The sequence below is a fragment of the Ensifer sp. ENS03 genome, assembly GCF_014852035.1.
GTDB lineage: Bacteria > Pseudomonadota > Alphaproteobacteria > Rhizobiales > Rhizobiaceae > Ensifer > Ensifer adhaerens.
This window is the reverse complement of record NZ_JACVAV010000001.1, coordinates 733,450-790,031: the sequence shown is the minus strand read 5'-3', so window position 1 is coordinate 790,031 and position 56,582 is coordinate 733,450. Positions and strand designations below refer to the sequence as shown.

Sequence of the window (56,582 nt, the reverse complement as noted above, 5' to 3'; positions counted from 1 at the left end):
CAGGGCCTCTTCATCAGGGATACGCGGACCGGTGCCTTCAGCCTGCTGACCACGCTTGAGGACGAACCCATCAATCGCTCGAACGACGGCCGGGTTCATGCGTCCGGTTCGCTCTGGATCGGCACCATGGGCCGCAGCGCCGAAAAGGGCTCCGGCGCGATCTATCACGTCGCCGGCAGCAAGGTGACGAAGCTCTATGCCGCCATCACCATTCCCAACAGCATCTGCTTCTCGCCGGATGGAACCGTCGCCTATTTCGTCGATACCGACATCAATCACCTGATGCGCGTCGATATCGACGCCGCGACCGGGCTGCCGAAAGGCGAACCGAGCCTGCTCGTCGGCGGCAGTGGCGAAGCTGGCGGTATCGACGGCTCCGTGTGCGATGCCGACGGCCTGATCTGGAACGCCCGCTGGGGCAGCGGCACGGTCGATGTCTACCGCCCCGACGGCGCGCGCATCGCGCGCTACGCCGTGCCGACGAGCCAGCCGAGCTGTACCGCCTTCATCGGAGCGAAGGCCGACCGCATACTGGTCACATCCGCCTGGCAGGACATGGACGAGGCAACGCGTGCGGCGGACCCGCATGCCGGCAAGACCTTCGATCTCGGCGTCAGCGTCAAGGGCCGGTTCGAACCGTCTTTCCGTCTCTGACCGGAAATTCTTGGCCGAGTAACTCTTGGCGAAGCGCCAATAAAAAGTCATACAATTCAGCCACGCGTTTGATCGCATGGTGAGGAGGAAGCTCGCATGAGCGACAAGAAGAAAGAACTGCGCAGCCGTCACTGGTACGGCGGCACCGACAAGGATGGGTTTATCCATCGCTCCTGGATGAAGAACCAGGGATTTCCGGACCACGTTTTCGACGGCCGCCCGATTATCGGCATTTGCAACACCTGGTCGGAACTCACGCCCTGCAACAGCCATCTGCGCATTCTGGCAGAGGGCGTGAAGCGTGGCGTGTGGGAGGCCGGCGGTTTCCCGGTCGAGTTCCCGGTGTCTTCGCTCGGCGAGACGCAGATGCGCCCGACCGCGATGCTCTTTCGCAATCTGCTCGCCATGGATGTCGAAGAGGCGATCCGTGCCTATGGCATCGACGGCGTGGTGCTGCTCGGCGGCTGCGACAAGACAACCCCCGGCCAGTTGATGGGTGCGGCGTCGGTCGACCTGCCGACGATCGTCGTCTCCTCCGGCCCGATGCTGAACGGCAAGTGGAAGGGCAAGGACATCGGCTCCGGCACGGATGTCTGGAAGTTCTCCGAGGCCGTACGCGCCGGTGATATGAGCATGCAGGAATTCATGGCGGCAGAAAGCGGCATGTCGCGCTCACCGGGTGTGTGCATGACCATGGGCACCGCCACCACCATGGCGTCGATCGTCGAGGCTATGGGCCTGTCGCTGCCGACCAATGCCGCGCTGCCGGCCGTCGACGCCCGCCGCATGGCACTGTCGCACATGACCGGCAAACGCATCGTCGAGATGGTGCATGAAGACCTGCGCCTGTCGAAGGTGCTGACCAAGAAGAATTTCGAGAACGGCATCATTGCCAACGCCGCCGTCGGCGGTTCGACCAATGCCGTCGTGCACATGCTGGCGATCGCCGGCCGCGCCGGCGTTGATCTCTGTCTTGAGGATTTCGACCGCGTCGGCAGCCAGGTGCCGTGCATCGTCAACTGCATGCCGTCCGGCAAGTATCTGATCGAAGACCTCGCCTATGCCGGCGGCCTGCCGGCGGTGATGAACCGCATACAGCATCTGCTGCATGCCGACGCGCCGACGGTCTTCGGCGTGCCGATCAGCAAATACTGGGAAGATGCCGAAGTCTACAACGACGACGTCATCCGCCCGCTCGACAATCCGCTGCGGGCTGCCGCCGGCATTCGTGTGCTCAAGGGCAACCTTGCCCCGAACGGCGCCGTCATCAAGCCGTCGGCCGCAAGCGAGCATCTCCTCGTCCATGAAGGTCCGGCCTATGTCTTCGAGACGATCGAGGAGCTGAAGGCGAAGATTGACGATCCGGACCTGCCGGTGACCGAGGACACGATCCTCGTGCTCAAGGGCTGCGGACCCAAGGGCTATCCGGGAATGGCCGAAGTCGGTAACATGCCGATCCCGCGGCGCCTCGTCGAAAAGGGCGTGCGCGACATGGTGCGCGTGTCCGACGCCCGCATGTCCGGTACCGCCTTCGGCACCGTGGTCCTGCATGTCAGCCCGGAATCGAATGCCGGCGGGCCGCTCGCCATCGTCAAGACCGGCGACCGCATCCGCCTCGACGCGATGAAGGGCGAGCTCAACCTGATGATCAGCGAGGAAGAGTTTGCGACGCGCATGGCCGCCTGGCAGGCGCCGCCGCCGAAATGGACCCGCGGCTACTACAAGCTCTACCAGGACACGGTGCTACAGGCCGACAAGGGTGCGGACCTCGACTTCCTCGTCGGCGGCAGCGGCAGCGAAGTGCTGCGCGAAAGCCACTGACGGCTTCGGACGCAGTTCGAGGCTGACGCGTTTCAAATACCCCGCCCGTCAGGCGGGGTATTTTTATCCGGCCAGGGAACGGGAGCCCAACGGCGAAAGCCTTGCGGCCGGCGCACGCAGCCGCGACCAGGTTTCAAAGCCGTAGATGGCGAGCCCGAGCGCAATGAAAAACTCCTTGTACTCGGTCGGGTCCCAAAGGCGCACGAGCGTGGAAGCCTGGAGAATGAATAGCTCCTGGATCGCGACGATCAGAATGGCGCCTGCCGTCAGCACGATGAACTCGCGCCAGTGCCCCGCCCTCAGCGCGATATCGGCGATCACCAGCAGTATGATCACGGTCATCATCACCATCATCTGCGTCGGCAGCATGCTCCAGTTGTCGCTGTTGAAGGCGGCCATCGGGGCGCTTGCCGCCAGCACCAGCACGCTCGGGGCGAAAGCATCGAGCCGGCCAAGGCTGATGCTCTTGCGCAGATAGAGCCAGACGAAGGGCGCCAGCGTCAAAAGGAAGAAGCTACCGGTGTAGTAGAGCAGTTCCGAGAAGCCGGTGGAAATGTTGTGCAGGTTCAATTCCTGCTGCTTGTTGAGCGCGAGCAGGCCCTCCGGCGTGGCGATACCGAAGACGCGCTGCATCCAGGATATCTCCTCCATGCCGACCACGAAGAAGCAAAGCGCCAGAAGCGCTGCAAAAGCCGCGGCCATCCAGGCGCGACGTCCCATTCCTGAACGGGCCACGCGCAGTTGCCCGACGGCAGCAAACGCAAAGAAACCGCTGGCGATGAAGATCAGCAGGGCAGAGGCCCATTCGACCAGGCCGTCTTCACGCGCCAGAAGGCTGAAACCGAGGGGATCGGCAACGAACACCAGCGCCATCAGCACGGCGAGCATCCAGCCGGCGACACAAAGCCCAAGCTCACGGCCGGACGCCAGCCGCAGCTCCGGCGCGCCCAGCCAGGCGGCATCGCGGGTAAAGCCCTGAACCGCCGCGAGTGACAGGCTCAGCGCCACCCAGGCATGCCAGAGATTGTAGGGCTCGACGCCGGGAACCCGTTCCGAAAAATAGCGCAGCCCAAAAAGATTGCGCTCGATCAGAACGAGGCCGGCCATCGCCAGAACGCAGAGCAAGGAAACAGAGAGAAAGCGGCGCGGCAAAAACATCGTGAAAACCATCCCGGGATAACAGGGTGACGACGCTGCGCGCTATTTCCTGCCATCTGCCAAGTATCGACAAGAACGCTCAAGAATTCATGAACGGCCCAAAGTACATAATTGATCACTAAAATACATATATTCGAAAACCAAAATACATGTCCGCGCGAGATTGCCGACAATCCTTGGAAAATCGCGGACGAGGGTCACGTTCACCGGCAACGGACCTTTCGACCTGAAACTTTGACTATTTTTTCCGGAACCGTTCGGGCTCCCGGGCGTTGACACCATATCACCGGCGCGGTGGACATGGCGGCAGAAGCCAGGCCCGCGCCCTGATCGAAACGTCAAGGAAAGGCAGTTTGAGATGATCAAGAAACTCGTAACAACCGTAGCAGCCGGCGCGCTCTTCGCGGGTCTTACTGTCGCCCCGGTGGCTTTCGCGCAGGACGCAACCAAGCCGATGGAACAGCCGCAGACGATGCAGCCGGCGCAGCCCGCCCCGGACGCCATGGCTCCGGCCGATCAGGCTGAAACGAAGCCGCCGATCACGGAAACCAAGCCCGCGGATATGGCGCAATCGGACGCCACCTATCTGACCGAGCAGGCAAGCGACCAGATCGCAGCCAGCACCTATATCGGCCAGAGCGTCTACAATGCCGGTGACGAAAGCATCGGCGAGATCAACGACCTGATCATGAAGAAGGATGGCGGCGTGGAAGCGGCCGTAATCGGTGTCGGCGGCTTCCTGGGTCTCGGTGAAAAGGACGTAGCGGTTCCGTTTGATCGCATCACGATCGCCGAGCAGCCCAACACGGACAAGCTGAAGCTGACGACCACCGAAACCGCCGATACGCTGAAGGCGGCTCCGGAGTTCAAGACGAAGGCGCAGCAGGTTGCCGAACAGAACGCCAACCAGCCGGTTGACACGTCGACGACCTCTTCGACCACGACTACTGCACCGGCGCAGCCGATGCAGCAGGGTACCGAACAGCCGCAGCAGTAACGTCGTAGCATTCCAAGCTGTTCAGTACGCCTTCCAACGGGCGGCGGTGCCAGGCACCGCCGCCTTGGCTTTGCGTCAGACGAGCACTCCGTCGCGTAGGCATCGTAAATGCCCCCGTGGATGTTGCGGCTGGCGGCGGCATCGCCGATGCGGAACATGTCGAAGCGGGCATCGAGGTTTTCTGCGGGGTGGTGTTCTCACCGCGAAGCAGCGCCTTGTAATCGACGCCCCCAGCTTGCGTGAAAGCGGCTTCAGTTCACGATAGAGGTCGTCCATCGGCACCGTGCCATGCTCGACCACCACTTGCGCCACACGCCCCTTGATCGTTGCCTTGTCCGAAAAATCGGAACCGAGCGTCGCAACAAGGCCATTGCACTCCCGCCGAACGGATTTCAGCCGCGTGTTGATCGTCACCCGGACATTGTGTTCGGCAAAGGCGGTCGCATAGGGCACATGGTTCATGCCCCCCGACCTCGGGCGCGAACATGCGCTCGGGCGAGACGATCTCGAGCTCGCCGCCGCCGCGCGCGATCAGCTCAGCCGCCATCATGCCGCTATAGGCGCCGTTGTCGTCATAGAGCGGCCCCTCCAGCTTCACCGTCCAGGCGATGATATCCCAGCTCGCACGACGAGGTCGTCGGCTCAGGCGGCAAGACTGCAGCAGCGGATCTTTCGACGATGTCGTTTCCTGTTCCTTGAAAGGCGACCGAGCATGCCGGCTTCGTCAGTACCAAGCATCCGCCACGCTCTCCTTGCGGCGCGTGACATAATCGATCAGCGCCTCGTCGAGAGCCACATCCAGCGGCGGCGCTTCATATTCGGCAAGCGTCTTCTTCCAGGCGCGGTTGGCGCGCGTCGCCATGTCGGTCTCGCCCTCCTCAACCCATTTCTCGAAGGGCTCGTTGTCCGAAAGGGCCGAATTCCAGAAGGCGGTCTGGTAGTTGCGCATGGTGTGGTCGCAGCCGAGGAAATGGCTGCCGGGGCCGACCTGCAGGAAGGCGTCCATGGCCAGCGTGTTGTCGTCGACGACCACGCCGGCAAGATAGGAATGCAGCGCGCCGCAGAAGTCGGTGTCCATAACGAACTTCTCGTAGGACATCGCGAGCAGCCCATCGACGAAGCCGGCGGAATGCAGGATGAAATTCGCGCCGCAATGCACCGCCGAGAGCATCGACATCGCGCCTTCCTGCATCGCCTGTGCATCCGGCAGCTTCGAATTGGAGAAATTGCCGGCACAGCGCAGCGGCAGGCCGAGCCGGCGCGCAAGCTGGCCGACGACCATGCTGCCGATCGCCGGTTCCGGCGTGCCGAAGGTGGGCGAGCCCGAGCGCAGCGACATGGACGACAGGAAATTGCCGAAAATGACCGGGGCGCCCTTGCGCTCTAGCTGGGTCAGCGCACAGCCGGCAAGCGTCTCGGCATAGGACTGGGCGATGGCGCCGGCATTGGTGACCGGCCCCATGGCGCCGCCGAGGATGAAGGGCACAATGACCGCGGCCTGGTTTGCCCGCGCATAGGCGCGTAGCGACTTCGTCATCGTCCCGTCCCAGACGAGCGGCGAATTGACGTTGACGTTGCCGAGGATGACGCAGTTGCGATCGACGAAATCGCGACCAAAGAGAATGCGCGACATCTCGATCGAATCTTCGGCACGGTCTTCCGCCGTGATCGAACCCATGAAGGCGCGGTCGGAATATTTGATATGGCTGTAGACCATGTCGAGGTGGCGCTTGTTGACCGGCACGTCGACCGGCTCGCAGATCGTGCCGCCGGAATGGTGCAGCCAGGGGCTCGACTGCGCCAGCTTGATCAGGTTGCGGAAGTCCTCGATCGTGCCGTAGCGCCGGCCCTTGTCGAGGTCCATGACGAAGGGCGAGCCATAGGCCGGCGAGAAGACGACGTTGTTGCCGCCGATCTCGACATTGCGCGCCGGATTGCGGGCATGCTGGGTAAACTGGTGCGGCGCCGAGGCGACGATTTCCTTCAGCATGCCCGGTTCGAAGGTCACCCGGACGCCGTCGACCTTCGCGCCGGCCCTTCGCCAGTGATCGAGAGAAACCGGGTCGTCGCGAAACTCGATGCCGACTTCGGCAAGGATTCGATCGGCAATCGCTTCGATCCGAAGCAGGCTTTCCTCGCCGAGGATATCATAAGTCGGAATGTTTCTGGTGATGTAGGGAACACCGAGGCTGCGTCCTGCGCCCTCGCGCCGGTTCGGCCGTGTACCGCGTGTCCGTCTCGGTGCCGCCGCGTCCGTTGCCAGTGCCGTATCCATGCCCATATCCTCCCATCATCTCAGATGATGCTATGGGCGAAAAATTCCACTGTAACGCTGGAAAAATTCGATCCATGCTATAAGCGTGGTTTATGGAAAACCTGCGCCGCCTGCTCCCGTCCGCCGCAAGCCTCATCGTGTTCGAGGCAGCCGGCCGCCACCAGAACTTCACCCGTGCTGCCAACGAGCTCGGCATGACCCAGGCTGCCGTCTCCTACGCCGTGCGCGGTCTTGAGGAACAGCTGGGCGTGCCGCTGTTTCATCGCGTGCACCGCGCGGTCGAGCTGACGGAAGCGGGCGAGAAGTTTCATGCCGACGTCTCCGTCGGCCTGTCGCGCATCCAGAAGTCGGCCGAAGACATTCGCGCGAAAGGCCGCGAGACCAACGTGACGCTCGCGGCCTCCACCGCCTTTGCCTCGATGTGGATGCTGCCCCGCCTCAACCGCATGCGGGAGGACCTGCCGGAAATCGATCTCCGGATCCAGACCAGCGTGCGCGACCTCGATCTGGAAGAAGAGCCGATCCCGCTCGGCATCCGCGGCGGCGACCCAAGCCATTGGCCGCGTTACCATGCCGCCCTGCTCGCCGACGAGGTGGTCAACGCGGTCGCCACACCCGCCTATATCGAGCGGCACGGCCTGCCGAAAACGGCCGCCGACCTGCCACGGCACAATCTCATCCACCTGGAAGAGCCGGTCCGACGCGCCTGCGACTGGACCGAGTGGTTTGCGAGCGCCGGTCTTGCCTATCCCAAACAGGCCCGCCGGCTCTCGATCAACGACTATGTCCTGGTGATCCAGGCGGTGCTATCCGGCGAGGGCGTGGCGCTCGGCTGGGAACACTTGATCTATCCGCAGATCCGCTCGGGCGCGCTGGTTCCGGTCGCCGGACACGTCCTGAAGACGGGCCTTGCCTTCTACGTCGTCTGGCCGCGATCGCGCGAACTGAATGCGCAGGCCAAAAGGGTGCGTGACTGGCTGCTGGATGAGGGGCGGCGCGACCGCGCAGCGATGTCCGGCGCCGAGGACTAACCCGGATCAGGCCTGGGCGGGAAGATCGCGGTAGCGATCGGCAAGATAGCGCATCGTCGCCACCGCATCGGCGGGCTTTCCGTAGAAGTAGCCCTGCCCCAGTCCGCAGCCGAGCGCCTTCAGTTTCAGGGCTTCGGAAAAATCCTCGATGCCTTCGGCGACGACTTCGAGCTCAAGCCCCTCGCACATCGACACGATCGCCTTGATGATATGCTCCGAGGCACGATCGGCAGAAATGCGCGAGACGAAGGCCCGGTCGATCTTGACCTTGTCGAAGGAGAAGTCGCGCAGCCGGCCAAGGCTCGACTGGCCCGTGCCGAAGTCGTCGAGCGAGACGCGGACGCCGGCGGCGCGCAGTTCCGCAACGATCTTCTGGGCGATATCCGCATCGGCCATGACGGCCGTTTCGGTGATCTCCAGCTCCAGGCGCCGCGGGTCGAGGCCGATCTGGCTGATGATCGACAGCAGGCGCCGGCTGGTGGTCGGATCCGTGAGCTGCGCCGAGGAGAGATTGAAGGAGAGGAAGAGCTCCTTCGGCCAGGAAAGCGCGGCATGGGCTGCCTTGCGCAGCAGGACCTCGGCGAGCGAATCGATGAAACCACGTTCTTCGGCGAGCGGCACGAACACCGCCGGTGAGACATAGCCGAGATCGGCATCGCACCAGCGCGCCAAGGCCTCGAAGCCGACAACCGCGTCGTTGCGCAGATCGACGATCGGCTGGAAGTGCACGTCAACCTCGTTGGCGATGATGGCGTTGCGCAGCGCTTGCTCAAGCTGCGTCGCGCGCTTCATCTCCTGGGCGATCTCCTGCGAGTAGACGGTGATCTGCCCGCGGCCGCGGCGCTTCGAGCGATAAAGCGCGGTATCGGCGCTTTTCAGGAGGTCCTCGAATACCTCTCCGGCAAAGGGATAAACGGCGAAACCGAAGGAGGCGGACAGACGAACGTGACGGTCGCCGAGATCGAAGGGGGCCGACAGCACCTCCTTCAGCATCTGTCCGATCTTCTCGGCGCCCTTGCGCTCGAAGATCAGTGGCAACACGAAGGCAAATTCATCACTGTCGAAACGGATGATCGTGGCACCCTCGGGCGCGCAGGCCTTCAGGCGATAGGCCACCTGGCAGAGGATCTCGTCGCCCGCTTCCGGTCCGAACAGGTCATTGATCGGCTTGAAACCATCGATATTGGCAAGGCCGATGGTGAACGGGGCCGGGTCGCTGGCACGCTCCTCGGCGAGATCAAGCACACACTGGCGCAGGCAACGGGCGTTGCCGAGCCCGGTCAGTTGATCGACATCACCCCGGGCCGCAGGCGCCTCGCGGCCAGCACGGTGGTAAGGTGTTTCCGCTGTCATCATCGCCGTCCCCCCCTCATCTGGAAGGGATGGCGTGCGATCGAGCCCGCCGCCAGCGTGCGCCACGACGAAGACCGGCTGTGTCTTTCCGACACGACCGGGGCTTGGGCAACGAGGTGGATGCGAGGCATACGGATGGGGCTCTACACTTTAGCGGCAATTCGGGGCAGACGATCGCAATCGGCGGTTAACAATCCGATATCGTGCCGCTCCAAGATTTGCCATTGGCCTCCCCAATTCTAGCGAGTTGACACGCCTTTTACTCAACCTGCCGTTCGTACTGCCTTCACCGGCATGAATTTTCTCAACACCGCCTCGATCATATCGGGGCTCACCGGCTTCATGATGTGGTCGTCCATGCCGCATGCCTTGCATTGCTGCAGGTCGATATCCAAGGCCTGGGCGGTAACCCCGATGATCGGAGTTTTCTGTGCGCGTCCCTTTTCAGCCGACCGGATTGCGACGGTTGCGTCGAAGCCGTTCATGACCGGCATCGACACATCCATCAGCACAAGGGCCGGTTGCAGTTCGTGCCAGAGTTCGACGGCCTCGCGACCGTTGGCGGCGATCCGATGCGAAACGCCGAGCCCCTCGAGGATCTGGGTGAAGACGAACTGGTTGATCTGATTGTCCTCGGCAACGAGCACGTCGACCTGCGGAGCCGGCGGCGGCGGCGCGATCTCTTCGGCCTCGAACGACAGCGACCATTCCGGTTGCAGCGCGGCACCCGCGCGCTCGGAACAAACACGGAAGACTTCCGCAAGCACCGCCGCCCCGTCCTGATCGTCGTGCACCGGGAGGATCGGGCTGTCGCGCCAGCCGGCAGCGATCTTCTGCCGCTCGGGGAAAGCCGCGTCCAGCAACAGGATGTCGAGCTTCAGCCCCGCCTCGTCGACGGCAGCGCAGAAGGCGTACAATTCGTCGGCATCGCGAACGGCGCAGGCGTCGAGCCCGGAGCCGCGCAGCCGGGCGACAAGCCGCTCCTCCAGCGCTCGGTCGTCGGTCGCCAGAAGCACCCGCAGGCCGCGCGCCGGCAAGGTCTCGATCATCGACCCCGCCTCGACGAGCTGCTGGACATTCAGCGCCCGGAAAGGATCGTAGAAATTCTGCGCCGCGGCAAAAATGCTGTAGTCGCGGATCTGCAGGGCGACCTCGCCCGAGGGCTCCTCGCCGCCCTGATACCAGACGGCAATATCGGTCACGTCGTTCATGCAGGTGACGACGAAATGGCGGCCGGGCATGCCGACGCGGTACTTGCGGGTCAGCACCCAGAGGTCGCTACCGTCGGCACGCACGATGTGCTCGGCCTGCGAAAACGGTTTGCCGGTTTCAAGCACCATGCGATCGGACTGTTCGAAGCGCTCCGCCAGGTCGCTCTCGACCAGGTCCCAGGCTGAGCGGCCGAGGATGGCGTCCTGCGCCAGGTCATGGATCAGGCAGAAGGCCTTGTTGACTGCGATGTAATTGAGATTGCGATCCTTGACGCAGATGGGATTGGGCTGCGCGTCGAGGATCTGCTCGGTCAGTTCCACCCGCTCCAGGTCGGTCTGAAGCTGTTCGTCGCGCTTCTTCTGGTCGGAGACGTCGCTGATCGACAGGATGCCCATGCCGCTCGACAGGCGGCGCTTGCGCATCGAAACCCAGCGGGTGCGGCCGGCGCGCTCTACGCTCTCGTAGCGCTCGCGCCAATGCAGCGCCATGTGCTCGGCAATCCATTCCTCGCGGTTGGTGCGTCGGCGGCTGTTTTCCGGGACGGTGCCCGGACGGACACCGGTGTCATAGACGGCACCGAGGAAGTCCCTGAGCCGCGCGCCCGGCATCAGGGCTTCCGCCGGCACCGGGAAAAATTGCAGCATCGTGCGGCTGGCAAAGAGAATGGTATCGTCCCGGCTGCAGACAAGCACAGCGATGCCGAGTGCGTCGCAACTCGACTCAAGAATGACCCTGTTGATGTCCGCGCCGTTCGGCGCCCCATCGCTCATCGCACTGTCCTCACTCGCCTACCGCATGTGTCCCTGGATCGTCAGATCAGGGGGAACAGGCGGCCATCCAAAGTGCCACAACGGCCTGCCGCGTCTTCATAATGACGCGCGGCGCTGCAACGGCGGTTTCATTTCGGGACATGCTGGGGTGGCCTTGGCAGGCGTCTCTTCGAGCGGCGGGAGTGCGGCGTCCAGCTACGCCGCAAGGCTCAAAAGACAAAACCCGTGATCATTCAGGTTGTTGTGGAAAATCGCAGCAGAGTGTTAAGGGCCGATTAAACCCTCGATCATTTTTCAAGGGTGTCGGCACCAAGCGCTCGCGACCGGGGACGAGATACCGTCCCCTCTTCCGTTTCCGCGGCGAATCCCGGAAAATGGGACATGGCCATCAAGCAGCTTTCAGAAACCCTCATCAACCAGATCGCCGCCGGCGAAGTGATCGAACGTCCGGCCAGCGCCGCCAAGGAGCTGATCGAGAATGCGCTCGACGCCGGCGCGACCCGCATCGAGATCGCGACCGCCGGCGGCGGCAAGACGCTGCTGCGGGTCACCGACAACGGCTCGGGCATGGCACCTGGCGACCTCGAACTTGCGGTCCGAAGGCACTGCACGTCGAAGCTCGACGACAGCCTCTTCGACATCCGCACCCTCGGCTTTCGCGGCGAGGCCCTGCCTTCGATCGGCTCGGTCGCCCGGCTGTCGATCACGACGCGCACGGCCGGCGCCAGCGAAGGCGCGGTCATTGCGGTTACCGGCGGCAAAACCGAGGCGGTCCGCCCGTCGCCCGCCAATACCGGCACCGTCGTCGAAGTGCGCGATTTGTTCTTCGCCACCCCGGCCCGACTGAAGTTCATGAAGACCGAGAAGGCGGAAGCGGCGGCCATTTCGGAAGTGGTGCGCCGCATGGCGATCGCGTTTCCGGCGGTCCGTTTCGTGCTCTCCGGCAGCGACCGCTCGACGCTCGAATTCCCGGCAACCGGCGACGACCGGCTGGCGCGCATGGCGCAAGTGCTCGGCAAGGATTTTCGCGACAATGCGATCGAGATCGATGCGGCACGGGAAGACGTCGAACTGACCGGTTTTGCCGGCGTGCCGACTTACAATCGCGGCAACTCGCTGCAGCAATATGTCTTCGTCAATGGCCGCCCGGTGCAGGACAAGTTGCTGCTGTCGGCGATCCGTGCCGCCTATTCCGAGACGATCCCGAGCGGCCGCTATCCGGTCGCCGTGCTGTCGATCACGCTCGACCCGGCGCTCGTCGACGTCAACGTGCATCCCGCAAAGTCCGACGTGCGCTTCCGCGACCCCGGCCTGATCCGCGGGTTGATCATCGGCGCGATCCGTCAGGCGCTGACGCGCGACGGCGACCGCGCCGCAACGACGGGCGCCCGCGGCATGATGCAGGCCTTCCGCTCCGGCGATTACCGCCCGCAGCCCTGGAGCGCCGAGACCTCACCGTCGCGGCCGACACAATTCGACGCCATGCTGCGCCATCTCGCTGAGCCGCCGCAGGCGAGCTTTGCAGCGTTTTCCGCCCCTTCGGCGCGTGTTGCCACCCCGTTCGATCGGGAGACGCCGGTGCCGGCACCGGAGGCACCGCAACCGGCAGCACCGCAATCCTTCCCGCTCGGCGCCGTGCGCGCGCAGCTGCACGAGAACTACATCGTCGCCCAGACCGATGATGGCCTTGTCATCGTCGACCAGCATGCCGCGCACGAGCGGCTGGTGTTCGAGGCGATGCGCACGGCACTGCATTCACGGCCGGTCGCCGCGCAGGCGCTGCTGATCCCGGAGATCGTCGATCTGCCCGAAGACGACTGCGACCGGTTGATGGCCCATGCGGAGGAGTTCTCCCGCCTGGGCCTTGCGATCGAGCGCTTCGGCCCGGGCGCGATTGCGGTGCGCGAAACGCCGGCCATGCTCGGCGAAATGGATGCCGTCGGTCTCGTGCGCCAGCTCGCCGACGAGCTTGCCGAATGGGATACGGCAAGCGGGCTGACGAGCCGGCTCGAATATCTCGCCGCGACCATGGCCTGCCACGGATCGGTGCGCTCGGGACGGCGCATGCGCATCGAGGAGATGAACGCGCTCTTGAGGCAAATGGAGGCGACACCCGGCTCGGGCCAGTGCAATCACGGCCGGCCGACCTATATCGAACTCAAGCTCTCCGATATCGAACGGCTGTTCGGTCGGAGCTGATCTTCACGCCTGGCGAAATGCGACTGGCATTTTTTCGGACGGCGAGCTAGACCAGAGAACCAATAACGAAGACGGAAACAGGCGCCGAGCATGATGAACCGGTTTGAAGGAAGCGCTTCGCGCGAAGCGAAGATCCGTTATCTCGACGGCGACTTTCAGATCGTGCTTGCGGGTTCGCACGTGGTCTGCGCGATGACCGGCAAGATCATCCCCGTCGACGAACTGCGTTACTGGAGCGTCGCCCGGCAGGAGCCCTATGTCGACGCGGAAGCCTCGCTCGAGGCGGAAAAGCGCGCAGGCGCGCTGCCCAACCAGCGCCGCTAATCAAGCCCGGACACCAACAACGGCACTCCGGCGCCACGACCCACACGGCGCCGTTACTTAGCCGCGCCTTCGCGCAGCTTGCGGGCACGCGCCGCGGCAAGCGCCGTCTCGATGATCTTCTTCGGCGCCATCGGGTCGTCGAAGCGCACATCGATCTCGATCACCCTGCTCGCTGCGGCGAGTTCGGCGGCGCGGCCGTGGCCGGGCTCCAGGCGCACCCGATCCTTGGCGGTGGTAACGAGCTGGCAGCCGAGCGCTGCAGCCTGGTCGAGCAGATCGGCGATTTCGTCCTCGGAGAAATGGTGGTGGTCGGGAAAACTGCGGGTTTCCTCGATGACGGCGCCCGTCTCCCGAACGGTGCGGTAAAACTTCTCCGGATCGGCAATGCCCGCCCAGGCAAGCACCTTGACGCCATTTAGCGATCCGTCGTCGTGCCTTATGACGTCGGCTTCGTAGATCTGCTTGCCGGCGCGGGCGGCGCGACGGATCAGGGCGTCGGCCTCGGTGCCGTCACCGATCTTGAGCAGGGCCGTGGCGTGGCGGAGCTGGTTCGACAGTGGCGCCCGCACCGGGCCCGCCGGCACCAGATAGCCGTTGCCGATGCCGCGGCGGGAATCGATCACCAAAAGCGCGAAGTCGAAGGCCAGCCGCGCGCTCTGGAAACCGTCGTCCATGATGATGATGTCGACGCCTTCCTTCACCAGCCGACGAGCCCCATCGACGCGGCGGCGGCAGACGACGGTCAAGGCCTCCTTCGCCAACAGCAACGGTTCGTCGCCGACGTCGCGGGCGCGATGATGTTCCAGATCGACGACGGTCGTCACGTCGAGCGAGCCGCCATAACCGCGGCTGAGGAATCCGGGCTTCAGCCCCTTTTCGCGGATGACGCGGGCAAGCGCGATGGAGGTCGGCGTCTTGCCGGCGCCGCCGACGGTGAAATTGCCGATGCAGATGACCGGGACCGGCACGGAGGCGCGCTGCGCGCGATCCATGCGCATGCCGGCAATCCGTCCGTAAACCCATGAGAACGGCCACAACGCGCGCGCACGCCAATCCGCCTTGGTCCACCAGAATGGCGGCGCTTCCGATACCATCTTCGTTCCGTGGCCTCCCGGCCGCTCAGGTCCTTCCGTTTCCGGGAGGGACGGTTTGTTCGCCGGTCGAAACCGGCGGATTGCGACAAAAAACGTCAGAACGGGAAAAAACGCAAGCTATGGAGACCGATACGGCCACGGCAGGGGCGCTGAACCGGGCCGATCACGATGCACAACTAAAGGCAATCGCGGCAAGCCGCTGCCGCAACTCGATCTAGAGGACAGCTTCGAGTTCGGTGATATCCGAGAGGCAATGGTCGGAAGCCGCCGCAAGCGACTGGCGCGAGCCGGTACCCGTCAGGACGGCGACCGTCATGCCGACGCCGGCGCTGCGGCCCATGTGCATGTCGTGATTGTTGTCACCGACGACGACCACCTGCCGCGGCTCAAGGCCGGTCGCAGCACAAAAGCCAAGCACCATGCCCGGCTCCGGCTTGACGCCGTAGCCGCTGTCATAGCCCGCCACATAGTGCAGGTAATCCTCGAAGCCGAAGCGCTTTGCCGTTTCGCGGATCGAACGCTCGTTGTCGCTCGAGGCGACACCGAGGCGGTAACCTTTGGCGTGCAGCCCGGCGAAGAAGGCGCCGAGATCGGTCACCGGCACCGCATATTCCGCCGAGCGCGCAAACAGGCCGTCAAGCAGGGTCGTCAGTTCGGCAATCGTGAAGGGCGCGCCCGCGCCGACGAAGCCGGTCGCGATCTCGACCGTGTTGCCGGCGGCAAGCAGGCTGTCGGGCAGCACGTGGCCGGTGTCGGCGTCCATGCCGCCGGCTGCAAGCAGCGTGCGGGCCAGAGCCTCATCACCCTTTGCCGCGATCCGCGCCAGTTCGTAGTTCACCGGTACCCAGCTCTTTGCGTAGTCGAGCAGGGTTCCATCCTTGTCGAACAGGATGCCGGCTATGGCTTTGGCTGCGGTCATGACGAGGCTTCGTCTCCTGCTGGATCAGTTGTCGGTCGGCGGGTTGAGACGCGCCTTGACGACGAGCGGATTGATATAGGGCTCAAGTCCCTTCATCGTCGCCGACAGGGCACCGCGCATCTCTTGCACGGTTTCGAGGCCGGCATCGATCATCGAGCGACGCATGTCGTCGTTGGCGAGCAGATAGTTAACGCCCTTGGCCAGCATCTCGACGTCGCGCACGATCTTGGCGCTGCCGTTCTTGGCCAGCGTCTGATAGGTCTCGCGAAAGTTCTGGACGTTGCCGCCGGAAAGAATGGCGCAGCCGAGCATCGCCGGCTCCAGCGGGTTCTGACCACCCTCGGCAAACAGCGACCGGCCGACGAAGGCGACCTCGGTCAGGCGAAGATAGAGGCCCATTTCGCCGATCGTGTCGCCGAGGAAGATATCGACGTCGGGCGTCAGCGGATCGCGGCGCGTGCGCCGGGCGACCTTCAGCCCCTTGGCCGTCAGCGCCGCCTCGATGGCGTCGCTGCGATCGGGATGACGCGGAACGATGATCGTCAGAAGGCCGGTTCGCTCCTTGAGCGCACGGTGCACGACGCCGGCGGCCGCCTCCTCGCCGTCGAAGGTCGAGATCGCCGCCCAGGTCTTGCGGGCGCCGATCTGCTGGCGATACTCCTTCAGCGCCTGCGGATCGTGTGGCGGCGCGTCGGTGTCGACCTTGAGATTGCCCGACACCATGACCGGCAGCGCACCGAGCGTGCGGAAGCGCTCCGCATCGACATGGGACTGGGCAATGACGAGCGCGAGATTCTCGAACAGCGCGTCGGCGAGCGCCGGTCGGCGCTTCCAGCGCGCGAAGGTCCGGTCGGACATGCGCCCATTGACCAGAACCTGCGGGATATGGCGGCGGCCGAGTTCCAGGATGGTCATCGGCCAGATCTCGGATTCAGCGATGATCGCCAGATCCGGCTCCCAGTAGTTGAGAAACCGGCTGACGGCCGGCTTGAAATCGAGCGGGACATACTGGTGGATCACCGTCGACCCCAGGCGCTCGGCCACGACACGCGCCGAGGTCATCGTCCCGGTCGTCAGCACGACGTGGATACCGCGCCGCCTGATTTCCTTGATCATCGGGATGACGGCGTTGGTTTCGCCGACGCTTGCCGCGTGGAACCAGACGAGGGGGCCCTGCGGCCGCGGCTCGCTGGCATGGCCGTAGCGCTCACGGCGGCGCGCCGGATCCTCCTTGCCCTTCGCCGCGCGAATGGCAAGGTAGGACCAGACGAGAGGATAGATGGCCGAGCCGATCCAGCGGTAGCTGGACAGCGCCAGGCGCGCGCGAAAGCTGCTCATGACAGGCCACCTTCCCCGGCCGTTCCGGCCCGGAGAGACTTAAGGGCGACTGGCATGCGGGTAAACACCGCGCATCCCGACCTCATCGGCATCAGCCGTTTTCCGGGTCGAGCAGACGGTGCATGTGGACGATGAAGTAACGCATGTGAGCGTTGTCGACGGTCATCTGCGCCTTGGATTTCCAGGCAGTCAGGGCGCTGTCGTAGTCCGGGTAGATGCCGACGATATCGAGCTTGTCCAGGTCGCGGAAATGTACGTCAGTCAGCGTGGTGAGTTCGCCGCCGAAGACGAGGTGCAGACGTTGTTTTTTCTCGGTGTCGTGAGCCATCGGACTTCCATTTATTCTTGTTGGGTGTGGGCGTTGATTTGAGGCATTCAGCCTCAAAGGTCAATGGGGCTCCATGGACCGCGATGCGGCGATCAGGCCCGGCAAGAGCGGCTCTGCCGCCGCGCAGAGAACCCCGTGAACGACAGTCGATCGATTGTAAGAGAGCGGCTGCGCATCGAGATCGACCAGCGCGCCGCCGGCGCTCGTTAGAATGAGATCTGCTGCAGCCAGGTCCCAGTCGTGGGAGTTCTTCTTCACCAGCGTGCCGTCGATCCGCCCGTCGGCAACCATGGCCAGCCGATAGGCAAGCGACGGCACATGCGGGATACGGGTAACGGCGCTGCGATAGTGCGCCGGAAGCTTGCCGATCGTGTCCTCGGCAGCCGCCAGCTGCAGTGTTTCCCCGGGTTTTGCCTCGCGCACCGAGATTTGGGCGCCGTTTTTCAGTGCACTGCCGCCTGCGACCGCCTCGAAGAGTTCATCGAGCGCCGGGGCATAGAGCACGCCGGCAACGGGCTGGCCGCGATGCACGACGGCGACGCTGACGCACCAGAGTTCCTTGCCGGCGATGAAAGCCCGCGTGCCGTCGATCGGATCGACGACGAAGACCGTTTCGCGCGACAGCCGGCTCAGATCGTCGTCCGTCTCCTCCGACAGCCAGCCGTAATCGGGCCGGGCCGCAAGCAAGCGCGTCTTCAGCACATCGTTTGCGGCAAGATCCGCCTCGCTTACCGGCGAGCGGCCTTCGTTCTTCCAGCGGACGTCGGGCGCCTTGCGGAAATAGCCGAGCGCGGTTTCGCCGGCGACAACCGCCGCGGCACGGATCACGTCGAGATCCGGCTTCCAGTCCGCGCCCGGTGGTGCTGTGTCAGACATTCAAAACCCCGTCAGCCCGCCTCTCCCTTGTCCGGAAGGCGGGATCGGCGCGGGCTTCCCGCGCCTGCTTTTCCAGCGGCCTTGTCAGAGGCCGGCGAGCGTCATGCCCTCGATGGCGAGCGTCGGCGCCGCGACGCCGAACTTGCGGTCGATGTCGTCTGCCGGCGTCAGCGCCATGAACATGTCTTTGAGATTGGACGCGATCGTGACTTCAGAGACGGCAAAGGTCAGCTCGCCGTTCTCGATCCAGAAGCCGGAGGCGCCGCGGCTGTATTCGCCGGTCACCATATTGACGCCCTGGCCGATCAGCTCGGTGACGTAGAAGCCGGTGCCAACCCCACGGATGAGATCGTCCCGCGAGATCGATCCCGGCTCGAGCGCCAGATTGGTCGAGGACGGATTGACCGTCGGACCGCCGCGCACGCCGCGACCGTTGGTCTGAAGCCCGAGTTCGAGCGCTGCCGATGTGGACAGGAACCAGTGGTTCAGCACACCATCCTCGACCATCGCCAGTTTCTCGCCGCTGACCCCTTCGCCGTCAAAGGGACGCGAGGAGGAGCCGCGCACGATCAGCGGGTCGTCGGTCACGGAAAGACCCGACTTCAGGATCTGCTTGCCCATCATGTCGCGCAGGAAACTCGTCTTGCGGGCGACAGCCGCGCCATTGATGGCGCCGGCCAGATGGCCGACGAAGCCGCGGGCTATGCGTGGGTCGAAGACGACGGTGACATTTTTGGCGGTCGGCACCTGGCGCGGATTGATGCGGGCGACCGCGCGCTCGCCGGCTAGGCGGCCGATTTCGTCGGCGTCGCGCAGGTCGGCAAAGAAGAGGCGGCTATCATAATCGTAGTCGCGCTCCATCTTGGTGCCCTCGCCGGCAATCGCGCTGACGGAGCGGCCAAAGCGGGTGGCCATGTAGGAGCCGGAAAAGCCATGCGAGGTGACGAGTACCAGCCCGCCCATACCGGCCGATGCGCCAGCGCCGCTGGAATTGGTAACGCCCGAGACCGCAAGTGCCGCCTCTTCGGCGGCAAGCGCTGCCTCGGTCAGGATTTCAGTGGAAACCGCCGTGGCGTCGAAAAGGTCGAGGTCCGGATAGGACTTCGCCAGCCGGTCGGCGTCCGCCAGCGCGGCGAAGGGATCCTCCGGCGAAGCCTTGGCCATGGCAACCGCGCGCTCGGCGAGCAGCTTCAGGTCAAAACCCGGATTGGCCGAAACGCTGGCGACACGCCGTCCGACAAAAACACGGAGCGAAAAGTCGTCGCTTTCGGAGGCTTCCGTCGCTTCGACCTTGCCGAGGCGGACGGAGACGGAGCGGGAGCGCCCGCGCACCACCACCGCGTCCGCCGCATCGGCGCCGGCCTTGCGGGCGAGGTCCACGAGTTCGGATGCGCGTTTTTCGAGGTCGGCAGAATCGATCGTGTCTGACATGGTGTGGCCTTTCATTCCTGCCCCATTTATTGTGCGGCGAAGCAGGCATCAAGGGCATCGACCCGATTCCCGCTCAAACACCGCAAATGAAGCGCTCTCGAATGCACCGCTTGGGGGCCGGGTTCAGCAACAGTGAAAGCCTGAGGCATGGCAACGACACCGATCATCTATTCCCAGGCCCTGATGCTGCTCGGTGGCGCAGTGATCGCCGCTCCCATCTTCAAGCGGCTCGGGCTCGGCACGATCCTCGGCTACCTTTCGGCCGGCGTGCTGATCGGACCTGTCGCCCAAAGCATCACCGAAGGCGAGCAGATCCTGCACGTCTCGGAACTCGGCGTCGTCTTCCTGCTCTTCATCATCGGGCTCGAACTCAAGCCTTCGCGCCTCTGGCAGATGCGGCGCGACATCTTCGGCCTCGGCACGGCGCAGGTGCTGCTGACAGGCATCCTGCTTTCCTACGCCATCTATGCCCTCGGCCTCCTCGATCATGGCGGCAGCATCATCGCCGGCTTCGGACTGTCCCTCTCGTCGACGGCATTCGCCATGCAGATCCTCGACGAGGGCAACGACCGCAACACGCGCTACGGGCAACGCGCCTTCTCGATCCTGCTGCTGCAGGATCTCGCGATCGTGCCGCTTCTGGCGCTGATCCCGCTGCTGGCGGCACAGGCGCCCGAGGACACCACGCCGCCGCTCGAGGATTTCGCCATCGCCACCACTGCGATCGTCGTGCTCTTCGCTGCCGGGCGCTACCTTGTGAATCCGCTGTTCCAGCTCATCGCTCGCACCGGCGCACGCGATGTCATGATCGCCGCCGCACTGCTTGTGGTCATGGGGGCGGCGACCATGATGCAGCTCGCCGGATTGTCGATGGCCATGGGTGCCTTCCTTGCAGGCGTGTTGCTGGCCGAGTCCTCCTACCGCCATGAACTCGAGGCGGATATCGAGCCGTTTCGCGGTATCCTGCAGGCGCTGTTTTTCATGGCGGTCGGCCTGTCGCTGGAGCTCGGCGTCATCGTCGAGCGGTACCAGCTGATCATCATCGCCGTGCCGCTGCTGATGGCACTGAAGAGCCTGGTTCTCTATTGGCTCTGCCGCTTCACCGGATCACATCACAATGACGCCGTGCGCATCAGCCTGCTTTTGCCGCAGGGCGGCGAGTTCGGCTTCGTGCTGTTCACGGCGGCGGCAAGCGCCGGCGTCTTCTCGGACGGCAACGCCTCGCTGCTGGTCGCGATCGTGACCCTGTCGATGGCGCTGACGCCCCTTGCCTCCATGCTCGCGCCGAAATTGATGCGCGAGCAGGACGAGATGGACGAAGAGATCGAAGAAGACTTCGATGGCGCCAATGCCGATGTGCTGATGATCGGCTTCTCCCGCTTCGGCCAGATCGCCGCCCAGATCCTGCTTGCCGGCGGTCGCGATGTGACGATCATCGATCATTCCGCCGCGCGCGTGCGCCAGGCCGCGACCTTCGGCTTCCGGATCTATTTCGGCGACGGCAACCGCCTCGACGTGCTGCGCGCCGCCGGCATCGAACGGGCCAAGATCGTCGCCGTCTGCACCCAGAAGAAGGAAACGACCGACCACATCATCGATCTCGTGCAATCCGAATATCCGAATGCACGCATCTACGCCCGCTCCTACGATCGTCTGCACACGCTGGAACTGCGCGCCAAGGGTGTCGACTACGAGCTGCGCGAGACCTTCGAGTCCGGCTTGCTCTTCGGCCGCAAGACGCTGGAGGCACTTGGGGTCGGCGACGACGAGGCGATCGCGCTCATGGACGACATCCGCAAGCGCGACGAGGCGCGCCTCGTGCTGCAGGAGGCCGAGGGCATCACCGCCGGCCGCGACATGCTGCACTCGCGGCCTGTGCGTCCGGAGCCGCTGGTCAAGCCGAAGCGCGAGGTCGACCATTCGCAAGAGACCGGCGAACGGATCCTCCCGGGCCTTCCCGCGGACGAGCGCGAAAGCGCCTAACCGCTCACGCTGCGACGGCACGCGCCGTCATTGCCAAGGTTGTTCAGGCCCCAAGCTTCAAACACCAAGGTTCAGGTGAGCCTTGGCGCTGTCATCCGCTCTTCGAGTGCGCGCTTGAGTTCGTCCTTGATCGCAGCCGTTGCGTTCAGCACGTCTTGGGCGCGCAGGAAATCCATCACGCGGTAGCGGCCGACATCGGGACGCAACAGGATGTCCGGCGCCCCCTCCTTCAGCTTCATGGCGATGATCGACTGCATCATCAGCTGGCTCGCGCCGAACAGGCTGTCGATCCGGCTCGGGATCGCCTTGCCGTCGCCATCCGGCCCGCCGACGACATCGACCGCAATGACGATATCGGCAAGGCCGCGCAGGTGATCGAAGGGAATGGGATTGTAGATGCCGCCGTCGATCATGACCCGCCCGTCGATCCGGACCGGCGTGAAGATCGCCGGCAGCGCCGCAGACGCAGCCAGGGCCTTGCGGAGGTCGCCCTTCTCGCAGATCTTCTCCGTCTGACCGTAATAGTCGGTGGCGACTACCTTCAGCGGGATTTCGAGGTCGGAGAATTTTTGCGGGATGGCCTCGGGCAGGAAGGCCTTGAGCACCCGCTCGACATTGAACTGGCCGAAACGGAAGCCGCTCGCCATCGCTTCGGAAAGGCTCGACGGCCGCAATTGCCACAGGCGGTTGACCACTTCGCGCCGGTGGCCGACGGTGGAAAGCGTATGGGCCCGGATCTCTTCGCCGCGCAAACCCGCCGCCATGCCCGCGCCCATGATCGCGCCGATCGACGAGCCCGCGATCGCGACCGGCCGAATGCCGAGTTCATCCAGCGCCTCGATGACATGGATATGCGCAAGACCGCGGGCGCCGCCACCGCCAAGCGCCAGCGCGACGGTGGGCCGCGCCGGGGCTTCCGCCGATCCATGCGTCATCGAAAGATCCTGCTTCATCGGCATGCCTCCGCGCTGGGCGGGTTGAGAAAATGGCGTCGTCCGGCTGAGCCTATCCCGGCAACTCAACCGAAATTACGGCATCAGGCTCCGCGAAACCGATAGAAATGCATGCGCGTGTCGCCGAACACCCTGACGTCAAGGTTTTCGAAGACTGCGACCGGCGCCGGCTGGACATCTGCCCGCTCTTCGAGGATCACCAGGGCGCCGGGCACCAGCCAGTTGCCGATGGCAGCCGACTCCAATGCCTTTTCGCCCAGCCCCTTGGCGTAGGGCGGATCGGCGAAGACGAGATGAAACGGCTCCATCGTACCGACGCCGCCAAGGCTCGTGGCGTCGCGCCGGAAGACCTTGGCCCGGCCCTGCAGGCCGAGCGTCTCGACGTTGGTCTGGATCAGGCCCCTGCCCTCGACGCCCTGCTCGACAAAGAGCGCATGCCGGCATCCGCGCGACAGCGCCTCGAAGCCGACGGCGCCGGTGCCCGCGAAAAGGTCGAGCACACGCGTGCCGTCGAGCGCGTCCGGATAGGAATGGCTCAGAATGTTGAACAGGCTTTCGCGCGTCCGGTCCGTGGTCGGCCGGATATCGTTGGACTTGGGGGTCGCCAGGCTGCGACCCCGAAACTCTCCGCCGACGATCCGCACGACCGCTTAGTTTCCTCTGCCGCGCGGCTTGCCGCCGCCAGCCGGGCGCCCGCCGCCGGAGCGACCAGGACCGCCGGGGCGTCCACCGCCGGGCTTGCCGCCACCAGGCTTACCGCCGCGCGGACCGCCGGAGCGTTCACCGAAGGATTTTCCGCCCGAGGGCTTGCCGCCGAACGACTTGCCGCGAGGCTTGTCGCCAAACGGACGGTCGCCACCTTCGCGACGCGGCGGACGGTCACCGTCAGCGCGTGGAGCCCGCGGCTTGTCGAACCGGCGATCACCGCCGTCGCTGCGAGCCGGACGGTCACTGAACGAACGCTCACCGCCTTCGCGACGCTGCGGACGATCACCGTCGGCGCGTGGCGCCCTCGGCTTGTCGGAATAGCTGCGCGGTCCGCCTTCGGAGCGGGCTGGCCGGTCGCCGCGTGGACGGTCACCATCCTCGCGGCGCTGAGGGCGATCGCCGTCGGCGCGCGGATACCGCGGCTTGTCGGAATAGCTGCGCGGTCCGCCTTCAGAACGGGGACGGTCGCCGCCGTCACGGCGCGCAGGACGGTCACCGTGATCGCGCGACCTGCGGTCACCCGCGTCGCCCGACTTGCGCCGGCCGAAACCGCCATCGCGGCCCTCGTCCTTGCCGCGACGGGCAGGTTCGCTGGCGCTGATCCATTCGCCCTCGTCGTCGCGACGCTTGACCGGCGCGGCAGACGCCGGACGATCGGCGCGGTCGAAGTCTCTGTGCGGGCCACCCTTGCGGTCCGGGTCGAACTTGCCGGTCGTCTTCGTCGCCAGACCATCCTTGTTGCGGCCGTAGCGCTTGGACTTCGGCGCGCTTTCCGGACGCTCGCGACGGGCGGACTTCTCGGTGGCATCGCCATCAACGGACTTCGGCTTCTTTTCGGCGAGCGGGCGGGCGCCCGGCGCCATCCAGACATTGGCCGTGCGGGCGCGCTGAGCCGGCGCGCGCTTCGGCCGATCCTCGAACTTGGCGTCGCGGTCTTCGCGCGGGCCACCCTTGCCGCGGGCACCATCCTTGCCACGACCACCACCGTCGCGGCGGTCGTCACGACGGGTGTCCAGACGAGAAAGGGCACGCTCGCGCTTGTCCTCCGGCTTTTCCCAGCGGTTGTTGCGCTCCGGCCTGCGCGTGTCGGCGTCGTCGTCTTCAGCCTCACCGGCAACGGTCGCCGCCTGATCATTGTAAAGCGGCGCGTCGAAGTTCGCCTTGGCGTCCTCGATCAGGCGCGGTCCCAATTGGTCGCGCAGCGTGCGTCCGCGAATTTCCTGGACGTGTCCCTCCGGCAGTTCGCCGAGCTGGAACGGGCCGTAGGAGATGCGGATCAGGCGGTTGACGTCGAGGCCGAGCGCGCCGAGCACGTTCTTGATTTCGCGGTTCTTGCCTTCGCGAAGCCCCATCGTGATCCAGACGTTCGAGCCCTGGACGCGGTCGAGCGTCGCTTCGATGGCGCCGTACAGCACGCCGTCGACGGCGATGCCGTCCTTCAGCTTGTCGAGCGCTTCCTGATCGATCTCGCCATGGGCGCGCACGCGGTAACGGCGCAGCCAGCCGGTCGACGGCAGTTCGAGCACGCGGGCAAGGCCGCCGTCATTGGTGAGGAGCAGCAGGCCCTCGGTGTTGATGTCGAGGCGGCCGATCGACAGAACCCGCGGCAGCTCGTCCGGCAGGTTCTCGAATACGGTCGGACGGCCCTCCGGGTCGGCATTGGTGGTCACCAGACCGGCCGGCTTGTGATAGAGCCAGAGGCGCGTGCGCTCGATACCGCGGATCGGCTGGCCATCGACCTCGATCGCATCGGCGAGCGTCGCGTTGACCACGGGCGTGTCGAGGATGACACCGTTGAGCCTGATGCGGCCTTCCATGATCATGCGCTCGACGTCGCGACGCGAGGCAACGCCGGCGCGCGCCAGGATCTTCGAGATGCGCTGCGGCTCGTCGGCGGCCGCTGCAGCCGCTGCCGGGCGCTCCCGGGCCGGACGCGAAGCGCCGGCCTTGGGATCAGACGTCTTTGCGTCGAAGCTCCTGCCGGGGCCCTTGGCACCGAAAGACTTCGGGCCGGAAGCCTTGGCTCCTGCAGCCTTTTTCGGCGCAGCGCCCTTCTTGTCGGCGAAATGCGGTTTCTTGTCCCGGCCAGCGGACTTGCCGCCAGGCCGCGTGGGCTTGTCTTTGGATGTCATTTGTGTTGCCTGCCTTTTGCGGCTGTCCTATCAGGTCGCGGCCCGTGGGTTAAGAGAAATTATTGTTTGAGCGATGGCTGAGACGACACGCTTCATGGATGCGGCCCTTGAAGAGGCCCGCAAGGCTGCCGAACGCGGCGAAGTGCCGATCGGCGCCGTGGTGGTTTTCGACGGCCGGATAATCGCCAGCGCCGGCAATCGGACCCGCGAGCTCAACGACGTGACGGCCCATGCCGAAATTGTCGCGATCCGCGAAGCCTCCGCAGTCCTCAACGACGAACGGCTTGCTGGCGCCGACCTCTACGTGACGCTCGAGCCGTGCACGATGTGCGCCGCGGCGATCTCCTTTGCGCGCATCCGCCGCCTTTACTACGGCGCGGACGATCCGAAAGGCGGTGCGGTCGACAGCGGCGTACGGTTCTTCGGCTCGCCCACCTGCCATCACGCCCCCGACGTCTATTCCGGCCTCGCCGAGCGGGAATCTGCCGAGATCCTGAGGGATTTCTTCGCCAGCAAGCGCTGAGAAGGCACGTCCGTATTCTTGCTTCAGTCGGCTGCGAAGCTCGTCAGTGCTGCGCCCGAGAGACGGTAGCGCGTCCATTCCGACATCGGCTCGGCACCCACGGCCTCGTAGACCCGGATCGCCGGCTCGTTCCAGTCGAGAACGCTCCACTCGAAGCGGCCGCAGCCTTCCTCGACGGCAATCCTTGCCAGGTGCTTCAGTAGCATCTTGCCGGCGCCCGAACCGCGGCAATCCGGCGTGACGTATAGATCCTCGAGATAAAGCCCCTTGCGCGCCTGCCAGGTGGAATAGTTGTAGAACCACATGGCAAAGCCGGCCGGCTTGCCGTCCTTCTCGCAGATCACGGCGCGGGTGATGGCGCCCGGGCCGAAAAGCGAATCCTGGAGCATCCCGACCGTCGCCTCGACGGCGTCGGGCTCTTTTTCGTAGATGGCAAGTTCCGTGATGAAGCGCAAGATCGTCTCTGCATCTTCCGGGCGGGCGTCGCGAATGCTGATGGTCATGGCTCTGGCGCTGCTTAGGCAATTCCAGAAAACGCGCGAAGTGCTTTCGTCCGGAGCTGCATGGATGCAAAAGGGTGAGGCATTCGCCGTTTCAAATGAAACGGCGAACTGGTCTTAGAAGGGCCAATACCACTTGCTGCCGGAATTCTTGACCTGCGCTTCCTTCTTGCGGCGGCGCTCCTTGTCCTTCTCCGGCTCGCCGAGGTCGGTCTCCGTGCCCTCGGGCAGGCGGCGGTAGTCGAGCGGCGGATCGCTCAAGAAGCGGCGCTTGTCGGAATAGGCGCCCTGCTCGACCTTGCGGGCCTCGCGGTAGGCCTCCTGCTGCTCCTTTGCCGAAAGGCGGCGGCCGTTGGCGCTGGCCTTGGCAAGGGGGGAGACGTAGTTCGGGTTGTTCTTGTTGGCGTCGGCCTCTTCACGCAGGCGGTTGCGCACCTCTTCCGGAGACTCGACCCATTCCGGGTTCCCCTCACGGCTGGCGAGCGACTTCTGCGGCTCGACGAGTGACGCCTGCTGGGTGGACGGCGGCAGCACGAGACCAGGACGCGGCTGGTACTTGACCGGATCCCGCTTCGGCGGACCGAAGCTGGCGACGCTGCCGAGGTCGTCCATGAGCTGCTCGCCGGCCGTCTTGTCCGTGCCGTAGGTCGGCCCGCCGATGCAGCCCGTAAGCACCAGGCCGCTCGTCAAAATGGCGGCCACGCTGGCAAACACTCGCAACTCTCGCGTCATTTCCATGAGATTCCTTCCAGCCGGCCACCAGTCAGCGCGGCCACTCAAGCGCCCATGGCGGAGAAATCCGCCAAATTTCGGGCAGGTTTTACCGGATGAACGCAAGGAGTGCAATTCATCCGGTAACAATGCGTTAAGCCTTGAAACCAAGCTCGCGCAAGGCAGCGGCATCCCGGGCGGACACGTCCGGGTAGAGTGCGTCAGAACCGACATCGGTCGTGATCCGCCAGGAGCGAGCACATTTCTGGCCCTCGGCAAGCTTCGGCACGACGCTGACCTTGGCCACGTCAGCCAGCCGGAACGCGTCGGCCGGACCTTCGGTGGTCTCGACAGTGATCCCCGAGGTGATGCAGATCTCGGCGAAATCCTGGCCTTCCAGCGCCTTCAACAGCTCCGGATCGGCCACGTGGACGACCGGTGCGGCTTCCAGCGACGAGCCGATGCGCTTGTCCTTGCGTTCGATCTCGAGCGCGCCGGTGACGACGGTGCGGACCGCACGGATCTTCTCCCACTTGGCTTCGAGCGCATCGTTCTTCCATTCCGCCGGGATCGCCGGGAACTGTTCGAGGTGCACCGAGACCGCATCGGGCTTGCGCGACAGCCAGGCCTCTTCGGTCGTAAACGGCAGCATCGGCGCCAGCCACAGCACGAGGCAATCGAAGAGCTTGCGGATGACGGCGAGTGCCGCACGGCGGCGCAGGCTCGACGGCGCGTCGCAGTAGAGCGCATCCTTGCGAACGTCGAAATAGAAGGCCGAGAGTTCGACGTTCGAGAAATCGATCAGCGAACGGGCGATCTTCTTGAAGTCGAAGGCGTCGTAGCCTTCGCGCACGACCTGGTCGAGTTCGGCCAGGCGATGCAGCATCAGCTTTTCGAGTTCCGGCATCTCGGCATAGGCAATTTCCTCGCCCTTGTCGTGGGCGAGCGTGCCGAGCATCCAGCGGATCGTGTTGCGCAGCTTGCGATAGGCGTCGATGTTTGTCTGGATGATCGTCTTGCCGAGGCGCTGATCTTCCCAATAATCCGTCGTCATCACCCACAGGCGCAGGATGTCGGCGCCGGCATCCTTCATCACCTCTTGCGGGGTGACGGTGTTGCCCTTGGACTTCGACATCTTCTCGCCCTTCTCATCCATGGTGAAACCATGGGTGACAACGGCGTTGTAGGGTGCGCGGCCGCGCGTGGCGCAGGCTTCGAGCAGCGAGGAATGGAACCAGCCGCGATGCTGGTCCGAACCTTCGAGATAGACGTCGGCCGGCCACTTCAGGTCCGGACGGTCTTCGAGCGTGAAGGTATGGGTCGAACCGCTGTCGAACCACACGTCGAGGATGTCCATGACCTGATGCCACTTGGCATGATCGTGGTCGTTGCCGAGGAAGCGATCCTTGGCGCCTTCGGTGAACCAGGCATCGGCACCTTCCTGTTCGAAAGCGTCGAGGATGCGAGCGTTGACGGCCTCGTCGATCAGGATCTCGCCCTGATCGTCGGCAAAGATCGCGATCGGAACGCCCCAGGCACGCTGGCGCGAGAGCACCCAGTCCGGACGGCCTTCGATCATCGCACGCAGGCGGTTCTGGCCGGCGCCCGGAACGAAGCGGGTGTCGTCGATGGCAGACAGCGCGCGCGAACGCAGGGTCGTGCCATCACCGAAGGCCTTGTCCATGTAGACGAACCATTGCGGCGTGTTGCGGAAGATCACCGGCTTCTTCGAGCGCCAGGAATGCGGATAGGAATGCTTGAGGCGACCGCGAGCGAAGAGCGCGTGACGGGCGATCAGCGCCTTGATGACGCGATCGTTGGCGTCGCCCTTCTTGCCCTTGTCGTCGATGACGCGGCCGGCGCCACCTTCGGCGTCCGGGCCGAAACCATGGGCGTCAGCGGTGAAGTATCCGGCGTCGTCGACCGTGAACGGGATCGCCGAGGAGATGCCGCGGGCTTCGAGCGCGCGGGCATTGTCCATCCAGGCATCAAAGTCCTCGCGGCCGTGGCTCGGGGCCGTGTGCACGAAGCCGGTGCCGGCATCGTCGGTCACGTGGTCGCCGTCGAGCAGCGGCACCTTGAAGGCGTAGCCGCCGCCCAGACCGTGCAGCGGATGGGCGCAGGTCACGGACGACAGTTCATCGGCCTCGAGGTCGCGAACGAAGTTGAAGGTGAGCTTCGCCTTGGCGGCAGACTCATCGGCCAGGCGCTTGGCAAAGATCAGCTTCTCGCCCGGCTGGGGGCCGAAATCGTTCTCGGCGGTCGCCACTTCGTAGAGGCCATAGGCATAACGCGACGAGTAGGCGATGGCGCGGTTGCCGGGGATGGTCCAGGGCGTGGTCGTCCAGATCACAACGAAGGTGCCGGCAAGGCTGTCGGGACCTTCGGTGACCGGGAACTTCACCCAGATCATGTCGCTTTCGACATCGGCGTATTCGACTTCGGCTTCGGCAAGCGCCGTGCGCTCGACGACCGACCACATGACAGGCTTCGAGCCGCGATAGAGCTGGCCGAGCTTGGCGATCTTCATCAGTTCGCCGGCGATGCGCGCTTCGGCGTGGAAGTTCATCGTCGTGTAGGGATTGTCGAAGTCGCCCTCGATGCCGAGACGCTTGAACTCCTCGGCCTGCACCTGGATCCAGCCGGCGGCGAAATCGCGGCATTCCCGACGGAATTCGTTGACCGGAACCTCGTCCTTGTTCTGGCCCTTCTCGCGGTACTTCTCCTCGATCTTCCACTCGATCGGCAGACCGTGGCAGTCCCAGCCGGGCACGTAGTTGGCGTCGAAACCGCGCATCTGGAACGAGCGGTTGATGACGTCCTTGAGGATCTTGTTCAGCGCGTGGCCGATGTGGATGTTGCCGTTGGCATAGGGCGGGCCGTCGTGCAGCACGAACTTGTCGCGGCCGGCAGCCGATGCGCGCAGCTTCTTGTAGAGGCCCATCTTCTGCCAGCGGGCCACCGTTTCCGGCTCCTTCTGCGGCAGGCCTGCGCGCATCGGAAATTCCGTCTGCGGCAGATAGAGGGTCGAGGAGTAGTCGATCTTTTCAGCGGTGTCGGTCATGGTTTTTGCAATCGCTTCTTCGCGCGAACGGCCGCGCATACGAAATGGGCTCGGTATCGAGAGATGACTGGGGCGTCGGAAACGCCGAAATCCCGGACCTTCCGGCTGATCACAGCACGCGGAAGGCCGGGCCAATAATTCGCTGATCGATGATCAATCGACGGTGCCGGGTCATGGTGGCCGGTTGTTTAAGGCGTTTTCGGCCTTTTGAAAAGGTCCGCCGCCGCGCGAAGACCGAAATCTTTTATCGGGCGAAGTTGAGCTTGCGGTCGATGTCGCCGAGTGGCGTGACGCCGGAAAGCAGCGCGCGGGCCTCGGCCTCGTCCTGCCGGATCTGCGCCACCAGCGGATCGAGGCCATCGAATTTCAATTCGTCGCGCAGGTGACCGAAGAAAGTCACGGCGCAGACTTCGCCATAGAGATCGCCGGAGAAGTCGAAGACGAAGGTCTCGAGCAGCGGTTCGCCGTCGCTGTCGACCGTCGGCCGGCGCCCGAAACTGGCGACCCCGTCGTAAAGCGAGCCGTCGGGACGACGGAAGCGCACGGCGTAGATGCCGGGTCGGAGTTCCACCTCGGGTGCAAGCCGCATGTTGGCGGTGGGAAAACCGAGTTCGCGACCGAGCTTCTTGCCGCCGATCACCTCGGCTTCGACGAGATAACGGTAGCCGAGCATGCCCGCGGCCTGGGCGACATCGCCTTCGCCGAGCAGCGCACGGACATAGCTCGACGAGATGACGGATGCATTTTCATCACGGAAGGCATCGACCAGCGTCACACCAAACCCGTTGTCGCCGCCTGCCGCCATCAGAAAGGCAGGCCCGCCTTCGCGGCCCTTGCCGAAATGAAAGTCGAAACCGGTCACCACATGCGAGGCATGCAGCCATTCGAGCAGGATGCGGTGGATGAAATCCGAGGCGGAAAGCTGAGAGAAGGTACGGTCGAAGGGATATTCGATGACGGCGCCGAAGCCCATGCCTTCGAGGATGCGCGCCTTCAGCGGCGCCGGCGTCAGCCGGAAGACTGGAGTGTCCGGGCGAAAAACGGTTCGCGGATGCGGCTCGAAAGTCAGGACCAGCGCGGGCACGCCGCGCGACTTGGCCTCCTCCAGCGCCCGGTTAAGGACCGACTGGTGGCCGCGGTGAACGCCATCGAAATTGCCGATGGCGACGACACCGCCGCGCAAGTGCTCCGGAAGCGGATCACGGGTCTCGTTGCGATGAAAAACCGTCATCTCCGTCTTCCCGTCAGGCGAGCCGTGGCATCCAGTATTTCGGCGAGGCGCCCTCCTTCTTGAGGAAGGCGGCAAGCTTCGCCTCGTCGGTCCGGCTTTCGTTCATGTATTCCTGGGCGTGGATACCGGCGCTGATATAGAGCAGATCCAGGCCCGCGTCCTGCGCGCCCTTGACGTCCGTCGGCATGCCGTCGCCGACGGCGATGACACGGGTCAGGTCAATCGCTCCGCGCGCGGCCTTCGCCTCGCCCAGGGCGGCGCGATAGATCGCGATATAGGGTTTGCCGGCGATGCGCGCCTCGCCACCCAGCTCTTCGTAAAGCTTGGCAATCGCACCGGCGCAGGGGATCAGCCGGTGACCACGCTCGACGACGAGATCCGGGTTGGCGCAGATGAACGGGATCTTGCGCTTGGCAAGGCCCGTCAGGGTCGCGCGGTAATGCTCAGGCGTTTCAGTCTCGTCGTCATAGAAGCCGGCGCAGACGACCGTCTCGGCATCTTCCGAGGAAACGATCTGCGTCCCCAGACCCTCGAGCAGGGGCAGGTCGCGCTCGGCGCCGATGAAGAAGATCTTCTTGTCGGCGGCAGCGATCAGCGCCCGGGTCACGTCGCCCGAAGTGACGATCCGGTCATAGGCTTCGTCGGGCACGCCGAGACTGCGGATCTGCACCTTCACCATCGGGCTCGGGCGCGGCGAATTGGTGATGAGTACGACGGTCAGTCCGGCGGCGCGCGCCTCGGCCAATGCTTCACAGGCGGAGGCGAAAGCCTGCACGCCGTTGTGAAGCACTCCCCAGACGTCACATAAAACGACATCGTAGCGCTTGGCGATTTCGCGAAAACTGTTGATCCTTGCGGCCATTCTGGCTTCCTGCAAACACGGTTTCCGGCTTGCATGGCAAGGAAGGCAGGAGATTACAAGTCTCGTCTCCCGAAAAAGGCGCACCCTCCCAAGGATTCCGGCGGTCTCGAGAACCAGGAAAAATGCACTGCAGGTGCGGCCCGCCGCGCAGAAGCACATTGTCGTGGTTATCAACCGTCAAAATCCCGCCCATGCCACTCATCGACGCGATCGCCCACATTTCGCCAAGAATGGGCTAGGCTGCCTGTGCCCGCGCCTGCTGCGCCCGTCCAGGGCACCTGCCGTCAGCAAAAAATCTAGGCGCCGATCCTTGACTCACCCCATACCCAAGCTTATCTCGGCATCGCTAGCACTCGATAAATGAGAGTGCTAACACCCATCCATCGGGTCGATCAGCGATCCGTAATGTCATTTGATCGAGGGATTAGACTAATGGCAAGCACCAACTTCCGCCCGCTGCACGACCGCGTCGTCGTTCGCCGCGTTGAGTCTGAAGAGAAGACCAAGGGCGGCATAATCATTCCGGACACCGCCAAGGAAAAGCCGCAGGAAGGCGAAATCGTCGCCGTCGGTTCGGGCGCCCGTGACGAAAGCGGCAAGGTCGTTGCCCTCGACGTCAAGGCTGGCGACCGCGTTCTGTTCGGCAAGTGGTCGGGCACCGAAGTCAAGATCAACGGCGAAGACCTTCTGATCATGAAGGAAGCCGACATCATGGGCATCATCGGCTGATCAGCCGGCGTCCACCCCTTTTTATGACAACCAATGGGCAATGAGCCCGGGAGTTTTCTCTAATGGCTGCAAAAGAAATCAAGTTCGGCCGCACCGCGCGCGAAAAGATGCTGCGTGGCGTCGACATCCTCGCTGACGCCGTAAAGGTCACGCTCGGCCCGAAGGGTCGTAACGTCATCATCGACAAGTCCTTCGGCGCTCCGCGCATCACCAAGGACGGCGTATCGGTCGCCAAGGAAATCGAACTCGAAGACAAGTTCGAAAACATGGGCGCCCAGATGGTCCGCGAAGTTGCTTCGAAGACCAACGACATCGCCGGCGACGGCACCACGACTGCAACCGTTCTTGCCCAGGCGATCGTTCGCGAAGGCGCAAAGGCTGTTGCTGCCGGCATGAACCCGATGGACCTGAAGCGTGGTATCGACCTCGCTGTCACCGAAGTCGTCAAGGATCTCCAGGCCAAGGCCAAGAAGATCAACACTTCGGAAGAAGTTGCACAGGTCGGCACGATCTCGGCCAACGGCGAGCGTCAGATCGGCCTCGACATCGCTGAAGCGATGCAGAAGGTCGGCAACGAAGGCGTCATCACGGTTGAAGAAGCCAAGACCGCCGAAACGGAACTCGAAGTCGTCGAAGGCATGCAGTTCGACCGCGGCTACCTGTCGCCCTACTTCGTCACCAACCCGGAAAAGATGGTCGCTGACCTCGACGACGTCTTCGTTCTCCTTCACGAGAAGAAGCTCTCGAACCTCCAGGCCATGCTCCCGGTTCTCGAAGCTGTCGTTCAGACCGGCAAGCCGCTCCTCATCATCGCTGAAGACGTCGAAGGCGAAGCTCTTGCAACGCTCGTCGTCAACAAGCTGCGTGGCGGCCTGAAGATCGCTGCCGTCAAGGCTCCGGGCTTCGGCGATCGCCGCAAGGCCATGCTCGAAGACATCGCCATCCTGACGGGCGGCACCGTGATCTCCGAAGACCTCGGCATCAAGCTCGAAAACGTCACGCTCGACATGCTCGGCCGTGCGAAGAAGGTTTCGATCTCCAAGGAAAACACGACGATCGTCGACGGCGCCGGCCAGAAGGCCGACATCGAAGGCCGCGTTGCCCAGATCAAGGCCCAGATCGAAGACACCACCTCCGACTACGACCGCGAGAAGCTGCAGGAACGTCTTGCCAAGCTCGCTGGCGGCGTTGCCGTGATCCGCGTTGGCGGCTCGACGGAAGTCGAAGTGAAGGAAAAGAAGGACCGCATCGACGACGCTCTCAACGCGACGCGCGCTGCTGTTCAGGAAGGCATCGTACCGGGCGGCGGCGTTGCCCTGCTGCGTTCTTCCGTCAAGATCACCGTCAAGGGTGCAAACGACGACCAGGAAGCCGGCATCAACATCGTTCGTCGCGCTCTGCAGGCTCCGGCCCGCCAGATCGCTGAGAACGCTGGTGACGAAGCCTCCATCGTTGTCGGCAAGATCCTCGACAAGGACCAGGACAACTTCGGCTACAACGCCCAGACCGGCGAATACGGCGACATGATCTCGATGGGCATCATCGACCCGGTCAAGGTCGTTCGCACCGCCCTTCAGGACGCTGCTTCGGTTGCCGGCCTCCTCGTCACGACGGAAGCCATGATCGCCGAACTGCCGAAGAAGGACGCCCCGGCTGGCATGCCTGGCGGCATGGGCGGCATGGGCGGCATGGACATGATGTGATAATGGCGACAGCCTTATCGCAGCATCGTCCATAAAGCTTCGCCCATGCACTTAAAGTGGTTCAGCGCGTCAAGCGCACTGAACGGGCGGCATGGACATGATGTGATAACGGCGAAAGCCTTATTGCAAGGATCCATCCGGATCGGAAAGGCGGCCTTCGGGTCGCCTTTCTTGTTTTTTATCAATGCCACTCATCGCCGGAGAGCATCTGCCGAACAGTCGGCAGGAAAAAACCCATCGGTTGTAGTCAGGCTTCAAAAAACCGTTGAAGTCGAAAAAAAACGAACTATAACAGCGCCCCAAGTGAGCGAAGATTGAGGGGAGACTGGGCGGCACACTTAAGGCAGACAGGCAATCGCCGGGGCTTTTTCGTATTCGCTGCCCATCCGGAAATTCTTCGAGACTATACCTAAAGAATAAAAGTATTTAATCGCAAATTAAGCCGACACTCTCCTTCGAAATAAGTTCGCCGGCGAGATCCACTACTATCTATAGACCTTTCTACTTGAGAAAACACCCACATCACGTGGCGTGCGCTCTCGTATTGGTCATGTCGGGCGCAGTTTGCACATTGGGACGCGTTTCCCTGGGGCGCCGAAGGCAGCTCCGGGAACTCTGCTGGGGTAGACCGTGTTTAAGATCACCAGAGCAAATTCCGCTCCCCTCGGCTCTTCGGGACATCTGCATCCGGGCCTACCGCATCATGAATTCATGGAGCAGTTTTGCGTCTCGGAGGGGTGGTCCGGCGACCTGTCGACGGGCCTGTTCCGGCTCGGCGAGAAGGCGGCCGCGATCCATGGCCTGCGTGACGGCGAGTGCGGCCTTCTGAACTTCGTTCGCTGCTACGATCCGGCCGATCGCAATCACGTGCTCGAACTGTTCGAACAGGCGGCAACGAGCTGCTCGTCTTTCTGCTTTTCGACGACGATCGCGCTCGAGGAGTCCGGCCAGAAGCAGCCGCTATTCTGCATCGGAGAATCCTCCGGCCTCGAACAGCGCTATTCCGGCATGATCACCGGCATCTTTTTCTTTCCACGGTTTCTCGTGGAAGTCGCGGGCCGCGCACTGCTGCGCCAGTAAGCCCGCCCCTGCCCGCGCACGGGCCCGAGTGTAGAGAACCCTCGATCACATATGGCCACCGCAACCGCCCCATGGGCGATTGCGGTGAAGGTGTGCGGCAGAGACGCGGACGTACGGCTCAGGCTGCCGCCGCGTCGTCCTTGCCCGTGAAGAGCACCGTGATCGGCGCCGGGCGACCGAGCAGATAGCCCTGCGCCTCGTCGCAGCCCTCGGCTTGCAGGATATCGAGCTGCTTCTGCGTTTCGACGCCTTCGGCAAGGACAGGCACGGACAGGCTCTGGCCGAGCGCAAGAATGGCGCGCACGATCGCCTTGGCCTGCGGACTGCCTTCCACTTCCCACATGAAGCTCCGGTCGAGCTTGATCTTGTCGAAGGGGAAGGACCGCAGCGTCTCGAGCGACGAATAGCCGGTCCCGAAGTCGTCGATCGCGATGGTGACGCCCAGTTCCTTGATCTGGCGCAGCGTCAGCAGCGCCCGCTCCTTGTCGTCGATGATCGTCGATTCCGTGATTTCGAGCTCCAGCCGGTTCGGGTCGAGACCCGTGTCGGCAAGCACATCCTGAACCAGACTGACGATGTCGCCGTTGGCAAGCTGGACCGGCGAAAGGTTGACGGCAATCTTGTGACTGCTCTCCCAGCCCGCCGCCTCGCGGCAGGCCTCGCGCAGCACCCATTCGCCGATCGGCAGGATCGCGCCGCATTCCTCGGCAAGCGGGATGAACTCGCTCGGAGGCACCATGCCGCGTTCCGGATGGCTCCAGCGCAGCAGCACCTCGTAGCCGATGACGGCGCCGCTCATCACAGACTTCTGCACCTGGTAGTGCAAGGCAAGCTGCTTCTTCTCGACCGCGTCCCAGAGATCGTTGGCAAGCGCGCGCCGCTGGCGGGCAGCTTCATCCATCGACACCTCGTAGAAGCAGACGGTCTGGTTGAGGGCGGCCTTCGCCCGGTACATCGCAAGGTCGGCATTGTTGATCAGCGTGTCGGCCGTCTCGGCATCCTGCGGATAGATCGCGACACCCATGCTGCCGCCGGACTTGAGCTCGAAATCGCCAAAGCGCATTTCCTCATGCAGGCTCTTCTCGATCCGGCGCAGGAAGTCGTTGAGTTCGGAGAGTTCCTCGAAGCGCTTGACCGCCGCGAACTCGTCGCCACCGAAGCGCGCCACGAACTCGCCCTCCTGCAACAGGCCCTTCATGCGCTGGGCGATCGTCACCAGCACGAAGTCGCCAGCGGCGTGACCGTGCAGATCGTTGACTTCCTTGAACTTGTTGAGGTCGATGCCGATGACGGCGACCTTGCGGTTGAACCAGGCGGCCGCGTCCAGCTCCTCTTCGAGATAGCTGCTGAACTGCAGCCGGTTCGGCAGCCCCGTGAGGCTGTCGTGGCGGGCAAGGAAGGTAATCTGCTCCTCGGTGTCGAGCCGCTCGGTGATGTCCTCATAGGTGCTAACCCAGCCGCCATCGGGCAGCGTGCGATGCTTGGTCAGGATCGAGCGGCCGTTGACGAGCTTTTCGACGATATCGCCGCCGCCATTGCCGACCATTTCGATCCGGTGCTTCTGGTAGAGCTCCTCGGCCTTGGTCCGGGCCATCTCCGGATCTGTGTAGATGCGGGCAAAGACGATATCGAGGATTTCGCGGAAGGTCAGCCCCTTGCCGGCGAGTGTCTCGGAGAAGCCGAAGATCTCTCGGCAGCGACGGTTGGAGAGCAACAGCCGGTCGCTGCTGTCGAACAGGCAGATGCCCTGCGACATGTTCTCGAGCGCGACATCGAGATTGTTGCTGACTTCGGCGATACGGTCGGCGTCAAGCTTCGCCTTGGTGATGTCCTTGACGATCTTGATGAAGCCGGCGTGCTTGCCGTCGTCGTCCATGAAGGGGTCGAGCACCACGTGAGCCCAGAACCGGGATCCGTCCTTGCGATAGCGCCAGCCTTCGTTCTCGTACTTACCATCGGCCAGTGCGACCTCGAGCGCCCGCTGCGGTACGCCGTCGCGCTGATCCTCCTGCGAGTAGAAGCAGGCGAAATTCTTGCCGACGATTTCCTCGCCCTTATAGCCCTTGTTGGCCTCGGCGCCGGCGTTCCAGCTGGCGACGCGGCCGTCGGTGTCGAGCATATAGATCGCGTAGTCCTTCACGCTGCGCACGAAGCGGGCGAATTCCCGTTCGGCAGCAGCGGCGGAAAGCTCGGCATGATGGGCGAAGCCGGCGGCGATCAGCACCATCGAGAGCAGGAAGAAGGCGGTGCCGGCGATGACGAAGGCAAGCAGATGCGGCTGGATCATGCCCGCATGGGTCGGCGTCAGCAGATCGGCCTCGATCGTGACCGCACCCATGGCGGTGAAATGCAACGCGACGATCCCGAGCGTCATCAGCAGGGTGGCAAGGATCTTCGCCTTCAGCGGCTTGCCGACACTGGCGATCGTGCGCAGGGCGGCGATGTCAAACAGCGAGCCTACGACCACGGAGGCGACGACCAGTGCCGCATTCCAGCGGATGCTGCCCGGCACGTCGAGCGCCGCCATGCCAAGAAAATGCATGCAGGCGACGCCGCCGCCGAGAACGAAGCCGCCAGCAATCCAGCCGAGGCGGTCCTGAACATGGGTCGCGATCAATAGGGCCGTCGTGGTGAGGATGATGGCAACGGCCAGCGACAGGCCGGTGAGATCCATCTGGTAACCGAGGACGACGCCGGGATCATAGGCGAGCATGGCGATGAAGTGGGTCGCCCAGATGCCGAAGCCGCTGGCGATGCCGGCGGCCGTCGCCCAGATCGCTTTTGCCTTGCCCGAGGAGCCGCGGGCGCGCTGCAGCAGCGTTACTGCTCCGTAACTCGCGAGAAAGCACACAAGTGCGGCCAAAACGACCAGTCTGGGATTATGCTCTACCACCAGGCATGTAAGAACCTTGAACATCGCCAATCGCCTAAATCAAATTCTGTCGGGAAACGAGACCTCTCGCCTCCACTTAAGCTGCCTGTGTTGGCGTCAGGTGATTTAAGGAAGTGATAAATCGAGGCTCTGCCGGGCAATTGCCCAGCAAGACAATAGTTTCGTCGTTAACGAATTTTGAAACCACGCCGCCTTCAAGTTGCAGCCTGCCAAAAAGCGCCGCCTGGCGTGGTTCGCCGCCTATGCTTGCGACAGCAGCGCCTTGAGGTCGGATTGGGGATCGGCGATGACGGCTCGGTCAGGATTGATGCCGCTCTCCAGCAGCTTCTTGCCGGTCACATAGGCCTTGGCGTCGTTGATCGCATCGACGGCCACCAGGCGCCCCTGCCGGAAATACCAGACCGACACGCTGCCTTCGCGCTGGCCGGGCCTGACGATGGTTTCGTCGTGGCCGAGCCCGAAGCCGGCGATCTGCAGCTTGACGTCGTACTGGTCCGACCAGAACCAGGGCTTGGGATCGTAAGGGGCATCACTGCCGGCAAGGATCGCCGCGACCGCTTCGGCCTGATCGACGGCATTCTGCACCGACTCCAGCCGGATGCGCAGATCCTCGAAGGGAAGAACGGCGCAATCACCCATCGCGAAGACCGCCGGATCGGAGGTGCGGCCATGCGCGTCGACGACGATGCCGTTTGCGGTTTCGAGCCCGGCGTCGTGGGCCAGGCGATCATTGGCGGTCACGCCGATGCCGACGATGACGACATCGACCGGCAAGGTGGAACCATCGGAGAGTTCCGCCGCGGTGACACGGCCATTGTCGCCGACGAGGCGGTTGAGACCGGTACCCTCGCGAATATCGACGCCGCGACCACGATGAATGTCGCGCACGAGCCCCGACGTCGCCGAGGAGGCAACACGCTGCAGGATGCGGTCGGCCATTTCGATGACCGTGACGTCCAGGCCGCAGGTACGCGCGACGGCTGCCGCTTCAAGACCGATGTAACCACCGCCGATGACGAGCGCGCGACGGCCGGCCTTCATCTCCTCGGCAAGGCGGTCGGCATCCCTGAAGTCGCGAACGACGAAGACACCCTCGAGATCGCCGCCGACCGAGGCCGGCAGCCGGCGCGGCGTGGCGCCGGTCGCAAAGGCCAGCACTTCATAGTCGAGCGATGTGCCATCGCTGAGCGTCACGTGTTTGCCGGCCCGGTCGAGCCCGATCACGGTCGTTTCGAGGCGCACGTCGACAGCGTGCTCGCCGTACCAGGCTTCCGGCCGGTAGAGCAGGCGGTCGAGGCTCATCTCGCGCAGGAGATACTTTTTGGAGAGCGGCGGGCGCTGATAGGGCAGGCTTGCTTCGGAGGCGACGATGGTGATCGGCCGCTCGTCCTTGAGCGCACGGAGCTTCGCAACCAGAGCAAAGGCGGCCTGACCGCCACCGACAACAACAAGCCTTCCGGACACGCTTTCCACCTGCCTTTATTCATCTGTACAACAAGGCCTAGCCTTCCGCCCGAGCTTCGTCAACTCTGGCATAGGCCACGCCGTTTGCTATTCCTTGCGCGGCACGTCCATGCCCTTTTGAGCCGCCGGGCGCGACAGGCCGCGCTCGACCCAGGCCATCACCTTGGGGAAGCTCTTGTAATCCAGAACCTCGGCACCGCCATAGAATCTGCGCGCGCCTTCGACCCAGGGATAGGTGGCGATGTCGGCGATCGTGTAATCGTCGCCCATCAGCCATTGCCGCCCTTCAAGGCGGGTTTCAAGCACGCCGAGCAGCCGCTTGGCTTCGTCACGGTAGCGCTCGACGGGGTAGGAATTGTTGGCGACCTTGTCGGCGGCGAACTTGAAGAAGTGACCGAACTGGCCGAACATCGGACCGACGCCGCCCATCTGGAACATAACCCAGGCGATCGTTTCGTAGCGGCCGGCCGCGTCGGCAGGCAGCAGCTTGCCGGTCTTTTCAGCGAGATAGATGAGGATCGCGCCGGACTCGAACAGCCCGATTGGCTTTCCATCCGGGCCGTTGGGATCGATGATCGCCGGGATGCGGCCGTTGGGGTTGAGCGAGACGAACTCCGGCGACTTCTGGTCATTGGTATCGAAGGCGATGCGGTGCGGTTCGTAGGGCAGGCCCAGCTCTTCGAGCGCGATCGAAACCTTCACGCCGTTCGGCGTCGGCAGCGAATAGAGCTGGATGATATCAGGGTTTTTCGCCGGCCAGCGCTTGGTGATCGGAAAGGCGGACAGATCGGCCATGAAGGTCTCCTGGAACGGAACAGCGGGAAGCGGCAGAAACGCCGCACGCAGACTTACATAGGAGCGGAGGGCGCGCCTTTTGAGGGCCCTACTTTATTTTTGTAACCGGCGGGATCGTCAAGACCGCGCCTGCTCCGTTCGCAGCGTCAGAGGACGCTACGAACGGCCGCGATAATCCGTGCCACGACCGGATCGCCGTCGTGAGCCGCCTTGCGCGCCCGAACCAGGCAAGCTTCGGAACGCAGGATCACACCATCGGTGAGTATCTTCAGATGATTTGCCTTCAACGTCGAACCGGTCGAGGTGATGTCGACGATGATGTCGGCGGAACCAGAGGCCGGCGCGCCTTCGGTCGCCCCGAGGCTTTCGACGATGCGGTAAAGCTGGATGCCGTGGCTGCCCGAGAAATGGTTCTGCGTCAGCCGCCAGTACTTGGTGGCGATCGCCAGACGGCGACCATGGCGGGCACGGAAATCGGCGGCAACGTCGCCAAGGTCGGCCATGGTGTCGACGTCGTACCAGACCTCAGGCACCGCGACGACGACGTCGGCATGACCGAAGCCGAGACGGGCGCAGAACTCGACGCGCGCATCGGCGTTGGCAAGCCCCTCGCGCACCAGGTCTTCGCCGGTTACGCCGAAATCGATTGAGCCGTTGCCGAGCTCTCGCGAGATTTCCGACGCCGAAAGGAACGCAATCTCCACATCATCAGCACCTTCGACGCGGCCGCGATAGGAGCGGTCGTTGCCGACGGCAACGATCTTCAGGCCGGCGCGTTCGAAGATCGCCGAAGCGTCATCCTTCATCCGCCCCTTGGACGGCAAGGCGATAGTGATGGTCATTGGGCGCCTCCTTCAGAGGCAATCGCCTTTTCGATGCGGTCGAGCCAGAGCGAGAAGCCGACGGCCGGGATATGCTCGCGGGCGCCGAGCAGAGTCAGCAGCCGATCGAAGCGGCCGCCGCCGGCAAGGACGGCATGCGTTCCGGCAAGCTCAACCTCGAAAACCAGGCCGGTATAATAGTCGAGAGGACGACCAAAGGCCGCTCGATAACGAATGGCGCCGATGTCGGAACCGGTCTTGCTAAGGGCGGCAACGCGGGCATCGAAACGGGCGAGCGCATCATCGATCTTGAGGCCGGATTTCTGCGCGAAAGCGAAGAGTGCGGCCGGCGCATCGGCAAGCGGCACGTCGAGCGCCAGGAACGCGGCGACCTGATCCAGCGTTCTGCGGTCGAGCCGCGTGTTCGCCAGTTCCATCTTCTCCTTCAGCCGGCGCGCAATATCCTGCGGCGAACGGCTAGCGTTGGTCGAATAGCCGGTCGCTTCCATCGTTGCGGCGACATGCGCGACGAGACGGTCCTCGTCTTCGAGCAGGCCGTCCATCGACAGCCGCACGACTTCAGGACCGAAGACGCCGACCGTGCGCGGATGGGCGAGCTCGGTCAGAAGCTTCTGCAGGTGCTTCTGGTCGCCGAAGGCGTGGATCAGCCGCTTCTGCCAGCCAGCCGGCAGGCCACAGGCACCGACGACGGCTTCAAACACGGCCTGGTCGCCAAGCGTCACGCTGAGAGACCGGCCCGGCACCCGGTTGGCGACGATGCGCATCGCGTCAGAGACGGCGCGCGCATCGGCTGCCGCCGTATCGGTGTCGCCAAGATCCTCGATGCCGGCCTGGTAGAATTCGTTGCCGCCTTCGCGGCGCTGGCGGAAGACCTCGCCGAGATAGGCATAGCGCTTCGGCGTTCCGGTCACCGCCTCGATATGGCGGAGACAGACGGGAATGGTGAATTCCGGCCGCAGGCACAGGCTCTCGCCGGTCTCGCTCTCGGTCATGAAGATGCGGCGGCGCAGATCCTCACCGGCCATGGCGAGGAAAGGCTCGGCCGGCTGGATCACCGGAGTGTCGACACGCAGCGCGCCGAGGCTTTCGAAGTCGGCAAGCAGCGCATCGGCAAAGGCAGGCAGATTGATGAGGGCCATAGTCGTCAGCCCCTTGCCCGATCCTCGGCCTGTGCCGCCAGCATCTCGCGCACCTTTTCGACCAGTTCGGCCGTCGGCACGGAAACCTGGGCCACGCGCGCCTCGCGCCAGGCCGCATTGTCCTCGATCTCACCCGACAGGCGCTTGCCCTCGATCAGATCCTTGATCTGCACGACACCGGCGGCGCGCTCGTCGCCACCCTGGATGATGGCGAGCGGCGAGCCACGGCGGTCGGCATATTTCAGCTGATCGCCAAAGTTCTTCTTGTTGCCCTGGTACATTTCGGCGCGGATGCCGGCATGGCGGAGCTGCTGCACGAAACGCTGGTAATGGCCCATCGCCTCGATGTCGCGGTCCATGACGCAGACGACAACAGGCGCGAGCACGTCCGATGCACCGAGCTTGCCGAGGTTCTTCAGCGCCGTCATAAGGCGGGAAACGCCGATCGAGAAACCGGTCGCCGGGACCGGCTGACCCATGAAACGCGACACGAGACCGTCGTAGCGACCACCACCGCCGACCGAACCGAAGACGACCTTTTCGCCCTTCTCGTTGGTGACGGCAAACTGCAGTTCGGCCTCGAAGACGGGGCCGGTATAATATTCGAGACCACGCACGACCGAGGGGTCGATCTTGATGCGGTCAGCCTCGTAGCCGGCGCTCAGGACCAGGCTGCGGATGGTGTTGAGTTCCTCGACACCTTCGCCGCCCTTGGCGGTGCCTGAAACGAGCGCTGCCAGTTCGTCGGCACTTTCGGCATAATTCTGGATGCCGACGAAGAACAGGACCTTGTCGATCTGCTCGCCATTGAGGCCCGCACCCTTGGTGAAGTCGCCGCTTTCGTCCTTGCGGCCTTCGCCGAGCAGGAGCCTGACGCCTTCGGGGCCGAACTTGTCGAGCTTGTCGATGGCGCGCAGCACCGTCAGGCGGGCATTGACCTTGTCGTCGCCGCCAAGACCGATCGCCTCCATGACGCCGTCGAGCACCTTGCGGTTGTTGACGCGGATCACGTAGTCGCCGCGCGCAATGCCAAGGGCTTCCATGGTGTCGGCCATCATCATGCACATTTCGGCGTCCGCCTGGACGCCGGCGGCACCGACGGTGTCGGCATCGAACTGCATGAACTGGCGGAAGCGGCCCGGGCCAGGCTTCTCGTTGCGGAAGACGTAGCCGGCGCGATAGGTGCGGAACGGCAGCTGGATCTCGTTGAAGTTCTCGGCGACGTGACGGGCGAGCGGCGCCGTCAGGTCGTAGCGCAGCGACATCCACTGATCGTCGTCATCGGTCAGCGAGAAGACGCCTTCGTTCGGCCGGTCGCTGTCGGGCAGGAACTTACCGAGCGCATCGGTGTATTCGAACAGCGGTGTTTCGACCGGGTCGAAACCATAATGCTCGTAGACCGCCCGGATCTTGCCGATCATTTCGTCCGTCGCGCGGATATCGGCAGCGGAGCGATCGACGAAGCCGCGCGGAAGACGCGCCTTGAGCTTCTGCGGTTTCTTCTGTTTCTCGGTCATGGGAGCATTCCGGACTGTCTCTTGTTGGCTGCTTTCCCTATCGGATCAAGTGGGGGGCGGCAAGGGTTTGCACCGCGCAAAGCGTTCGCCCGGGCCATGCGCCGGCGCTTTGCGTCAAAGCCTAGCACGGGTGTGCTTCGCGTCATCGGGATCGACACGCACCATCGCGACGCGTCGGGGAGGACTTGACCTCAACCACAAGGCGCATTAGACGATATGCAATCACTAAAAGTTTATCGCCTGACCGATCGACGACGTTCCGGCTGCACCGATGATCGTCTATCTTCGCGGCCAAGGGCCGAGTACCTACAAACGAGTTTTCGATGCAATGACTGCATCGGGAAAACACTTCAATGGCAAACAACGCATCGAAGCGCCTTGCGGCAGTGGCGGTCTCCGGTAACGAGACATCACGTCCGCGCGGCGAGAAGAAGGGCATCATGTTGAGGTTCATGACACCTGGCTCGGGAGCCATCCAACCCGGGCACCTCGGGGCGCATTCGGCCTGGATGGACCACCTCGATGAAAGCGACTATTTCGTGGAGACATGGCGCTGCGATCTGGCCAGCGGCGTCTTTCATCTGGGCGAGCGAACCGCCGCCCTGCTTGGCGCTTCCAACCGCTCCTGCGGCATCGTCGATCTGGTGCGTGCCTATGACAGCCGGGATCGCGTGACAGTGCTCAACATCCTCGAGCAGGCAACCGCGTCGCCGTCTTCGTTCTGCTTCACGGCGCTCGTGCGCTTGCCAAGTTTGAAGGCGGCACAGCTTTTCTGCGTCGGCCGGTCGTCGCTCGACGCGTCCACCGGCGAAAACATGCTGCAGGGCATTTTCGCCTTTCCGCGCGAGCGTCCGGCGCTTGACGCCTGAACGGACGGGTTGAATCCGCAGCCACCCCTTCCCTAGATTGATGGAGTGCCAAGAAGCCGGCCACGGCCGGCCTCTTGGCACGAGACATCAGATAAGGAAGGAAACACCATGTCGCTGAAACCGCTGATCGCCGCCCTCGCGCTTTCCGCCTGCCTCGGCTTCCCTGCGTTGGCAGAGGAGTCCGGACAGGGCAGCATGCACCATGGAGCGACCGAAACCGCGATGCCGAAGGGCGACAATTCGCCTTCGAGCAAAGCCTTCGCCGAAGCCAATGCCCGCATGCACAAGGACATGGACATCACCTACACCGGCAAGGCGGACATCGACTTCGTGCGCGGCATGATCGCCCACCATCAGGGCGCGATCGACATGGCAAAGGTGGAGCTCGAATACGGTAAGGACGAAACGCTGCGCAAGCTGGCCGAAGAGGTCATCAAGGCGCAGGAAGGCGAGATCAGGACGATGAAGGCGTGGCTCGCCAAGAACGGCGGCTGACCCTCAGCCCCGCCTCCGGTAGACACCCGCCGACAAGCCCGCGACGGGTACGCCCATCAGGCGACGCGGGCCTGGGGCCTTGCAAGCTTGCCACGCAACTCCTCGACGACCGTGCGGCAGTGGCAGCCTTCGATGTGATCGTTGACGAGGCCCATGGCCTGCATGAAGGCGTAGATCGTCGTCGGGCCGACGAAGGTCCAGCCGCGTTTCTTCAAATCCTTGGAAATGCGGGTCGAGGTCGGGGTCGTCGGATTGGCGACGATCGCTTCATAGGTCACCACCTGCGGACGCTCGGCTGCCTGCGGCTCATAGGACCAGAAATAGGCCGCCAGCGAACCGAACTCTTGCCTCAGTTCCTGGGCGCGGCGCGCGTTGTTGATCGTCGAGACGATCTTGCCGCGATGACGCACGATGCCTGTATCGGCAAGGCAACGCTCGATTTCCGCGTCGCCGAACTTTGCGACCGCGTCGAAATCGAAACCGGCGAAGGCGGCGCGAAACGCCTCGCGCTTGCGCAGGATCGTCAGCCAGGACAGGCCGGACTGGAAACCTTCCAGGCAGATCTTCTCGAAAAGCCGGCGGTCGTCGGTGACCGGGCGCCCCCATTCCTCGTCATGGTAGCGACGATAATCGTCGAGATTGCCCTGCCAGGCGCAACGCAAAAATCCGTCCTCACCGATCACAATGCCCTTGGCCGTCATCGCCCTCTTTGCTCCATCCTGCTCATTTTCCTGCCTTTACCATTTGCAAACCAGATTCCTAAAGCAGCGGATAACCCTACCCAAAGCTTTATCGGCGCCATCGGCTTTTAACGAGGCACCGTTTACCATTCGGTCGCCCTCCAAATGACACGATTGCCCCCATTGCCAAGGCGCAACCCGTCCGTTCGAGCATTCCGCTCACCGGCAGACTGCGCCCCCTTCAGTGATTTTCGGCGAAAGGTAGCGAGTCCGTCCGATGTTGAAAAAGTCTCTTCTTATAGCCGCCTCTCTTCTGACCCTCGTGGCTGGCCCGGCCGGAGCGCAGGACCGGTATCAGAACAGGCCGCCCGTCGTCATCAGTCCCGACCTCACCGCCCCCTGGGTGATGCAGCTCGGCGGACAACAGGCGCGCACGCGGCAGGTGATCTACCGGCAGCAGATTCCGCAGGCCACCCGAAAACAGTTCTATCAGCAGGGACAGGTCGCGAAACCTCAGGTCAAGCGCCGCGCCGTCGATCCGCTGATCCAGCCGGCCAATGCCATGCGCGCCCAGCGGCCGGTGAAATCGAAATTCGACCCGCAGTACCTGCCGCAGACGGTCTCCTATGAGAGCAAGGAAAAGCCGGGCACGATCGTCATCGATACCAACAACCGCTTCCTCTATCTGGTGACCGGCAACGGTGAGGCACGGCGCTATGGCGTCGGTGTCGGCAAGCCGGGCTTCGAATGGGCCGGCGCCCACAAGGTCACCCGCAAGGCGGAATGGCCGAGCTGGACGCCGCCGCAGGAGATGATCACCCGCGAGGCGGCCAAGGGCCATTACCTGCCGGCCCGCATGGACGGCGGCCCGGAAAATCCGCTCGGCGCACGCGCCATGTATCTCGGCTCGACGCTCTACCGCATCCACGGCACCAACGCGCCCTGGACGATCGGCTATGCCGTTTCCTCCGGCTGCATCCGCATGCGCAACGAAGACGTTGTCGATCTTTACGAGCGCGTGAAAGTGGGGACGAAGGTTATCGTCATCTAATTGCAGCACTGCATAGAATATTCCCCTCTCCTCACCCGTGTTGCTGTTGCCTATGCGTGATTTTCAGGCAACAGCAGCGTAAGGACAGGCAAGTTTTGTGATCACGTTTGATCTACCGGATGTATCGCGGGCTTGAACTTCGATGCGTTTTGCATAGCCTGCCTGCAACGAGGGTTTAGAGGGAATCGTAAATGAAGCGTCATGCCAGCAAAGTGGTCGCAATCGCGATTGCGACCAGCACTATTCTTGTGGCCGCCAGCGCCTCGGCTTTCACGCCGGCGCCCGTAGCAGGCCCCAAGATCCAGTCGTCAGACATTGTACTCGTGGCCACTCCGAAGAAGCCGGCAAAACAATACTGGCGCACCAAGGTTCGCTTCCGCACCGACGAAGCCCCCGGCACGATCATCGTCGATACCAACAACAAGTTTCTCTACTACATCGACGGCCCGAACCGCGCGACGCGCTACGGCATCGGAGTCGGCCGGGACGGCTTCGGCTGGTCGGGTGTCGTGAAGGTTGGCCGCAAGGCCGAATGGCCGACCTGGACGCCGCCGGCCGAAATGCGCCGCCGCGAGGCCGCCAAGGGCCGCATCCTGCCGATCACCCAGGAAGGCGGCATCGACAACCCGCTCGGCGCCCGCGCCATGTATCTCTACAAGGGCGGCCGCGACACGATCTTCCGTATCCACGGTACCAACCAGCCCTGGACCATCGGCCAGAACATGTCGTCCGGCTGCATCCGCATGATGAACGAGGACGTGGAGCATCTCTACGACCGCGCTGACGTCGGCACGAAAGTCATCGTCATCGGCCCCGGCAGCAAGGCCGGCGACACCTATTTCGACGATCGCGGCGTCGACATCTTCCGCCAGATCTTTGGCGGCTGAGGACGCCGAAACTTCCACCCACAAAAAAGGCCGGCTCCCGAAAGGTGGCCGGCCTTTTGCCTTGCCTCAGAGCCCCTCAGGCTTTGCCCCGCCATAGGCCCAGTCGAGCAATTCGACCGTATGCAGGATGGGGATTTTGGTGCCGCTGGCGATCTGGGTGATGCAGCCGATGTTGCCGGTCGCAATCGCATCCGGCTTCGTCGCCTCGATGTTCCTGACCTTGCGCGCCTTCAGCTTGGCCGAGATTTCCGGCTGCAGGATGTTGTAGGTACCGGCCGAACCGCAGCAGAGATGGCCCTCGGCCGGATCGCGCACGACGAAGCCGGCGCGCTTCAGAAGCTGCTTCGGCGCAAGCGTGATCTTCTGGCCGTGCTGCATCGAACAGGCGGAATGGTAAGCGAGCGTCATGCCGCGCGCCTCCTGTTCCGGCAAGTCGAGGGTCGCCAGATACTCGGTGATGTCCTTGGCCAGCGCCGAGACCCGTGCGGCCTTTTCCGCATAGGCGGGATCGAGCCTGAGCATGTGGCCATAGTCCTTGATCGTCGTTCCGCAGCCCGAAGCGGTGATGACGATGGCGTCGAGTCCACCTTCGTCGGCGACCTTGAGCCACGCATCGACGTTGCGGCGCGCGGCTTCGAGCGCCTGGTTCTCGCGGCCCATGTGATGCACCAGCGCGCCACAGCAGCCCTCGCCGGCCGAAACGACCACCTCCACACCAAATCGCGTCAGTAGCCGGATCGTCGCCTCGTTGATTTCCGGCTTCAGCACGGGCTGGGCGCAGCCGCTGAGCAGCGCAACGCGGCCGACACGCTTGTCCTTGGGCGCATGAACGCCGGGTGTGGCCGAAGCCGAGGGCTCCGCCACGACGGCGGGCGCCAGATCGAGCATCACGCCAAAGGTTTTCAGGAAGGCGACGCGCTTCATCAATCCGGCGAGCGGCCGGGCAAGGCCGGCTGCCTTCAGCGACAGGCGGAAGCGGTGCGGATAGGGCAGCACGGCTGCGAGCACGGAACGCGCCAGCCGGTCCTTGAACGGGCGGCGATAGGTGTTTTCGATATGCACGCGGGCATGGTCGACGAGATGCATGTAGTCGACGCCGGAGGGACAGGTGGTGGTACAGGCGAGGCACGACAGACAGCGGTCGATATGGGTGACCGTTTCCTTGTCGGCCGCCCGGCCGTTCTCCAGCATGTCCTTGATGAGATAGATACGCCCACGCGGGCTATCGAGCTCGTCGCCGAGCGTCACATAGGTCGGACAGGTCGCGGTGCAGAAGCCGCAATGCACGCACTTGCGCAGAATGGCCTCGGATTCGGCCACGTGCGGATCGGCGAGCTGCGCGGCGGTAAAATTGGTCTGCAAGTGCGAACTCCACTCTTCGTCCTGCGGAACCGGGCGCTTCGCGCCGCGGTCGATTGCAACATTCTGTTTTCAGCTTCCTTCGACCTTGCCGGTCTCCGGTTGCATACCGGCCTAAACCATCCAGCCCTCGGGATTGGTAATCGGCTCTTCGCGCGCGGCCCTTTGCAGGCCGACGACGCAGCGCACGACGATCCAGACGGCGGTGGCGATGAAGCCGAGGATGCCGACAAGCACCACCGTCAGCAACAGCGAGATCAACAGGAACAGCAGCGATATCCAGAAGGTCCGGATCGCCCAGACATAGTGCGTCTGGACCCACGGCGCGCCCTTGCCACGATTGAGATAGGCCATGACGACGCCGATGATCGGCGTAATGCCCACCGCAAACCCGACGAGATAAAGGACATAGATCACCTGCACATTGATCTTGCCCGGCTCCAGCCAGCGATCGGTCTCCCGGGAGAACGGTGTCTGCGGACCCTTATCGCTCATGCTTGTCTCTCCTGTTCCCTTGCGAATGCGCTCAGGAAATCGCGGCCATGCGGCCGGGATTGAAGATCCGGTGCGGGTCGAACTTCGCGCGCACGCGCTCGCTCAACTGTGCCACGGGCAAGGGTTGCGGTTCAAACGATGAAACGGCCTGACGGTAGCTGTCATCGGCCCTGACGAGGGTCGCGTGGCCGCCACCGAGAACCTTGATGTAACGGCGCACCAGTTCCGCCTCCGGATCGGCCTCCATGCGCAACCATACGAGACCGCCCTGCCAGTCGTAGAAAGCGTCGACGCCGGTCTGCAGCCGCAGTGCTGCTACCAGTTGATGGCCAAGCGACGGGGCGACGGACGCGCGCCAGAGCGGCTTCCTGGTACCGTCGGCATAGGGTTTGACGTCGCGGATCTCCGTCCAAAGCCTTGCTGTTTGCGATGCATCAAGCCGCGTCACCGCGCCGAAGCGGCCGACTGCCTTTGTCAGCTTTTCAGCCCTGATCGCAACGGATGCCTCCAGCCCTTCGAGCCTGAGCACGGTGGCTGCACCATCCGGAAGGTTGCCATCCAGGAACCGTCCGCGCACGCTCTCGGGCAGATGCGCCGCGCCGGAAACCTCAGTTGTCTGCGCCATTGCCTCGGCCATGACCGCCGCCGCCTCGGCATCGTTGAGCCCGGAGACGACGATGGTCTCCGACGCCGGCGGCAGCGGCAGGACGCGGAAGGTGACTTCGGTGAGGATGCCGAGCGTGCCATGCGAGCCAGCCAAAAGCTTGACCAGATCGAGACCGGTGACGTTCTTCATCACACGCCCGCCGGCCTTGATCGCCTCGCCCTCACCGTTGACGAAACGCACACCGAGCAGGCTGTCGCGGGCGGCACCGGCGACGTAGCGCCTGGGGCCGGACACGTTGGCGGCAAAGACCCCGCCGATCGTCGGCTCACCCGAGGAGGCGAAGATCGGCCGGTGATCCATCGGCTCGAAGGCGAGCATTTGCCGGTTTTCGGCCAATGCCTCGCCGATCTCGCGCAGTGGCGTTCCCGCAAGCGCGGTAATCGTCATTTCGGCCGGATTGTAGCTGACGATGCCGGAAAGGCGGCGGGTCGACAGCACCCGATCGGCGCGCACAGGATTGCCGAGGCCGGAGCGCGTGTTGCCGCCGATCACTACGAGCGACGCCTTGTCCGCCGCCATGGCGCGAACGACGGTCGCAATCCCCTCTTCGCTGGCCGGTTCGAAATGCACGATCATGCGGCGGGACGCCCTTTAAGAGGGAAGACCTTGGACGGGTTCAGGATCCATTGCGGATCGAAGGCGGCGCGCGCCGCCATCTGCTGGTCGAGGTCGATCTGGTTGTACTGATGCAGCATGAGATCCCGTTTTTCGATGCCGACGCCGTGCTCGCCCGTCAGGCAGCCACCCGCGTCGACGCAAAGCTTCAGGATATCGTTGCCGGCAGCCTCGGCGCGCGCCGCATCCTCCGGGTCGTTGATGTTGTACAGGATCAGCGGATGCATGTTGCCGTCGCCGGCGTGGAAGACATTGGCGACACGCAGGCCGTAGCTCGCGACGATCTCACCGGTGCGGGCAAGCACATGCGACAGCTGGCTGAGCGGCACGGTGCCGTCCATGCAGATATAGTCGGCGATGCGGCCGGTGGCGCCGAAGGCGGATTTCCGGCCTTTCCAGATCGCGGCCGCCTCCATGGCCGACTGGCATTCCTTTATGGTCGCGACCCCGTGACGGCGCGCGACTGCGACGATGCTCGCGAGCATCGCATCCATCTCAGGCTCAGAGCCTTCGACCTCGACGATCAGTAGCGCTTCGACATCGAGCGGGTAGCCGGCGTGGGCGAAGGCTTCGCAGATCTCGATCGCCGGCTTGTCCATGAACTCGATCGCGACGGGAATGATGCCGGAACCGATGACATCAGCGACGCAGGCGCCGGCCGCCTCCGAGGAGGCAAAGCCGAAGAGCACCGGGCGGGCTCCCTCCGGTTTGGCGATCAACCGCACCGTCGCCTCGGTGACGATACCGAGCTGGCCTTCCGAGCCGCAGACGAGGCCGAGCAGATCATAGCCCGCCGCATCCAGCGCCTTGCCGCCGAGATCGACGACGGTGCCATCGAACAGCACCATCTTCACGCCGAGCAGATTGTTGGTGGTGACGCCGTATTTCAGGCAATGAGCACCGCCGGAATTCATGCCGATGTTGCCGCCGATCGTGCAGGCGAGCTGCGAGCTCGGGTCGGGTGCATAAAAGAAGCCATCGGCGGAAACCGCCTCGGAGATGTTGAGGTTGGTAACGCCCGCCTGAACGGTGGCGGTGCGATTGAAAAGGTCGACATCGAGGATGCGCGACATCTTCGAGAGGCCGATGACGACCGCATCCTCTTGTGGGATGGCACCGCCCGAAAGCGAGGTACCGGCCCCGCGCGGCACGACCGGAACGCCGTAGCGGCTACAGTATTTCAGGAGCGCGGCCACCTGTTCGGTGGTTTCCGGCAAGGCGACCGCCAGGGGCATGCGGCGATAGGCGATGAAGGCATCGGTCTCGAACGGCTTCAGTCCGCGCTCGTCGCTGATGAGACAGCCCTCGGGCAGGAGGTCCGAGAGGTCGGCGATAATCTCGCGGCGCCGGGCGATAACCTCTGGTTTCGGCTGCAGAAAACCGATTGTCTCCGCCATCAGCTCCTCCCGCCGCGTATCGATTGGTTCATTTTCTTTACCACTAGGACAGAGGCCTCGCAAATGCTATTGAGCTTTTCCGTTTTGGAAATAATGGCAACGATTGATGACGAATTTAGGCGATCTTGAGATTTTTGCACGGGTCGTTTCCACCGGCAGTATGTCGGCAGCGGGGCGGGCGCTGGGGTTTTCCCCAGCTGTGATCTCCAAGCGCATCAAGAGACTCGAAGACCGGCTCGGCACGCGCCTCCTTCAACGCACGACGCGCCAGATTTCGCTGACGGAAGCCGGCCAGGGCTTCTACGACCGGGTGCTCGGCATTCTGACCGGCATCGAGGAGGCGGAAGCCTATGCGTCGGGCCGCTCGTCGCATGCGCTCGGGGTGCTGCGGATATCGGCGCCCACCTCCTTCGGCCGCATGCACATCGCGCCGCATCTGACCAAGTTCATGAAGGACCATCCGGATCTGAAACTGCACATCGTGCTGACGGACGAATTCACCGACATCGTTGCGGAAGGCTTCGACATGGCGGTCCGGATCGGCGAACTGGTGGATTCGTCGCTCGTCGCCCGTAAGCTTGCCCCCGTCCGCCGGCTGCTTTGCGCCTCGCCGGACTACATCGCCCGCAACGGCGCACCGAAAGAGATCGGCGACCTCGCCAACCACCTCTGCCTGCCGGCGCATAACAACGACAATTGGAAGCTCGAAGGGCCGGAGGGCGCGCTGGTCTGGCACCCGGAAGGGCCGCTCGTCACCAATTCCTCGGAGATTGTGCGCGCCGCCGTCATCGCCGGCGCCGGCGTTGCACTGCGCTCCACCTGGGATATCGGCCCGGAATTGCGCAGCGGCCAGCTGGTGCAGGTGCTACCGCAATGGGAAGGTTCGAAGCAGCTGACGCTTTCGGCCGTCTACCCAAGCCGCCAGTTCCTCCCGGCCAAGGTGCGCCTCTTCATCGACTATCTCGCCGAACTCTACGGACCGATCCCCTATTGGGAGCAGTAGGCGAACCGGCGTGGCATCTTTGCTTTCCGCAATTCCGGACGCAAAACCGCTGCACACTTTTGCTGGAATTGCTTACTTATGCTCGCTGTCCTCGTGGTGGCGGCGAATGCGGCGCACGATCAGCCAGACCCCGGCAACGGCGAAGGGCACGGCAAGCCCGGTCAGGAGACCGGGATCGATCGGCAGCTCGTGGCTGACCGCCTTGGCGAGATAGCCGAACAGCCCGACCACGTAATAGGAGATGGCGGCGACCGACAGGCCTTCGACGGTCTGCTGCAGGCGCAACTGCAACCTGGCGCGCCGATCCATCGAGTTCAGAAGCGCGCTGTTCTGCCGTTCAAGCTCGACATCGACCCAGCTTCGAAGCAGCGCCGTGGCGCGGGCGAGCTTGCGCGACAGGTTCGCCTGGCGCTCCTCGACCGACTGGCAGGTGCGCATGGCCGGCGCCAGACGTCGTTCGAGGAAGGTGCCGATGGTCTCGTAGCCTGGCACCGGCGTTTCGGCGAGCGTGCGGATGCGCTCCTGGACGATGCCGTAATAGGCGCGGCTGGCGCCGAAGCGATAGAGGCTGAGCGCGGCACCGGCCTCGAGATCGGCCGCGAGCCGAGTGATCTCGGCCAACATGTCGTCGGCCTCCTCGCGCACGTTTTCCTTCATGCGCTGGGTCACCGCCGTCAACCCGTCCTCCGTCCGGCGGATTTCCGGCGACAGCGACTGCGCAAGCGGCAGGCCCATCATCGCGAGCGTCCGGTAGGTTTCGATATCGAGCAAGCGCTGGACGAGAGCGCCGGTACCGGCTTCCGTCATGCCGCGATCGATCACCAGGATCTGCGTCAGGCCGTCACCGTTCTGGCGGAAGTCGGTGACGATCACCGCCTGGCCGTTCTTGGTCTCGCTGTAACAGAGGCTCGTCGGATCGAAGAGGCCGATGGCCTCGCGGGTCTCGGGCGTATCCGGCCGGATCTCCAGGCGGATGCCCGAGATCAGAGACCCGGGCGGCGAAAAGCCGTCACCGAACGGATGGATCGGTACATCGCCGCCGAATTTCTCCGGCGGCGGCGCGTCCCAGAAATAGGTGGAGAATTCGGTATGACGCTCCCAGCGCAGCGTGCCCTGCCCCCAAGGCATCGCGTGATGGTTGGCGTCACGGCCGGGCGGCGCGATGCCGCGGGCCCGCGAAAGCTCCGACAGCACGGCGTGATCGACGATCGAGCCACCATCTGTCAGGAAGGCCAGCTGAAAGATCACCCGCGGCGTGGTCACCAGCGCATAGGGGCGCGAATGAACCTCGCCCAAGGCCAAAGCGCGCATCGGCGCCACCGGAAATGCAAAACTACCCTTTGCCATGAAGCGCCTTGTCCCCCTCACGCGTTCATCACAACTTTCTTATCAACGGAAAGAGCAAAAGAACAAAGGACGCATTGCCGCAGTTTGACTTTTGTCAGTCGCATCCAATCGGACGCACCCAAGTGGACAATCAAATTGACCACTTTGCGCGACCTGCCTAGATTGCGGCGCTGACAGGAGGCGGCGCTGAGCATCGACGCTCCTTCCGCCCTTGCCGCATGCAAACCGACCACATTCGCGATTTCGGACGAACCCGGACCGAAATCCGCGTGATCTGGAGACCAGACGTGACCGAAGACCAGATCGACCTTTTCGCCCGTATCAGCCATAGCCGCACGGCGGACGAGGTCGTGCAGCAGATCGAGCTTTTGATCCTCGAAGGTGTATTGCGCGACGGCGACCGTCTGCCCGGCGAGCGGGAACTCTCCAAGCGCTTCGACGTGTCACGGCCGATCCTGCGCGAGGCGCTGAAGGAACTCGAAGGGCGTGGCCTGGTCGAAAGCCGCCACGGCGGTGGCACCTTCGTCGCCGACGTCGTCGGGCAGATCTTCTCCAGGCCGCTGATCGACCTCATTGCGCGCCATCACAAGGCAACCCAGGATTACCTCGAATACCGGCGCGAGCTTGAGGGGCTGACAGCGGAACTCGCCGCCACCCGCGCGACGGATTACGACCGGGACATCCTGACACGGATCATCGAGCGCATGCGCAGAGCGCACGCCGCCGGCGATTTTGACGCCGAACTCGAAGCCGATATCGAGCTGCACCAGGCGATCGGCGAAAGCGCCCACAACATCATTCTCCTGCACACGCTGCGCGCCTGCTACCGGCTGCTGCAGCAGGGCATATTCTTCCATCGCAATTCGGTCTTCGATGCGCCGGGGGCGCGCGACCGGCTTCTTGTGCAGCACGAAGCGATCTACGAGGCGATCATGGCAAGGGATCCGGCGAAGGCGAAAGCCGCCTCGCAGAGCCATATCGACTTCGTCGCCGCCGCCACCCGCGAGGCGGAACGCACCGGAGAATGGAACCGCATCGCCCGCCTGCGCATGCAGCAGCGCGACCGCGCGAACTGACAGATCGGGCCCGCGCCCGACCCCCGGCTCTA

General features: G+C 63.8%; 49 protein-coding genes (1 of these 49 running past the window's edge). 17 read left to right on the top strand and 32 right to left on the bottom strand.

Annotated elements, in window-relative coordinates:
- Both IB263_RS03830 and IB263_RS03825 read left to right on the top strand, forming a co-directional pair.
- Positions 1–654 carry the 3' portion of an SMP-30/gluconolactonase/LRE family protein gene (locus IB263_RS03830; protein WP_192437659.1) on the top strand. It extends 231 nt beyond the left edge of the window, so 654 of the gene's 885 nt are visible here — the last part of the coding sequence; the start codon falls outside the window, past its left edge; it ends in the stop codon at positions 652–654.
- Between the two features lie 96 nt (positions 655–750).
- A complete protein-coding gene (locus IB263_RS03825; RefSeq protein ID WP_090294865.1) occupies positions 751–2,475 on the top strand; it encodes an IlvD/Edd family dehydratase in 1,725 nt (574 codons plus the stop codon).
- 63 nt (positions 2,476–2,538) lie between these two features.
- On the opposite strand, the gene IB263_RS03820 is transcribed toward IB263_RS03825, so the two are convergent.
- A complete protein-coding gene (locus IB263_RS03820; RefSeq protein WP_192437657.1) occupies positions 2,539–3,633 on the bottom strand; it encodes a hypothetical protein in 1,095 nt (364 codons plus the stop codon).
- A 358-nt stretch (positions 3,634–3,991) separates the two neighbouring features.
- On the opposite strand from IB263_RS03820, the gene IB263_RS03815 reads away from it, so the two are divergent.
- Entirely contained in the window at positions 3,992–4,630 is a 639-nt protein-coding gene (locus tag IB263_RS03815; protein ID WP_060516403.1) for a PRC-barrel domain-containing protein, read from the top strand.
- A 75-nt stretch (positions 4,631–4,705) separates the two neighbouring features.
- Here IB263_RS03815 and IB263_RS03810 read toward each other — a convergent pair whose 3' ends face one another.
- Both IB263_RS03810 and IB263_RS03805 read right to left on the bottom strand, forming a co-directional pair.
- On the bottom strand, positions 4,706–5,092 hold the full coding sequence (locus tag IB263_RS03810) for a hypothetical protein (RefSeq protein WP_192437655.1): 387 nt from the start codon (positions 5,090–5,092) through the stop codon (positions 4,706–4,708).
- A 262-nt stretch (positions 5,093–5,354) separates the two neighbouring features.
- A complete protein-coding gene (locus tag IB263_RS03805) occupies positions 5,355–6,905 on the bottom strand; it encodes a trimethylamine methyltransferase family protein (RefSeq protein WP_192437653.1) in 1,551 nt (516 codons plus the stop codon).
- A 92-nt stretch (positions 6,906–6,997) separates the two neighbouring features.
- Between IB263_RS03805 and IB263_RS03800 the strand changes: the two genes are divergently transcribed.
- Entirely contained in the window at positions 6,998–7,936 is a 939-nt protein-coding gene (locus tag IB263_RS03800) for a LysR substrate-binding domain-containing protein (RefSeq protein WP_060584079.1), read from the top strand.
- A gap of 6 nt (positions 7,937–7,942) precedes the next feature.
- Here IB263_RS03800 and IB263_RS03795 read toward each other — a convergent pair whose 3' ends face one another.
- Positions 7,943–9,289 carry a bifunctional diguanylate cyclase/phosphodiesterase gene (locus IB263_RS03795; protein ID WP_246810967.1) on the bottom strand — a complete coding sequence of 449 codons (1,347 nt, stop codon included), beginning with the start codon at positions 9,287–9,289 and terminating at the stop codon, positions 7,943–7,945.
- Between the two features lie 263 nt (positions 9,290–9,552).
- Positions 9,553–11,271 (bottom strand): response regulator, encoded by a 1,719-nt coding sequence (locus IB263_RS03790; protein ID WP_192437637.1) that lies wholly within the window; start codon positions 11,269–11,271, stop codon positions 9,553–9,555.
- Between the two features lie 381 nt (positions 11,272–11,652).
- Between IB263_RS03790 and mutL the strand changes: the two genes are divergently transcribed.
- Together mutL and IB263_RS03780 are read left to right on the top strand one after the other, a co-directional pair.
- A complete protein-coding gene (mutL, locus tag IB263_RS03785; RefSeq protein ID WP_192437635.1) occupies positions 11,653–13,470 on the top strand; it encodes a DNA mismatch repair endonuclease MutL in 1,818 nt (605 codons plus the stop codon).
- A 90-nt stretch (positions 13,471–13,560) separates the two neighbouring features.
- Positions 13,561–13,794: a DUF2093 domain-containing protein gene (locus IB263_RS03780; protein WP_034801006.1), complete on the top strand. Its 234-nt coding sequence runs from the start codon at positions 13,561–13,563 to the stop codon at positions 13,792–13,794.
- A gap of 53 nt (positions 13,795–13,847) precedes the next feature.
- Here the strand turns inward: IB263_RS03780 and lpxK are convergent, their stop codons facing one another.
- The 6 genes from lpxK to IB263_RS03750 form a co-directional block, all read right to left on the bottom strand.
- On the bottom strand, positions 13,848–14,888 hold the full coding sequence (gene lpxK / locus IB263_RS03775; RefSeq protein ID WP_192437633.1) for a tetraacyldisaccharide 4'-kinase: 1,041 nt from the start codon (positions 14,886–14,888) through the stop codon (positions 13,848–13,850).
- A 214-nt stretch (positions 14,889–15,102) separates the two neighbouring features.
- Positions 15,103–15,807: an HAD family hydrolase gene (locus IB263_RS03770; protein WP_090294873.1), complete on the bottom strand. Its 705-nt coding sequence runs from the start codon at positions 15,805–15,807 to the stop codon at positions 15,103–15,105.
- 24 nt (positions 15,808–15,831) lie between these two features.
- On the bottom strand, positions 15,832–17,145 hold the full coding sequence (gene waaA / locus IB263_RS03765; protein ID WP_192437631.1) for a lipid IV(A) 3-deoxy-D-manno-octulosonic acid transferase: 1,314 nt from the start codon (positions 17,143–17,145) through the stop codon (positions 15,832–15,834).
- Between the two features lie 91 nt (positions 17,146–17,236).
- Positions 17,237–17,473 carry a DUF4170 domain-containing protein gene (locus IB263_RS03760; protein ID WP_043620984.1) on the bottom strand — a complete coding sequence of 79 codons (237 nt, stop codon included), beginning with the start codon at positions 17,471–17,473 and terminating at the stop codon, positions 17,237–17,239.
- Positions 17,474–17,533: 60 nt separating this feature from the next.
- Complete coding sequence (locus IB263_RS03755; RefSeq protein WP_192437628.1) at positions 17,534–18,349, bottom strand: 3'(2'),5'-bisphosphate nucleotidase CysQ; 816 nt, start codon at positions 18,347–18,349, stop codon at positions 17,534–17,536.
- An 84-nt stretch (positions 18,350–18,433) separates the two neighbouring features.
- Positions 18,434–19,780 (bottom strand): TldD/PmbA family protein, encoded by a 1,347-nt coding sequence (locus tag IB263_RS03750; RefSeq protein ID WP_192437626.1) that lies wholly within the window; start codon positions 19,778–19,780, stop codon positions 18,434–18,436.
- A gap of 147 nt (positions 19,781–19,927) precedes the next feature.
- Here IB263_RS03750 and IB263_RS03745 point away from each other — a divergent pair, with 147 nt between their 5' ends.
- Positions 19,928–21,763, top strand: a complete 1,836-nt coding sequence (locus IB263_RS03745) for a monovalent cation:proton antiporter-2 (CPA2) family protein (RefSeq protein WP_192437624.1) — start codon at positions 19,928–19,930, stop codon at positions 21,761–21,763.
- A gap of 71 nt (positions 21,764–21,834) precedes the next feature.
- Here the strand turns inward: IB263_RS03745 and IB263_RS03740 are convergent, their stop codons facing one another.
- The 3 genes from IB263_RS03740 to IB263_RS03730 all read right to left on the bottom strand — a co-directional run bounded on the left by IB263_RS03740 (position 21,835) and on the right by IB263_RS03730 (position 25,556).
- Positions 21,835–22,716 (bottom strand): patatin-like phospholipase family protein, encoded by an 882-nt coding sequence (locus tag IB263_RS03740; RefSeq protein ID WP_112770501.1) that lies wholly within the window; start codon positions 22,714–22,716, stop codon positions 21,835–21,837.
- 83 nt (positions 22,717–22,799) lie between these two features.
- On the bottom strand, positions 22,800–23,360 hold the full coding sequence (gene rsmD / locus IB263_RS03735; protein ID WP_034800983.1) for a 16S rRNA (guanine(966)-N(2))-methyltransferase RsmD: 561 nt from the start codon (positions 23,358–23,360) through the stop codon (positions 22,800–22,802).
- A 6-nt stretch (positions 23,361–23,366) separates the two neighbouring features.
- Entirely contained in the window at positions 23,367–25,556 is a 2,190-nt protein-coding gene (locus tag IB263_RS03730; protein ID WP_192437622.1) for a pseudouridine synthase, read from the bottom strand.
- A 73-nt stretch (positions 25,557–25,629) separates the two neighbouring features.
- Here IB263_RS03730 and IB263_RS03725 point away from each other — a divergent pair, with 73 nt between their 5' ends.
- Positions 25,630–26,079: a nucleoside deaminase gene (locus IB263_RS03725; protein ID WP_034800979.1), complete on the top strand. Its 450-nt coding sequence runs from the start codon at positions 25,630–25,632 to the stop codon at positions 26,077–26,079.
- Between the two features lie 23 nt (positions 26,080–26,102).
- Here the strand turns inward: IB263_RS03725 and IB263_RS03720 are convergent, their stop codons facing one another.
- The 5 genes from IB263_RS03720 to IB263_RS03700 form a co-directional block, all read right to left on the bottom strand.
- Entirely contained in the window at positions 26,103–26,582 is a 480-nt protein-coding gene (locus IB263_RS03720; protein WP_034800977.1) for a GNAT family N-acetyltransferase, read from the bottom strand.
- Between the two features lie 114 nt (positions 26,583–26,696).
- Positions 26,697–27,317 (bottom strand): hypothetical protein, encoded by a 621-nt coding sequence (locus tag IB263_RS03715; RefSeq protein WP_192437620.1) that lies wholly within the window; start codon positions 27,315–27,317, stop codon positions 26,697–26,699.
- Positions 27,318–27,444: 127 nt separating this feature from the next.
- Positions 27,445–30,354: an isoleucine--tRNA ligase gene (ileS, locus tag IB263_RS03710; RefSeq protein WP_034801431.1), complete on the bottom strand. Its 2,910-nt coding sequence runs from the start codon at positions 30,352–30,354 to the stop codon at positions 27,445–27,447.
- A 244-nt stretch (positions 30,355–30,598) separates the two neighbouring features.
- On the bottom strand, positions 30,599–31,585 hold the full coding sequence (locus IB263_RS03705; RefSeq protein WP_034800973.1) for a bifunctional riboflavin kinase/FAD synthetase: 987 nt from the start codon (positions 31,583–31,585) through the stop codon (positions 30,599–30,601).
- Between the two features lie 13 nt (positions 31,586–31,598).
- Entirely contained in the window at positions 31,599–32,447 is an 849-nt protein-coding gene (locus tag IB263_RS03700) for a TIGR01459 family HAD-type hydrolase (RefSeq protein ID WP_034800971.1), read from the bottom strand.
- Between the two features lie 432 nt (positions 32,448–32,879).
- Here IB263_RS03700 and groES point away from each other — a divergent pair, with 432 nt between their 5' ends.
- The 3 genes from groES to IB263_RS03685 all read left to right on the top strand — a co-directional run bounded on the left by groES (position 32,880) and on the right by IB263_RS03685 (position 35,959).
- Entirely contained in the window at positions 32,880–33,176 is a 297-nt protein-coding gene (gene groES, locus IB263_RS03695) for a co-chaperone GroES (protein ID WP_004675403.1), read from the top strand.
- A gap of 62 nt (positions 33,177–33,238) precedes the next feature.
- Positions 33,239–34,879, top strand: coding sequence for a chaperonin GroEL (groL, locus tag IB263_RS03690; RefSeq protein ID WP_034800965.1), 1,641 nt, complete (start codon positions 33,239–33,241; stop codon positions 34,877–34,879).
- A gap of 630 nt (positions 34,880–35,509) precedes the next feature.
- Positions 35,510–35,959: a hypothetical protein gene (locus tag IB263_RS03685; protein ID WP_034800963.1), complete on the top strand. Its 450-nt coding sequence runs from the start codon at positions 35,510–35,512 to the stop codon at positions 35,957–35,959.
- A gap of 118 nt (positions 35,960–36,077) precedes the next feature.
- On the opposite strand, the gene IB263_RS03680 is transcribed toward IB263_RS03685, so the two are convergent.
- The 7 genes from IB263_RS03680 to hisS form a co-directional block, all read right to left on the bottom strand.
- Entirely contained in the window at positions 36,078–38,876 is a 2,799-nt protein-coding gene (locus tag IB263_RS03680) for an EAL domain-containing protein (protein ID WP_034800961.1), read from the bottom strand.
- Positions 38,877–39,092: 216 nt separating this feature from the next.
- A complete protein-coding gene (locus IB263_RS03675; RefSeq protein WP_192437618.1) occupies positions 39,093–40,316 on the bottom strand; it encodes an FAD-dependent oxidoreductase in 1,224 nt (407 codons plus the stop codon).
- 87 nt (positions 40,317–40,403) lie between these two features.
- Positions 40,404–41,111, bottom strand: coding sequence for a glutathione binding-like protein (locus tag IB263_RS03670; RefSeq protein ID WP_060584061.1), 708 nt, complete (start codon positions 41,109–41,111; stop codon positions 40,404–40,406).
- Between the two features lie 146 nt (positions 41,112–41,257).
- Positions 41,258–41,953 carry an ATP phosphoribosyltransferase gene (gene hisG, locus IB263_RS03665; RefSeq protein ID WP_043618363.1) on the bottom strand — a complete coding sequence of 232 codons (696 nt, stop codon included), beginning with the start codon at positions 41,951–41,953 and terminating at the stop codon, positions 41,258–41,260.
- The gene (locus tag IB263_RS03660) at positions 41,950–43,083 is read right to left on the bottom strand and encodes an ATP phosphoribosyltransferase regulatory subunit (RefSeq protein WP_371814047.1); all 1,134 of its coding nucleotides are present in this window, start codon (positions 43,081–43,083) and stop codon (positions 41,950–41,952) included. The genes hisG and IB263_RS03660 overlap by 4 nt, the downstream gene beginning before the upstream one ends.
- Positions 42,968–43,210 (bottom strand): zinc finger domain-containing protein, encoded by a 243-nt coding sequence (locus tag IB263_RS34635; RefSeq protein ID WP_371814036.1) that lies wholly within the window; start codon positions 43,208–43,210, stop codon positions 42,968–42,970. The genes IB263_RS03660 and IB263_RS34635 overlap by 116 nt, the downstream gene beginning before the upstream one ends.
- The gene (hisS, locus tag IB263_RS03655) at positions 43,098–44,609 is read right to left on the bottom strand and encodes a histidine--tRNA ligase (protein ID WP_060584058.1); all 1,512 of its coding nucleotides are present in this window, start codon (positions 44,607–44,609) and stop codon (positions 43,098–43,100) included. Before hisS ends, IB263_RS34635 begins: the two co-directional genes overlap by 113 nt.
- Before the next feature lie 440 nt (positions 44,610–45,049).
- Between hisS and IB263_RS03650 the strand changes: the two genes are divergently transcribed.
- Together IB263_RS03650 and IB263_RS03645 are read left to right on the top strand one after the other, a co-directional pair.
- Entirely contained in the window at positions 45,050–45,478 is a 429-nt protein-coding gene (locus IB263_RS03650; protein WP_034801425.1) for a hypothetical protein, read from the top strand.
- Between the two features lie 108 nt (positions 45,479–45,586).
- Positions 45,587–45,973, top strand: a complete 387-nt coding sequence (locus IB263_RS03645; protein WP_192437616.1) for a DUF305 domain-containing protein — start codon at positions 45,587–45,589, stop codon at positions 45,971–45,973.
- 56 nt (positions 45,974–46,029) lie between these two features.
- Here IB263_RS03645 and IB263_RS03640 read toward each other — a convergent pair whose 3' ends face one another.
- Positions 46,030–46,674 (bottom strand): DNA-3-methyladenine glycosylase I, encoded by a 645-nt coding sequence (locus IB263_RS03640; RefSeq protein WP_060602071.1) that lies wholly within the window; start codon positions 46,672–46,674, stop codon positions 46,030–46,032.
- A gap of 256 nt (positions 46,675–46,930) precedes the next feature.
- On the opposite strand from IB263_RS03640, the gene IB263_RS03635 reads away from it, so the two are divergent.
- Both IB263_RS03635 and IB263_RS03630 read left to right on the top strand, forming a co-directional pair.
- Positions 46,931–47,704: a L,D-transpeptidase gene (locus tag IB263_RS03635; RefSeq protein WP_192437614.1), complete on the top strand. Its 774-nt coding sequence runs from the start codon at positions 46,931–46,933 to the stop codon at positions 47,702–47,704.
- A 191-nt stretch (positions 47,705–47,895) separates the two neighbouring features.
- Positions 47,896–48,591, top strand: coding sequence for a L,D-transpeptidase (locus IB263_RS03630; protein WP_034800943.1), 696 nt, complete (start codon positions 47,896–47,898; stop codon positions 48,589–48,591).
- A 66-nt stretch (positions 48,592–48,657) separates the two neighbouring features.
- Here the strand turns inward: IB263_RS03630 and glcF are convergent, their stop codons facing one another.
- The 4 genes from glcF to IB263_RS03610 all read right to left on the bottom strand — a co-directional run bounded on the left by glcF (position 48,658) and on the right by IB263_RS03610 (position 53,124).
- Positions 48,658–49,953, bottom strand: a complete 1,296-nt coding sequence (glcF, locus tag IB263_RS03625; RefSeq protein WP_113135449.1) for a glycolate oxidase subunit GlcF — start codon at positions 49,951–49,953, stop codon at positions 48,658–48,660.
- A gap of 111 nt (positions 49,954–50,064) precedes the next feature.
- Positions 50,065–50,445 carry a membrane protein gene (locus IB263_RS03620; protein ID WP_034800937.1) on the bottom strand — a complete coding sequence of 127 codons (381 nt, stop codon included), beginning with the start codon at positions 50,443–50,445 and terminating at the stop codon, positions 50,065–50,067.
- A gap of 31 nt (positions 50,446–50,476) precedes the next feature.
- The gene (gene glcE / locus IB263_RS03615; protein ID WP_089044717.1) at positions 50,477–51,688 is read right to left on the bottom strand and encodes a glycolate oxidase subunit GlcE; all 1,212 of its coding nucleotides are present in this window, start codon (positions 51,686–51,688) and stop codon (positions 50,477–50,479) included.
- Positions 51,685–53,124, bottom strand: coding sequence for an FAD-linked oxidase C-terminal domain-containing protein (locus IB263_RS03610; protein WP_060584051.1), 1,440 nt, complete (start codon positions 53,122–53,124; stop codon positions 51,685–51,687). The genes glcE and IB263_RS03610 overlap by 4 nt, the downstream gene beginning before the upstream one ends.
- A gap of 106 nt (positions 53,125–53,230) precedes the next feature.
- Here IB263_RS03610 and IB263_RS03605 point away from each other — a divergent pair, with 106 nt between their 5' ends.
- Positions 53,231–54,127, top strand: a complete 897-nt coding sequence (locus IB263_RS03605; protein ID WP_034800931.1) for a LysR family transcriptional regulator — start codon at positions 53,231–53,233, stop codon at positions 54,125–54,127.
- Between the two features lie 72 nt (positions 54,128–54,199).
- Here IB263_RS03605 and IB263_RS03600 read toward each other — a convergent pair whose 3' ends face one another.
- On the bottom strand, positions 54,200–55,474 hold the full coding sequence (locus IB263_RS03600) for a DUF3422 family protein (RefSeq protein WP_034800929.1): 1,275 nt from the start codon (positions 55,472–55,474) through the stop codon (positions 54,200–54,202).
- A 287-nt stretch (positions 55,475–55,761) separates the two neighbouring features.
- On the opposite strand from IB263_RS03600, the gene IB263_RS03595 reads away from it, so the two are divergent.
- A complete protein-coding gene (locus IB263_RS03595; RefSeq protein WP_082572963.1) occupies positions 55,762–56,550 on the top strand; it encodes a FadR/GntR family transcriptional regulator in 789 nt (262 codons plus the stop codon).
- Positions 56,551–56,582: the final 32 nt, after the last annotated feature.

Excerpts from the sequence above, each read along its gene's own strand:
- IB263_RS03630 (WP_034800943.1), top strand. The coding sequence starts at position 47,896 with ATGAAGCGTCATGCCAGCAAAGTGGTCGCAATCGCGATTGCGACCAGC.
- IB263_RS03640 (WP_060602071.1), bottom strand. The coding sequence starts at position 46,674 with ATGACGGCCAAGGGCATTGTGATCGGTGAGGACGGATTTTTGCGTTGC.
- IB263_RS03600 (WP_034800929.1), bottom strand. The coding sequence starts at position 55,474 with ATGGCAAAGGGTAGTTTTGCATTTCCGGTGGCGCCGATGCGCGCTTTG.
- IB263_RS03715 (WP_192437620.1), bottom strand. The coding sequence starts at position 27,317 with ATGGAAATGACGCGAGAGTTGCGAGTGTTTGCCAGCGTGGCCGCCATT.
- IB263_RS03780 (WP_034801006.1), top strand. The coding sequence starts at position 13,561 with ATGATGAACCGGTTTGAAGGAAGCGCTTCGCGCGAAGCGAAGATCCGT.
- IB263_RS03770 (WP_090294873.1), bottom strand. The coding sequence starts at position 15,807 with ATGACCGCAGCCAAAGCCATAGCCGGCATCCTGTTCGACAAGGATGGA.
- IB263_RS03795 (WP_246810967.1), bottom strand. The coding sequence starts at position 9,289 with ATGACAGCGGAAACACCTTACCACCGTGCTGGCCGCGAGGCGCCTGCG.
- IB263_RS03740 (WP_112770501.1), bottom strand. The coding sequence starts at position 22,716 with ATGAAGCAGGATCTTTCGATGACGCATGGATCGGCGGAAGCCCCGGCG.
- IB263_RS03705 (WP_034800973.1), bottom strand. The coding sequence starts at position 31,585 with ATGACGGTTTTTCATCGCAACGAGACCCGTGATCCGCTTCCGGAGCAC.
- IB263_RS03825 (WP_090294865.1), top strand. The coding sequence starts at position 751 with ATGAGCGACAAGAAGAAAGAACTGCGCAGCCGTCACTGGTACGGCGGC.
- IB263_RS03720 (WP_034800977.1), bottom strand. The coding sequence starts at position 26,582 with ATGACCATCAGCATTCGCGACGCCCGCCCGGAAGATGCAGAGACGATC.
- IB263_RS03800 (WP_060584079.1), top strand. The coding sequence starts at position 6,998 with ATGGAAAACCTGCGCCGCCTGCTCCCGTCCGCCGCAAGCCTCATCGTG.
- glcE (WP_089044717.1), bottom strand. The coding sequence starts at position 51,688 with ATGATCGTGCATTTCGAACCGGCCAGCGAAGAGGGGATTGCGACCGTC.
- IB263_RS03670 (WP_060584061.1), bottom strand. The coding sequence starts at position 41,111 with ATGGCCGATCTGTCCGCCTTTCCGATCACCAAGCGCTGGCCGGCGAAA.
- IB263_RS03750 (WP_192437626.1), bottom strand. The coding sequence starts at position 19,780 with ATGTCAGACACGATCGATTCTGCCGACCTCGAAAAACGCGCATCCGAA.
- IB263_RS34635 (WP_371814036.1), bottom strand. The coding sequence starts at position 43,210 with ATGCGGCCTGGCGCGAGGCGCGCGTGGCCCAGGTTTCCGTGCCGACGG.
- IB263_RS03755 (WP_192437628.1), bottom strand. The coding sequence starts at position 18,349 with ATGTCTGACACAGCACCACCGGGCGCGGACTGGAAGCCGGATCTCGAC.
- IB263_RS03645 (WP_192437616.1), top strand. The coding sequence starts at position 45,587 with ATGTCGCTGAAACCGCTGATCGCCGCCCTCGCGCTTTCCGCCTGCCTC.
- IB263_RS03790 (WP_192437637.1), bottom strand. The coding sequence starts at position 11,271 with ATGAGCGATGGGGCGCCGAACGGCGCGGACATCAACAGGGTCATTCTT.
- IB263_RS03680 (WP_034800961.1), bottom strand. The coding sequence starts at position 38,876 with ATGTTCAAGGTTCTTACATGCCTGGTGGTAGAGCATAATCCCAGACTG.
- IB263_RS03820 (WP_192437657.1), bottom strand. The coding sequence starts at position 3,633 with ATGTTTTTGCCGCGCCGCTTTCTCTCTGTTTCCTTGCTCTGCGTTCTG.
- hisG (WP_043618363.1), bottom strand. The coding sequence starts at position 41,953 with ATGACCATCACTATCGCCTTGCCGTCCAAGGGGCGGATGAAGGATGAC.
- mutL (WP_192437635.1), top strand. The coding sequence starts at position 11,653 with ATGGCCATCAAGCAGCTTTCAGAAACCCTCATCAACCAGATCGCCGCC.
- IB263_RS03620 (WP_034800937.1), bottom strand. The coding sequence starts at position 50,445 with ATGAGCGATAAGGGTCCGCAGACACCGTTCTCCCGGGAGACCGATCGC.
- IB263_RS03730 (WP_192437622.1), bottom strand. The coding sequence starts at position 25,556 with ATGACATCCAAAGACAAGCCCACGCGGCCTGGCGGCAAGTCCGCTGGC.
- waaA (WP_192437631.1), bottom strand. The coding sequence starts at position 17,145 with ATGAGCAGCTTTCGCGCGCGCCTGGCGCTGTCCAGCTACCGCTGGATC.
- IB263_RS03605 (WP_034800931.1), top strand. The coding sequence starts at position 53,231 with ATGACGAATTTAGGCGATCTTGAGATTTTTGCACGGGTCGTTTCCACC.
- IB263_RS03650 (WP_034801425.1), top strand. The coding sequence starts at position 45,050 with ATGTTGAGGTTCATGACACCTGGCTCGGGAGCCATCCAACCCGGGCAC.
- IB263_RS03745 (WP_192437624.1), top strand. The coding sequence starts at position 19,928 with ATGGCAACGACACCGATCATCTATTCCCAGGCCCTGATGCTGCTCGGT.
- ileS (WP_034801431.1), bottom strand. The coding sequence starts at position 30,354 with ATGACCGACACCGCTGAAAAGATCGACTACTCCTCGACCCTCTATCTG.
- IB263_RS03815 (WP_060516403.1), top strand. The coding sequence starts at position 3,992 with ATGATCAAGAAACTCGTAACAACCGTAGCAGCCGGCGCGCTCTTCGCG.
- IB263_RS03610 (WP_060584051.1), bottom strand. The coding sequence starts at position 53,124 with ATGGCGGAGACAATCGGTTTTCTGCAGCCGAAACCAGAGGTTATCGCC.
- groES (WP_004675403.1), top strand. The coding sequence starts at position 32,880 with ATGGCAAGCACCAACTTCCGCCCGCTGCACGACCGCGTCGTCGTTCGC.
- IB263_RS03635 (WP_192437614.1), top strand. The coding sequence starts at position 46,931 with ATGTTGAAAAAGTCTCTTCTTATAGCCGCCTCTCTTCTGACCCTCGTG.
- groL (WP_034800965.1), top strand. The coding sequence starts at position 33,239 with ATGGCTGCAAAAGAAATCAAGTTCGGCCGCACCGCGCGCGAAAAGATG.
- hisS (WP_060584058.1), bottom strand. The coding sequence starts at position 44,609 with ATGACCGAGAAACAGAAGAAACCGCAGAAGCTCAAGGCGCGTCTTCCG.
- IB263_RS03760 (WP_043620984.1), bottom strand. The coding sequence starts at position 17,473 with ATGGCTCACGACACCGAGAAAAAACAACGTCTGCACCTCGTCTTCGGC.
- IB263_RS03805 (WP_192437653.1), bottom strand. The coding sequence starts at position 6,905 with ATGGATACGGCACTGGCAACGGACGCGGCGGCACCGAGACGGACACGC.
- IB263_RS03810 (WP_192437655.1), bottom strand. The coding sequence starts at position 5,092 with ATGAACCATGTGCCCTATGCGACCGCCTTTGCCGAACACAATGTCCGG.
- IB263_RS03725 (WP_034800979.1), top strand. The coding sequence starts at position 25,630 with ATGGCTGAGACGACACGCTTCATGGATGCGGCCCTTGAAGAGGCCCGC.
- IB263_RS03700 (WP_034800971.1), bottom strand. The coding sequence starts at position 32,447 with ATGGCCGCAAGGATCAACAGTTTTCGCGAAATCGCCAAGCGCTACGAT.
- lpxK (WP_192437633.1), bottom strand. The coding sequence starts at position 14,888 with ATGGTATCGGAAGCGCCGCCATTCTGGTGGACCAAGGCGGATTGGCGT.